The sequence below is a fragment of the Alcaligenes sp. Me129 genome (genome assembly GCF_050487245.1).
GTDB lineage: Bacteria > Pseudomonadota > Gammaproteobacteria > Burkholderiales > Burkholderiaceae_B > Alcaligenes > Alcaligenes phenolicus.
The window spans coordinates 284,278-339,603 of record NZ_JBKQGX010000001.1; the positions used below are offsets into that span (position 1 = coordinate 284,278).

56 protein-coding genes and 1 riboswitch (2 of these 57 cut by a window edge) are annotated in these 55,326 nt (G+C 57.3%); of the genes, 23 read left to right on the top strand and 33 right to left on the bottom strand.

Annotation, left to right across the window (positions count from 1 at the left end):
- The 3 genes from ACLPGZ_RS01295 to hpaI form a co-directional block, all read left to right on the top strand.
- On the top strand, positions 1-248 hold the final stretch of the coding sequence (locus tag ACLPGZ_RS01295; RefSeq protein ID WP_238441731.1) for an ABC transporter permease. It extends 580 nt beyond the left edge of the window; only the last 248 of its 828 coding nucleotides appear in the window; its start codon lies off the left edge, out of view; it ends in the stop codon at positions 246-248.
- Positions 224-967: an ABC transporter ATP-binding protein gene (locus ACLPGZ_RS01300; protein ID WP_226791389.1), complete on the top strand. Its 744-nt coding sequence runs from the start codon at positions 224-226 to the stop codon at positions 965-967. The genes ACLPGZ_RS01295 and ACLPGZ_RS01300 overlap by 25 nt, the downstream gene beginning before the upstream one ends.
- 181 nt (positions 968-1,148) lie before the next feature.
- Positions 1,149-1,955 carry a 4-hydroxy-2-oxoheptanedioate aldolase gene (gene hpaI, locus ACLPGZ_RS01305; protein ID WP_254002314.1) on the top strand — a complete coding sequence of 269 codons (807 nt, stop codon included), beginning with the start codon at positions 1,149-1,151 and terminating at the stop codon, positions 1,953-1,955.
- Positions 1,956-2,030: 75 nt separating this feature from the next.
- On the opposite strand, the gene ACLPGZ_RS01310 is transcribed toward hpaI, so the two are convergent.
- The 5 genes from ACLPGZ_RS01310 to rimO all read right to left on the bottom strand — a co-directional run bounded on the left by ACLPGZ_RS01310 (position 2,031) and on the right by rimO (position 7,154).
- A complete protein-coding gene (locus tag ACLPGZ_RS01310) occupies positions 2,031-2,918 on the bottom strand; it encodes a LysR family transcriptional regulator (protein ID WP_429640944.1) in 888 nt (295 codons plus the stop codon).
- Positions 2,919-3,219: 301 nt separating this feature from the next.
- Complete coding sequence (locus tag ACLPGZ_RS01315; protein ID WP_429640945.1) at positions 3,220-3,981, bottom strand: maleate cis-trans isomerase family protein; 762 nt, start codon at positions 3,979-3,981, stop codon at positions 3,220-3,222.
- A gap of 122 nt (positions 3,982-4,103) precedes the next feature.
- Positions 4,104-5,111: a UDP-glucose 4-epimerase GalE gene (gene galE / locus ACLPGZ_RS01320; protein WP_035270245.1), complete on the bottom strand. Its 1,008-nt coding sequence runs from the start codon at positions 5,109-5,111 to the stop codon at positions 4,104-4,106.
- Between the two features lie 37 nt (positions 5,112-5,148).
- Positions 5,149-5,673 (bottom strand): gamma carbonic anhydrase family protein, encoded by a 525-nt coding sequence (locus ACLPGZ_RS01325; RefSeq protein ID WP_035270247.1) that lies wholly within the window; start codon positions 5,671-5,673, stop codon positions 5,149-5,151.
- A 161-nt stretch (positions 5,674-5,834) separates the two neighbouring features.
- Positions 5,835-7,154 carry a 30S ribosomal protein S12 methylthiotransferase RimO gene (gene rimO / locus ACLPGZ_RS01330; RefSeq protein ID WP_239054718.1) on the bottom strand — a complete coding sequence of 440 codons (1,320 nt, stop codon included), beginning with the start codon at positions 7,152-7,154 and terminating at the stop codon, positions 5,835-5,837.
- A gap of 204 nt (positions 7,155-7,358) precedes the next feature.
- Between rimO and rsmB the strand changes: the two genes are divergently transcribed.
- The 4 genes from rsmB to ACLPGZ_RS01350 are packed head-to-tail and all read left to right on the top strand — an operon-like array spanning position 7,359 to position 12,349.
- Positions 7,359-8,663, top strand: coding sequence for a 16S rRNA (cytosine(967)-C(5))-methyltransferase RsmB (rsmB, locus tag ACLPGZ_RS01335; protein WP_045929809.1), 1,305 nt, complete (start codon positions 7,359-7,361; stop codon positions 8,661-8,663).
- Between the two features lie 48 nt (positions 8,664-8,711).
- A complete protein-coding gene (locus ACLPGZ_RS01340) occupies positions 8,712-9,296 on the top strand; it encodes a DUF4390 domain-containing protein (protein WP_042486797.1) in 585 nt (194 codons plus the stop codon).
- Complete coding sequence (locus ACLPGZ_RS01345) at positions 9,296-11,632, top strand: sensor histidine kinase (RefSeq protein ID WP_035270606.1); 2,337 nt, start codon at positions 9,296-9,298, stop codon at positions 11,630-11,632. Before ACLPGZ_RS01340 ends, ACLPGZ_RS01345 begins: the two co-directional genes overlap by 1 nt.
- Before the next feature lie 21 nt (positions 11,633-11,653).
- Positions 11,654-12,349 (top strand): response regulator, encoded by a 696-nt coding sequence (locus ACLPGZ_RS01350; RefSeq protein WP_060185356.1) that lies wholly within the window; start codon positions 11,654-11,656, stop codon positions 12,347-12,349.
- 113 nt (positions 12,350-12,462) lie between these two features.
- Here ACLPGZ_RS01350 and ACLPGZ_RS01355 read toward each other — a convergent pair whose 3' ends face one another.
- From ACLPGZ_RS01355 to ACLPGZ_RS01365, 3 genes are all read right to left on the bottom strand, one after another.
- Entirely contained in the window at positions 12,463-12,954 is a 492-nt protein-coding gene (locus ACLPGZ_RS01355; protein ID WP_429640946.1) for a 6,7-dimethyl-8-ribityllumazine synthase, read from the bottom strand.
- A gap of 97 nt (positions 12,955-13,051) precedes the next feature.
- Positions 13,052-13,194: riboswitch (FMN riboswitch) on the bottom strand.
- Positions 13,195-13,227: 33 nt separating this feature from the next.
- Entirely contained in the window at positions 13,228-14,568 is a 1,341-nt protein-coding gene (locus ACLPGZ_RS01360; RefSeq protein ID WP_429640947.1) for a HAMP domain-containing sensor histidine kinase, read from the bottom strand.
- A complete protein-coding gene (locus ACLPGZ_RS01365; protein WP_021447183.1) occupies positions 14,565-15,245 on the bottom strand; it encodes a response regulator transcription factor in 681 nt (226 codons plus the stop codon). The genes ACLPGZ_RS01360 and ACLPGZ_RS01365 overlap by 4 nt, the downstream gene beginning before the upstream one ends.
- 83 nt (positions 15,246-15,328) lie before the next feature.
- Here ACLPGZ_RS01365 and ACLPGZ_RS01370 point away from each other — a divergent pair, with 83 nt between their 5' ends.
- The gene (locus tag ACLPGZ_RS01370; RefSeq protein WP_429640948.1) at positions 15,329-17,350 is read left to right on the top strand and encodes a TonB-dependent receptor domain-containing protein; all 2,022 of its coding nucleotides are present in this window, start codon (positions 15,329-15,331) and stop codon (positions 17,348-17,350) included.
- A 7-nt stretch (positions 17,351-17,357) separates the two neighbouring features.
- Here ACLPGZ_RS01370 and ACLPGZ_RS01375 read toward each other — a convergent pair whose 3' ends face one another.
- Positions 17,358-18,272 (bottom strand): methyltransferase domain-containing protein, encoded by a 915-nt coding sequence (locus ACLPGZ_RS01375; RefSeq protein ID WP_031232879.1) that lies wholly within the window; start codon positions 18,270-18,272, stop codon positions 17,358-17,360.
- 81 nt (positions 18,273-18,353) lie between these two features.
- Between ACLPGZ_RS01375 and ACLPGZ_RS01380 the strand changes: the two genes are divergently transcribed.
- Positions 18,354-19,103: a ComF family protein gene (locus ACLPGZ_RS01380; protein WP_268379783.1), complete on the top strand. Its 750-nt coding sequence runs from the start codon at positions 18,354-18,356 to the stop codon at positions 19,101-19,103.
- 54 nt (positions 19,104-19,157) lie between these two features.
- Positions 19,158-19,628 carry a tRNA (cytidine(34)-2'-O)-methyltransferase gene (locus ACLPGZ_RS01385; RefSeq protein WP_035270260.1) on the top strand — a complete coding sequence of 157 codons (471 nt, stop codon included), beginning with the start codon at positions 19,158-19,160 and terminating at the stop codon, positions 19,626-19,628.
- 148 nt (positions 19,629-19,776) lie between these two features.
- On the opposite strand, the gene ACLPGZ_RS01390 is transcribed toward ACLPGZ_RS01385, so the two are convergent.
- The 5 genes from ACLPGZ_RS01390 to ACLPGZ_RS01410 form a co-directional block, all read right to left on the bottom strand.
- Positions 19,777-20,775, bottom strand: a complete 999-nt coding sequence (locus tag ACLPGZ_RS01390) for a Bug family tripartite tricarboxylate transporter substrate binding protein (protein WP_035270263.1) — start codon at positions 20,773-20,775, stop codon at positions 19,777-19,779.
- 78 nt (positions 20,776-20,853) lie between these two features.
- Complete coding sequence (locus ACLPGZ_RS01395) at positions 20,854-21,906, bottom strand: NAD(P)H-dependent glycerol-3-phosphate dehydrogenase (protein ID WP_429640949.1); 1,053 nt, start codon at positions 21,904-21,906, stop codon at positions 20,854-20,856.
- Positions 21,906-22,394: a protein-export chaperone SecB gene (gene secB, locus ACLPGZ_RS01400; RefSeq protein ID WP_009458614.1), complete on the bottom strand. Its 489-nt coding sequence runs from the start codon at positions 22,392-22,394 to the stop codon at positions 21,906-21,908. Before secB ends, ACLPGZ_RS01395 begins: the two co-directional genes overlap by 1 nt.
- Positions 22,395-22,433: 39 nt before the next feature.
- Entirely contained in the window at positions 22,434-22,691 is a 258-nt protein-coding gene (grxC, locus tag ACLPGZ_RS01405) for a glutaredoxin 3 (RefSeq protein WP_009458616.1), read from the bottom strand.
- A 23-nt stretch (positions 22,692-22,714) separates the two neighbouring features.
- On the bottom strand, positions 22,715-23,062 hold the full coding sequence (locus ACLPGZ_RS01410; protein ID WP_226349166.1) for a rhodanese-like domain-containing protein: 348 nt from the start codon (positions 23,060-23,062) through the stop codon (positions 22,715-22,717).
- Between the two features lie 161 nt (positions 23,063-23,223).
- On the opposite strand from ACLPGZ_RS01410, the gene gpmA reads away from it, so the two are divergent.
- The 4 genes from gpmA (at position 23,224) to ACLPGZ_RS01430 (ending at position 28,010) form a co-directional block, all read left to right on the top strand.
- Complete coding sequence (gpmA, locus tag ACLPGZ_RS01415) at positions 23,224-23,970, top strand: 2,3-diphosphoglycerate-dependent phosphoglycerate mutase (RefSeq protein WP_009458620.1); 747 nt, start codon at positions 23,224-23,226, stop codon at positions 23,968-23,970.
- Positions 23,971-23,973: 3 nt separating this feature from the next.
- On the top strand, positions 23,974-25,548 hold the full coding sequence (locus tag ACLPGZ_RS01420) for a murein hydrolase activator EnvC family protein (protein WP_115634451.1): 1,575 nt from the start codon (positions 23,974-23,976) through the stop codon (positions 25,546-25,548).
- 164 nt (positions 25,549-25,712) lie between these two features.
- Positions 25,713-27,224, top strand: coding sequence for a S41 family peptidase (locus ACLPGZ_RS01425; RefSeq protein ID WP_429640950.1), 1,512 nt, complete (start codon positions 25,713-25,715; stop codon positions 27,222-27,224).
- Positions 27,225-27,239: 15 nt separating this feature from the next.
- Positions 27,240-28,010 (top strand): HesA/MoeB/ThiF family protein, encoded by a 771-nt coding sequence (locus ACLPGZ_RS01430; RefSeq protein ID WP_035270273.1) that lies wholly within the window; start codon positions 27,240-27,242, stop codon positions 28,008-28,010.
- A gap of 19 nt (positions 28,011-28,029) precedes the next feature.
- On the opposite strand, the gene ACLPGZ_RS01435 is transcribed toward ACLPGZ_RS01430, so the two are convergent.
- Entirely contained in the window at positions 28,030-28,959 is a 930-nt protein-coding gene (locus tag ACLPGZ_RS01435; protein WP_239054712.1) for an AraC family transcriptional regulator, read from the bottom strand.
- Between the two features lie 195 nt (positions 28,960-29,154).
- Here ACLPGZ_RS01435 and ACLPGZ_RS01440 point away from each other — a divergent pair, with 195 nt between their 5' ends.
- Entirely contained in the window at positions 29,155-30,609 is a 1,455-nt protein-coding gene (locus ACLPGZ_RS01440) for an aldehyde dehydrogenase family protein (protein ID WP_239054711.1), read from the top strand.
- Positions 30,610-30,615: 6 nt separating this feature from the next.
- On the opposite strand, the gene ACLPGZ_RS01445 is transcribed toward ACLPGZ_RS01440, so the two are convergent.
- The 6 genes from ACLPGZ_RS01445 to ACLPGZ_RS01470 all read right to left on the bottom strand — a co-directional run bounded on the left by ACLPGZ_RS01445 (position 30,616) and on the right by ACLPGZ_RS01470 (position 34,739).
- Positions 30,616-31,341 carry a pyrimidine 5'-nucleotidase gene (locus ACLPGZ_RS01445; RefSeq protein WP_088451986.1) on the bottom strand — a complete coding sequence of 242 codons (726 nt, stop codon included), beginning with the start codon at positions 31,339-31,341 and terminating at the stop codon, positions 30,616-30,618.
- A 3-nt stretch (positions 31,342-31,344) separates the two neighbouring features.
- Positions 31,345-32,241, bottom strand: a complete 897-nt coding sequence (argB, locus tag ACLPGZ_RS01450) for an acetylglutamate kinase (protein WP_009458643.1) — start codon at positions 32,239-32,241, stop codon at positions 31,345-31,347.
- A gap of 76 nt (positions 32,242-32,317) precedes the next feature.
- Positions 32,318-32,818, bottom strand: coding sequence for a peroxiredoxin family protein (locus ACLPGZ_RS01455; protein ID WP_021447175.1), 501 nt, complete (start codon positions 32,816-32,818; stop codon positions 32,318-32,320).
- The gene (locus tag ACLPGZ_RS01460) at positions 32,815-33,504 is read right to left on the bottom strand and encodes a BON domain-containing protein (protein WP_239054710.1); all 690 of its coding nucleotides are present in this window, start codon (positions 33,502-33,504) and stop codon (positions 32,815-32,817) included. The genes ACLPGZ_RS01455 and ACLPGZ_RS01460 overlap by 4 nt, the downstream gene beginning before the upstream one ends.
- Positions 33,501-34,094, bottom strand: a complete 594-nt coding sequence (locus ACLPGZ_RS01465) for a phosphoheptose isomerase (protein ID WP_009458645.1) — start codon at positions 34,092-34,094, stop codon at positions 33,501-33,503. Before ACLPGZ_RS01465 ends, ACLPGZ_RS01460 begins: the two co-directional genes overlap by 4 nt.
- Positions 34,095-34,280: 186 nt before the next feature.
- Complete coding sequence (locus ACLPGZ_RS01470) at positions 34,281-34,739, bottom strand: YraN family protein (protein ID WP_239054709.1); 459 nt, start codon at positions 34,737-34,739, stop codon at positions 34,281-34,283.
- Between the two features lie 34 nt (positions 34,740-34,773).
- Between ACLPGZ_RS01470 and rsmI the strand changes: the two genes are divergently transcribed.
- Positions 34,774-35,712, top strand: a complete 939-nt coding sequence (gene rsmI, locus ACLPGZ_RS01475; RefSeq protein ID WP_035270288.1) for a 16S rRNA (cytidine(1402)-2'-O)-methyltransferase — start codon at positions 34,774-34,776, stop codon at positions 35,710-35,712.
- Between the two features lie 11 nt (positions 35,713-35,723).
- On the opposite strand, the gene ACLPGZ_RS01480 is transcribed toward rsmI, so the two are convergent.
- The 10 genes from ACLPGZ_RS01480 to ACLPGZ_RS01525 all read right to left on the bottom strand — a co-directional run bounded on the left by ACLPGZ_RS01480 (position 35,724) and on the right by ACLPGZ_RS01525 (position 43,529).
- The gene (locus ACLPGZ_RS01480) at positions 35,724-36,812 is read right to left on the bottom strand and encodes a septal ring lytic transglycosylase RlpA family protein (protein ID WP_035270291.1); all 1,089 of its coding nucleotides are present in this window, start codon (positions 36,810-36,812) and stop codon (positions 35,724-35,726) included.
- On the bottom strand, positions 36,809-37,684 hold the full coding sequence (gene rapZ, locus ACLPGZ_RS01485; protein WP_009458649.1) for an RNase adapter RapZ: 876 nt from the start codon (positions 37,682-37,684) through the stop codon (positions 36,809-36,811). The genes ACLPGZ_RS01480 and rapZ overlap by 4 nt, the downstream gene beginning before the upstream one ends.
- A 98-nt stretch (positions 37,685-37,782) precedes the next feature.
- Positions 37,783-38,709, bottom strand: a complete 927-nt coding sequence (gene hprK / locus ACLPGZ_RS01490; protein ID WP_009458650.1) for an HPr(Ser) kinase/phosphatase — start codon at positions 38,707-38,709, stop codon at positions 37,783-37,785.
- Complete coding sequence (locus ACLPGZ_RS01495) at positions 38,681-39,181, bottom strand: PTS sugar transporter subunit IIA (RefSeq protein WP_051316301.1); 501 nt, start codon at positions 39,179-39,181, stop codon at positions 38,681-38,683. The genes hprK and ACLPGZ_RS01495 overlap by 29 nt, the downstream gene beginning before the upstream one ends.
- A gap of 154 nt (positions 39,182-39,335) precedes the next feature.
- Positions 39,336-39,662 carry a ribosome hibernation-promoting factor, HPF/YfiA family gene (gene hpf, locus ACLPGZ_RS01500; RefSeq protein WP_009458652.1) on the bottom strand — a complete coding sequence of 109 codons (327 nt, stop codon included), beginning with the start codon at positions 39,660-39,662 and terminating at the stop codon, positions 39,336-39,338.
- 189 nt (positions 39,663-39,851) lie between these two features.
- On the bottom strand, positions 39,852-40,643 hold the full coding sequence (gene lptB, locus ACLPGZ_RS01505; protein ID WP_088451994.1) for an LPS export ABC transporter ATP-binding protein: 792 nt from the start codon (positions 40,641-40,643) through the stop codon (positions 39,852-39,854).
- 18 nt (positions 40,644-40,661) lie between these two features.
- Positions 40,662-41,312: a lipopolysaccharide transport periplasmic protein LptA gene (gene lptA / locus ACLPGZ_RS01510; RefSeq protein WP_060185341.1), complete on the bottom strand. Its 651-nt coding sequence runs from the start codon at positions 41,310-41,312 to the stop codon at positions 40,662-40,664.
- A complete protein-coding gene (gene lptC, locus ACLPGZ_RS01515) occupies positions 41,309-41,929 on the bottom strand; it encodes an LPS export ABC transporter periplasmic protein LptC (RefSeq protein ID WP_009458655.1) in 621 nt (206 codons plus the stop codon). Before lptC ends, lptA begins: the two co-directional genes overlap by 4 nt.
- A 2-nt stretch (positions 41,930-41,931) precedes the next feature.
- A complete protein-coding gene (locus ACLPGZ_RS01520; protein WP_239054708.1) occupies positions 41,932-42,537 on the bottom strand; it encodes a KdsC family phosphatase in 606 nt (201 codons plus the stop codon).
- Between the two features lie 2 nt (positions 42,538-42,539).
- Complete coding sequence (locus ACLPGZ_RS01525; RefSeq protein WP_021447172.1) at positions 42,540-43,529, bottom strand: KpsF/GutQ family sugar-phosphate isomerase; 990 nt, start codon at positions 43,527-43,529, stop codon at positions 42,540-42,542.
- A gap of 157 nt (positions 43,530-43,686) precedes the next feature.
- On the opposite strand from ACLPGZ_RS01525, the gene ACLPGZ_RS01530 reads away from it, so the two are divergent.
- From ACLPGZ_RS01530 to ACLPGZ_RS01560, 7 genes are all read left to right on the top strand, one after another.
- On the top strand, positions 43,687-44,253 hold the full coding sequence (locus tag ACLPGZ_RS01530; protein ID WP_009458660.1) for a GbsR/MarR family transcriptional regulator: 567 nt from the start codon (positions 43,687-43,689) through the stop codon (positions 44,251-44,253).
- Positions 44,246-45,829 carry a cytochrome ubiquinol oxidase subunit I gene (locus ACLPGZ_RS01535; protein ID WP_429640951.1) on the top strand — a complete coding sequence of 528 codons (1,584 nt, stop codon included), beginning with the start codon at positions 44,246-44,248 and terminating at the stop codon, positions 45,827-45,829. Before ACLPGZ_RS01530 ends, ACLPGZ_RS01535 begins: the two co-directional genes overlap by 8 nt.
- A 15-nt stretch (positions 45,830-45,844) precedes the next feature.
- Positions 45,845-46,996, top strand: coding sequence for a cytochrome d ubiquinol oxidase subunit II (cydB, locus tag ACLPGZ_RS01540; RefSeq protein WP_035270300.1), 1,152 nt, complete (start codon positions 45,845-45,847; stop codon positions 46,994-46,996).
- Positions 46,997-47,010: 14 nt separating this feature from the next.
- Positions 47,011-47,151 carry a cytochrome bd-I oxidase subunit CydX gene (cydX, locus tag ACLPGZ_RS01545; RefSeq protein ID WP_009458674.1) on the top strand — a complete coding sequence of 47 codons (141 nt, stop codon included), beginning with the start codon at positions 47,011-47,013 and terminating at the stop codon, positions 47,149-47,151.
- Positions 47,152-48,852 carry a thiol reductant ABC exporter subunit CydD gene (gene cydD / locus ACLPGZ_RS01550; RefSeq protein ID WP_035270303.1) on the top strand — a complete coding sequence of 567 codons (1,701 nt, stop codon included), beginning with the start codon at positions 47,152-47,154 and terminating at the stop codon, positions 48,850-48,852.
- Positions 48,849-50,543 (top strand): thiol reductant ABC exporter subunit CydC, encoded by a 1,695-nt coding sequence (gene cydC, locus ACLPGZ_RS01555; protein ID WP_429640952.1) that lies wholly within the window; start codon positions 48,849-48,851, stop codon positions 50,541-50,543. The genes cydD and cydC overlap by 4 nt, the downstream gene beginning before the upstream one ends.
- Before the next feature lie 170 nt (positions 50,544-50,713).
- Positions 50,714-51,265 (top strand): adenine phosphoribosyltransferase, encoded by a 552-nt coding sequence (locus ACLPGZ_RS01560; protein WP_009458676.1) that lies wholly within the window; start codon positions 50,714-50,716, stop codon positions 51,263-51,265.
- A 138-nt stretch (positions 51,266-51,403) separates the two neighbouring features.
- On the opposite strand, the gene ACLPGZ_RS01565 is transcribed toward ACLPGZ_RS01560, so the two are convergent.
- Both ACLPGZ_RS01565 and ACLPGZ_RS01570 read right to left on the bottom strand, forming a co-directional pair.
- Positions 51,404-54,214, bottom strand: coding sequence for an autotransporter domain-containing protein (locus tag ACLPGZ_RS01565; protein WP_429640953.1), 2,811 nt, complete (start codon positions 54,212-54,214; stop codon positions 51,404-51,406).
- Positions 54,215-54,459: 245 nt separating this feature from the next.
- Positions 54,460-55,326: the 3' portion of an autotransporter domain-containing protein gene (locus ACLPGZ_RS01570; RefSeq protein WP_429640954.1), read on the bottom strand. 1,938 nt of this gene lie beyond the right edge of the window; only the last 867 of its 2,805 coding nucleotides appear in the window; the start codon falls outside the window, past its right edge — the gene reads right to left on this strand; it ends in the stop codon at positions 54,460-54,462.

Consider the following 55,326-nt stretch of genomic DNA (forward strand, 5'->3'; position numbering starts at 1 on the left):
TAGTGTTGCCAGCGATCAGCCCCGGCTTGTTGAGTGGTGTGCGTGCTGGTATTGGTCAAGCCTGGATGACATTGATTGCGGCCGAGTTGCTGGGTGTGCCTGGTATGGGTCAGGAAATGAATGCCGCTGCGGGTGTGGGTGCTTACGATGCGGTGGTGGTCTATATGTTGATCATCTCGGTGGTCTACACCTTGTGCGATATGCTTTTTCTGGCTTTCAACAAATGGGTACTTCAGTGGCAGCCTTGATTCAGTTCCAGGGGTTTGGTTTTCAGTACCCCGGTGCGCCTGCACCAGTGATCCGCGATGTGAATCTGGAAGTTCAGGCAGGGCATTTTGTGGCGATTGTGGGTGGTTCGGGTGTAGGCAAGAGCACCTTGTTGCGTGCGGCAGCCGGTTTGAGCCAGCCTAGCTTCGGACATCTGCGTTCCAACCTGCAAGATAGTCCTGGCCGTCGTGCCAATGCCTTCGTGTTTCAGGACAGTCGTCTGTTGCCTTGGCGACGTATTGCTTCCAACGTGGCTTATGGTCTGGAAGGGTTGGGCCTGTCGCGTGAAGAGCGCGATCAGCGTGTGGATGCTGCCTTGAATCAGGTGGGTTTGGCGCATCTGAAAGACCGCTGGCCACATCAACTGTCGGGTGGTCAGGTGCAGCGCGTTGGCATTGCTCGTGCCTTGGCCGTACAGCCGGATTTGTTGTTGATGGATGAACCTTTTTCTGCCGTGGATGCCTTGACTCGTCAGGCCTTGCAGGATGAGCTGGTTCAAGTGTGGCAGCGTAGTTCAGCAGCAGTTCTGTTTGTGACGCACGACATTGACGAAGCGGTCTTTTTGGCCGATACCATTATCGTTCTGGGTGGCAGCCCGGCTGGTGTCAGCGCCCGGATAGAGGTAGACCTGCCACGTCCGCGAGATCGCACTACACCCCGCTTTGGGGAGTTGGTGAAAGAGGTTGGTCAGGCCTTGTAATTACGTCTGCCATTGCATCAAGAAGAACGGCCCATTGAGTGGGCCGTTTCTGTTGCCTACTCTTGTCTGCTGGTTCTGCATGGGTATGCTCAGAGACAAAACAATCAGGCCCTGTGCTCACTTCTACCTTGTGCGCTTTACACTACTTGTTTGACGCCTAAGCACATGACAAGGAGAGGACATGAAGCACCCGGTAAATGCATTCAAGCAGGCTTTGCGGCAGGGCAAGTCCCAGATTGGTTTGTGGCATGGCTTGGCCAGCCCGTATGTGGCGGACCTCTGTGCAGGCCTGGGCTATGACTGGATCTTGCTGGATGGCGAGCATGTTCCCAATACGGTACAGACTTTGTTGGCGCAGTTGCAGGCCGTATCGGCCCATCCTATTGCGCCGATTGTGCGTCCCAGCTGGAATGACCCTGTGCAGATCAAGCTGCTGCTGGATATGGGGGCTCAGAACCTTTTAATTCCCATGGTGCAAAACGCGGAGCAGGCCAAAGCGGCTGTTGCCGCGACACGGTATCCTCCGCATGGCATTCGAGGGGTGGGTGCAGCCTTGGCACGTGCTGCTCGCTGGGGGGCGACCACGGACTATGTGGGGCGAGCCAATCAGGAAATGTGCGTGATTTGTCAGGTGGAAACTCGCGAGGCACTGGATCATCTGGACGAGATTCTGGCGGTGGAGGGCGTGGACGGTATTTTTATCGGCCCGGCGGATTTGGCGGCCAGTATGGGGTATTTGACCGAACCCGGGCATCCAGACGTTTTGTCAGCGATTGAGGATGCGATTGTGCGTATCAGCAAGGCGGGTAAGGCTCCCGGAATCTTGCAGGCCAATGTCGAGGCAGCGCATCACTATTTGTCCTTGGGGGCCTTGTTTGTGGCCGTAGGCGTGGACGCGGTGTTATTGCGGCAGGCGGCAACGGCTTTGTTGGGTCAATTCAAGGACGAGGTTGAGGTGCCCGTTGCTCAGCCCGGCGCAGCTTACTAAAGCTGGTTTGATCGCCAGGCGTCTTGCGGATAGCCGCTCGGTCTTAGTTATTTTGTAAAGGCCGGGTCTGCTTTCTCAAGCGCCGCTCTCGAGCAGGAAGCTCAGCAAGCTTTCTGCGCTCGGTTGCAGGTCACTGCGGCGGCGCACACCGATCAGAATTTCTCGCTGGCTCCATTCTTCGTCCAGCTCAATCACACGGGTATTGGGGATCTGATAAATGCTGGCGCTCTTGCGCGGCAAGATGCCAATACCCATGCCTGCATTGATCAATAAGCACATGGCGTCGTAGCCAGAAACCTCGGTGCGGATACGCACCGAACGGTTGGCTTCCATGGCGATTTTGGTGATCTGGTAATGCAGCTGCGTGCCGGTCAGTAGCGTAATCTGCTCATGTTCCAGCGTCTGCTCGAAACGGATTCTTTCATGCTGAGCCAAGGGGTGATTGATAGGCACCAGCACGACTAGCTTGTCACTGCGAAATGGGTAAGCTTCAATATCGGCTGCATAAGGCAGGCGAGTAAACACCCCCAGGTCGGCTTTGCCCTCTGCCAGAGCCCGAATAATGTCCAGGCTGGTTTGTTCTTCCAGTTGCAGGGGAATAGCGGGGTGCAGACGTCCAAATTTGCCCAGAGGCTCGGCTAGAAACTGAGAGATAGCCGATGTATTGGCCAGGATATGTACCAGCCCTTGCTGGCCTTGCGAATACGCTTGGAGGCGCGTCTCGATCTCTTGAGCACTGTTGAGCAAGGCACGTGAGCGGTACAGCAGTTCCAGGCCCGCTGCCGTTGGGCTGACACCTTTGTTCGTACGCAGCAGCAAGGTGGTGTTCAGAGACTGTTCCAGATCCGCAATCCGGCGGCTGACCGCGGCGGCAGCAATATGCTCACGCTCTGCCGCTTGGCTGATCGTGCCTTCTTCCAGGATGCGGACAAACAGTTTGAGGGTTAGAAGGTCCAGTTTCATGCAGGCATCATATCGCTTTTTTTTGCTTATCTGCATCTGAGCTGACTGTGGCCGCGGAGAGAATCATCGCCCTAAGCTCTATGGCTATTTCGCGTCGTGTCTACGCCATAGATCCATACGGATGTAGTAGTAGAGGGTGTTATCAGCCTGTATCGAGGGCGCACGACCGTCCATGGCTTGGCGTTTGTTTATGAGCCGCCACAACTGCGGTTTTTACGGCGCGCATTGAGGACTTCTAAGCATAAAAAAAAGCCCCGCCGACTGTATGTCGGCAGGGCTTTGTACCGCTAAGCCTGTTCGATCAGGCTTGTGGCTTGGCGCCAGACAGGATGTGGCCAGCGTTAGGAACGCGGGTTTCCAGACCCAGGGTCTTGAGCATTTGGTACACGGTGCAAACAGCGGCGGACAGAACGGGTTTGCCGATCTGGTCTTGGGCGCGCTGGATAGCAGGCAGGGAAGGCATCTGCACGCAAGCGGACAGAATAACTGCGTCCACGTCGTCGTGGTTCAGGCGCTTGACGTGCTCCAGCAGGTTCTCTGGGTTCAACAGGCCCACTTCCAGGTTGTCCGACACTTCCAGGCTGATGGAGTCTTGAACTTCGATGCCTTCAGCTTCGATGTAGTCAGCCACGCGCTTGGTCAGCGGTTTCATGTAAGGGGTGATGATGGAGACTTTCTTGTAGCCGAATTCTTTCAGCGTATCGACCAGGGCACCGGCCGAGCTCAGCACAGGAATTTCCACGCCGTTGTCTTTTACGGTGTTTTGCAGACGCTCTTGCGAGACGCGGTGGTAGCCGTCGCCTTGGGCCATGATGGCGACCAGGCAAGCGTAGGCCATCACGCTCATGCGGGCGTCGCTCAGCTCAACAGCGCAGCGATCGCTGGCGATGTCCATGGCTTTCAGCTCTTCGGGATTCACGTGCATCATGCGCATGCGCGAGGAGTGGAATGTGAAGCGCTCTTCAGGAAACTCGGCGTAACGAGCCTGCAACATGGCAGGAATCTCGGTTTCCATGGTGGTGTTGGAGCTGGGAACGATCTGACCAATGCGGTAGGTTTTCATAGGGATCTGTCTCTGAAGGTGGTTTTTAGATTGACGCCTTCATTCTAGGACCCGTTTTCTTCCTTGCAAATCAATCATCTGTCAACGTGCCATCGCCAACGGCGATGGCAGGAGGGAAGAGATCAGGACTGGCCGGATTGCCAGCGCCAGGCGTCGTCGCACATTTCCTGGATGCCTTTTTTGGCTTCCCAACCCAGTGTTTCGCGGGCTTTCTGGGTATCGGCCCAGCAAGCAGCGATGTCGCCGGGACGGCGAGGGACGAGCGAGTAGGGGATAGAGTGTCCACAGCTGTGGGCGAAGGCTGCAATCATCTCGAGAACGGAATAGCCCTGGCCTGTCCCCAAGTTGACAGTCAGCAGCTCGCTATCCTTGGTTTCCAGGTATTCCAAGGCGGCAACATGGCCTTCAGCCAGATCAGTGACATGGATGTAGTCCCGCACGCCAGTGCCGTCTGCTGTGTCATAGTCGTGGCCGAAAACTTGTACTTGTTCACGTTGTCCAGTCGCAACTTGCGCGATATAGGGCATCAGATTATTAGGAATGCCTTGGGGGGCTTCACCAATCAGTCCGGACTCGTGAGCGCCTACTGGATTGAAGTAACGTAGCAGGCCAATGCGCCAGCCCGATTCGCTTTGGTAGAGGTTACCCATTGCTTGTTCCAGCACCAGCTTGGTGTGGCCATAGGTATTGGTTGCGGACAGTGGGTGTGTCTCTGGAATGGGAAGCTGTTGGGGATCGCCATAGACGGTAGCAGAAGACGAAAACACCAGGGTGCGCACATTGGCCTGCTGCATGGCTTGCAACAGAGTCAGCGTACCAGTGATGTTGTTGTCGTAGTACTTGAGTGGTTGGGCGACCGACTCGCCCACCGCTTTCAAACCCGCAAAATGAATGACTGCCGCAATTGTGTGTTGCTGAAAAATCGTGTCGAGCAAGGCTCGATCCCGGATATCGCCTTCGATGAAACCGGTTTGAGTACCCGTAATTTTCTCGATGGCATCCAAGACACTTTTTTGGCTATTGCTCAAGTTGTCCAGGATCAGAACCTGATAACCGTGTGCAATCAACTCCACACAGGTGTGAGAGCCGATAAAGCCGGTACCGCCAGTGACAAGAATGGTTTTGGCCATAGGTCTTTCCAGTTAAATGCAAGTTGAAAAGAAGTGCTTAGTCTATGCGTTTCAAAGCCGTTTTGTAGTGGCCACCGCGTTCGGCGTAAACACTGGCGTTTTGGCGTAGCTTGGCAATGTCTTCATCGCTCAGGGTACGCACGGCTTTGGCAGGCGATCCGATGATCAGGCTGCGTTCCGGGAAGACTTTGCCTTCCGTGACCAATGCGCCAGCACCAACCAGGCTATCGCGACCGATGACGGCACCGTTCAGCACGACCGCCTGGATACCGATCAACGCGCCTTCACCGATGGTACAGCCGTGCAGCATGGCTTGGTGGCCGATGGTGACATGGTCGCCAATATCCAGCGGGTAGCCTGGATCGGTGTGCAGTACTGCGCCTTCTTGCACGTTGGAGCCTACACCCACGGTAATGGTTTCGTTGTCGCCACGGATAACGGCACCGGGCCAGACACTGCTTTTCTCTTTCAATACGACCTTGCCAATCAGGGTGGCCTCTGCGGCAACAAAGCTGCTGTCGTCGATTTGTGGGGCGTGTTGATCTAATTGGTAGACAGGCATGAAAGATCCTTGGGTAATGTGCCGGGCCGCCTATGCCTGAATGAGAAGGGATAGGCCGCAGAGCAGGTGAGCAGGGAAGTTAATAAGGGGCTTGCGTATAAAAGCCAGTGTGGTCATTGTGACCCCACTGGCTTGATCAGGCTATCAGGACTAGCCAGTGCTTAGATCTGTTCTCCAAACAAGTCATATTCACTGGAATCTGTAATACGCACGCGCACCATTTGACCGGGTTCCAGTTTTTGTTCGCTGGTGATGAAGACGTTGCCGTCAATTTCCGGGGCGTCGGCGCTGGAGCGGCCAACGGCATCGCCGTCTTCGTCGATCTCATCAATCAGCACGTCCATTTCGCGGCCCACTTTGGCAGCCAGGCGAGCGGTGGAGATGGCTTGCTGATGTTCCATGAAGCGTTCCCAGCGCTCTTGCTTGACTTCGTCAGGGACGATGCCGTCGAGTTTGTTGGCGGGGGCGCCTTCAACAGGCGAATACTGGAAGCAGCCAACGCGATCCAGTTGGGCCTCGGTCATCCAGTCCAGCAGGTATTGGAAGTCTTCCTCGGTCTCGCCGGGGAAGCCCACGATGAAGGTGGAGCGGATGGTCAGATCCGGGCAGTCCTGACGCCATTGCTTGATGCGAGACAGGGTGCGGTCTTCAAACGCAGGGCGCTTCATGGCGCGCAGCACGGAAGGGCTGGCGTGCTGGAAGGGGATATCCAGGTACGGCAGCACTTTGCCCTCGGCCATCAGGGGAATGATGTTGTCCACATGCGGGTAGGGGTAGACGTAGTGCAGACGCACCCAGGCACCCAGCTCGGACAGGGCGGCGCTCAAGTCCAGCATGCTGCTCTTGACGGGGCGGCCATTCCAGAAGCCGGTGCGTTGACGGATGTCTACGCCATAGGCGCTGGTGTCCTGCGAGATCACCAGCAGTTCTTTGACACCTGCCTTGACCAGACGCTCGGCTTCGCCCAGTACATCACCGACAGGACGGCTGACGAGCTTGCCGCGCATGGACGGGATAATACAGAAGCTGCAGCTGTGGTTACAGCCTTCGGAAATCTTCAGGTACGCGTAGTGACGTGGGGTCAGCTTGATGCCTTGTGGGGGCACCAGATCAATATAGGGGTTGTGATCCAGCGAAGGCGGTGCGGCTTCACGCACGGCGCGCAGTACCTGTTCGTATTGCTGGGGGCCGCTGACGGACAGCACCGAGGGGTGCACGTCGCGAATCAGGCCTTCGTCCACACCCATACAGCCGGTGACAATGACGCGGCCGTTCTCAGCCAGTGCCTCGCCGATCGCTTCCAGCGATTCGGCCTTGGCGCTGTCGATAAAGCCACAGGTATTGACCACCACCACATCTGCATTGTCGTAGCTGGGGGTGATCTGATAGCCGTCGGTACGCAGCTGGGTAAGAATTCGTTCGGAATCGACCAGGGCCTTGGGACAACCCAGGCTCACGAATCCGACTTTGGGGGCGCTCATAGAGGGTCCTTCTGGAGCTTGAGGGCTCGAAATTGGGAAATAGGCTTGATTTTACCGTCCCATGCCCGGATGCGTGCGGATCTTGTGCGTTTGAGCCCGGTTTATGCGGCAAATAGTGCTACAGTCGCAGTCATATTTTTCTTTTCTAGCGGTTGTTCTGTGTCCGACACCCATCTTTCCCCCTCTTTGCCCCTGTCCGAAGTCATGCTGCTGAGCGCGCGCAATATTGAAGGCGTGCTGGCAGGCAAGTCCCTGACTGAAAGCCTGGCTGCAACGCCAGCGCCTGCCCGTGCGGCGGTGCAGTCTGTCAGCTTTCATGTTTTGCGCCGTCTGGGCCATGCCCGTCAGATTCGTATCACGCTGGTGCCACGCCAGCCCAGCAATACCTGGCTGGATGCCTTGCTGATGGTGTCGCTGGCCTTGCTGGATACAGCCATGCGTGTGCAAGAGGATGCCAAGACTTTTGAGGATCGCCCGGATGTGCCGGTCTATGCCGTGCATACGGTGGTGGATCAGGCCGTGCGTGCGGCTGATAGCCAGGCTGCGCTGCGTCTGTCCAAGGGGTTGGTGAACGGGGTGCTGCGTCGCTTTACACGCGAGCGCAAGATGATCCTGTCTCAGGTGGAGAGCCGCCCTGAAGCACGTTGGAATCATCCCGGCTGGTGGGTCAAGGAGTTGCGACGTGCTTACCCGCGTGATTGGGAAGCGCTGTTGCAAGCCGCCAATCGCCCCGGTCCTTTGACCTTGCGCGTGAATCAGCGTCGTTGCTCGGTGGAGCGTTTGCAGGCTGTGCTGACAGAGGCCGGTATTGCTTCCAGCAGCCCTGGCACGGGTGCCGTCACCTTGGACAAGGCGATGCCAGTTCAGGCGATTCCTGGTTTTGATCTGGGCTGGTGGTCGGTGCAGGATTGGTCGGCTCAGCAAGCGGGTCTGCTCTTGCCGGTCAAGGATGGCATGCGCGTGCTGGATGCATGCGCGGCTCCGGGTGGCAAGACGGCTCATTTGCTGGAACAGGCGGATGTTTCCTTACTGGCCCTGGACTCGGATGGTGAACGTCTGGAGCGTGTAGGTCACAACCTGCGTCGTCTGGGTTTGGCCAGTGACAAGGTTCAATTAAAACGGGGTGATGCGGCGCGTACTGCTCAATGGTGGGATGGTCAGCCCTTTGACGCCATCCTGGCGGATGTGCCTTGTACCGCCTCGGGTATTGTGCGTCGTCACCCCGATATTCGCTGGTTGCGCCGCGAGTCGGACATTGCTGATACCGCGCGTTTGCAAAGCTCTATACTGGATGCCTTGTGGTCCACATTGCGGCCCGGCGGGCATTTCCTGTATTCGACCTGCTCGATTTTCCCAGCTGAAGGGGAACAACAGGTTGAGGCGTTTTTGGCCCGTCACCCCGAGGCGCAGCTTTTGGACTCTCCTGGCCAGATTTTGCCCGGCGTTGCGGGACGATCGCTGGCAGATGGCGACGGTTTTTTCTACGCCTTATTTACGCGCCCGGTTTGACTTGTCACAATTAGGGCTCTGACTTTGTCCTTTTTGCGGTTAATCACGATGTGGCGCGTTTTTCTGTCTTTTCTGCTGATTTTCAACTGCGCGCTAAGCTCGGCCAATACCATTGTGCCGGTCGCTACGTCGGGAGAGCGGGTCGTCAAGGTCGAGCCCCATATTCGGGACGAAAAACTGTATATCGATGCGGATGTCGAGTTCGAGTTAAGTCCGGAATTGCGCACTGCTGCCGAGAAAGGGGTACCGCTGTATTTCACGGTTGAAGTGGAGTTGGCGCAGCCCCGCTGGTATTGGTTTGATAAAAACGTTGTTAAAGAACAACAAACCTGGCGGGTTGTGTACAACGCCCTGACCCGTCAGTGGCGCGTAGGCACGGGTGACCTGTCTTTACCCGAATCCTCCATGAATGACGCACTGGCCATGCTGCGGCATATCCGCGGCTGGGCCGTGGCGTATGTGGCTGATCTGGACCGCGACCAGGAATACCAGGGTCGTGTGCGTCTGCGCCTGGATACCTCTTTGCTGGCCCGTCCGTTTCAAGTGGACGCCATCAATAGTTCTGCCTGGACACTGGCTACTCCATGGAAAACCTTTTCCTTTTCCGTCTCCGTCGACGAGCCCCAACCTTGATACGTTGGATCTTGCGCACCGCTCTGTTTGGAGCGGGTGTCAGCGCGTTGGCGCTGTTTTCGCTTCTTGTCTGGTCTACGGGCAACGCTTCGCGCTACGCGCAGCAGTATGACTTGCTGCTGGTGCTCAACGGTGTACTGGCCGCCACGCTGATTTCCTGGGTGCTGTTGCTGACGATTCGTCTGTTCAGGCAAATACGTCGGCGTCAGTTTGGTGCCCGCATGACGGCGCGCTTTGCCTTTTACTTCACTTTGATTGGCATTATTCCGGGGGCGCTGATTTATCTGCTTTCAGTGCAGTTCATGTCGCGCTCAATCGAGTCCTGGTTCAACGTGCGGGTGGATACGGCACTGGAATCGGGCTTGAGCCTGGGCCGCGCCGCCCTGGATTCGCAGCTCAATGAGCTGGAAGGTCGTGCCAATGAAATGGTGTCGGCATTGAACAAGGCGGACAGCGCGCAGTACAGCAGCTTGCTGATCTCCTTGCGTGAAAACAGCGGGGTGACGGAGGCAATGGTGTTTTCGGGCAATGGTCGTCTGATTGCCTTTTCCTCGGGCCGCTACGACACGCTGCTGCCTGATATGCCGCCGTCCAGCGTGATGAATCAGCTGCGTATTGCAGGCCGCTATTCGGCTGCCGAGGTGGATGATGATGCGCCTGTTCACGACAACGGTCTGGACGAAGGCGGGGTTCCCGCAGAGTCCACCGGTTTGCGTTTGCGCACGGTTCTACCATTGGCCGATCCCAATCGCTTTGCAGCAACCTTGAGTGGTACGGCAGACTCGCGCTGGCTGCAGGTCATTCAGCCTGTGCCGGACAAGATTGCACGCAATGCCAACCAGGTGCAGCAAGGTTTCCGGGACTATCAGGAACTGGCCTTGTCTCGTCAGGGCTTGCGCAAGCTCTACGGTATTACGCTGACGCTGGCCTTGATTCTGGCGGTGTTTACGGCTGTGGCGGCTGCCCTGGCTTTGTCTCGTCGCCTGACGCGTCCTTTGCTGACATTGGCTGCGGGGACGCAGGCGGTAGGGGTGGGGGACTATCGGGCTTTGCCTGAGCCGCCCGCCAAGGATGAAGTTGGCCAGTTGACGCGCTCTTTCAATGCCATGACCCGACAGCTGGATGAAGCGCGCCGCATGGTCGAGAAAAATCGTCTGCAGCTGGAACGCTCCAATATGTACCTGGAGTCAGTGCTCAGTAATCTGTCCAGTGGTGTACTGGCGTTTGACGAGATGTTCCGCGTCACCATGTTCAACCAGGGGGCGCAGCGTATCTTGCAGGTGGACTTGCGCTCCATCAAGGGGCGTCCGCTGGAAACGCTGGAAGGGGCCATGACCTTTGCCTCGGTGATACGTGAAGCCTTTTCCACGCATCAGGCCATGGGCTCGGATCATCCTTACTGGCAGCAGCAGTTTGAATTGGAAATGCAAGAAGGTAATGAAGCGCGTGATACTATCGTCACCGTTTTGGCCCGTGGTACCTTGCTGCGTGTAGATGGTCAGCCAACCGGGTATCTGGTGGTGTTTGACGATATTACTGACGTGATTTCCGCCAGCCGTCTGGTGGCCTGGAGCGAGGTGGCTCGACGCCTGGCACACGAGATCAAGAACCCGTTAACGCCTATTCAGTTGTCGGCCGAACGACTGGCCATGAAACTGGAGTCGCAGCTGGATGAAGTCCATGCTGCCATGTTGCTGCGCTATACCAATACCATCGTCAATCAGGTCAGTTCGCTCAAGAAGATGGTGGAAGATTTCCGAGAGTATGCTCGTAAACCGGCGACTCAGATGCAAGCTCTGAATCTGAACGAGCTGATTACCGAAGTGCTGACTTTATATGGTTGGGACCCGGAAGAAGGCATGGTCCGGGACGATGGTTATAGTGTGGCAATTGATGTGGAGCTGGACCCTGATTTGCCCATGGTTCAAGGCGACCCCACGCAACTGCGGCAGGTTATCCATAATCTGCTGGCCAATGCTCGTGAAGCGGCTGCCCAGGATCAATCACTTGACCAGGCGCATGTATTTGTTAAAACCATGATTGCGGGCGTAGAAGGTTCCGACTCTTCTGATGCGGTCAGTTTTGTGGTGTCAGATAACGGGCCTGGTTTTGATCCCCAGATGCTGGTGCGCGTTTTTGAACCTTACGTAACCACCAAGCCCACCGGCACGGGTCTGGGACTTGCTATAGTTAAGAAAATCATCGAGGAGCACGGCGGCAGAATCGATGTTTCCAATCGTCGTGAGGGGGGGGCTCGCATTTCCATCCTCTTTACCCGGCTTGCTGGCCAGCATATTCGTCTGGACTCTGGGCGGCGAGCAAACGATAATGCGTAAAAATCACGTAGGTGACGTTTTATGGCCAGAATTCTGGTAGTTGATGACGAAATCGGCATTCGGGAACTTTTGTCGGAAATTCTTTACGACGAAGGGCACACCGTGCAATTGGCAGAGAATGCCGCCCAGGCTCGCGAGGCACGCTTGCGGGGCCGCCCCGATCTGGTCTTGCTGGATATCTGGATGCCAGACACTGACGGTGTCAGCCTGCTCAAGGAGTGGGCTTCTCAAGGCTTGCTGGATATGCCAGTGGTCATGATGAGTGGCCACGCCACGGTGGATACCGCGGTGGAAGCAACCCGTATTGGTGCGGTGGACTTCCTGGAAAAACCCATCACCATGCAGCGCCTGCTAAAGACCGTCGCCTCGGGTCTGGAGCGTACCGTTGCACCCAAGGCGCTGGCAGCCGCTGCCCGCCCGGTGGTTCAAGGTGGTGATCGCCGCCCTGAAACCGCCACAATGGCTCCCGGTATGGCACCTGCCATGGCCGTCCCTGAAGTCGAGCAGGATGAGTCCCAGCTGGGTAGCATTTCTTTGGATCTGCCTTTGCGCGAAGCGCGTGACGAGTTCGAGCGCATTTATTTTGAATATCATCTGCGCCGCGAAAATCACAGCATGACGCGTGTGTCGGAGCGTACTGGTCTGGAACGCACCCACTTGTACCGCAAGCTTAAACAGCTGGGTATAGACTCGTCGCGCAAGCGTAACCAGTCTTGATACAGTAGTTACCAAATGCATGGCCAGCAAGCTTCTGGCCAGCTCTGGCGCTGCGGGTAAAAGCAGCCTGGGGGGTTTGGGATTGAGGCGGCCTTTTCAGGCCGCCTTGCCGTTTAGAGAGCGGCGACGGATGCCGCAGGCAGTGCTTGCAACTTGCTCACGGTATCCAGGCATGTACGGGCCGCTTCCTGGCCCTTGACCACAAAGTGACGGTGGAAGTAATCGTGGTGCTCTTTGCCATCATGGAAATGGTGAGGAGTCAGCACGACTGAAAACACCGGCACGTTGGTGCTGAGCTGGACTTGCATCAAGCCTTGAATCACTGCGGTAGCCACAAAGTCGTGGCGATAAATACCGCCATCAACCACCAGGCCGGCAGCCACAACAGCGGCATATTGACCCGATTGGGCCAGACGTTGAGCATGCAGTGGGATTTCAAAGGCGCCGCCCACTTCAAAGAAGTCGATCAGGCTGCTGTCGTGGCCCATGGCTTTGACTTCGTCGATAAAACCCAGTCGGGCCTGATCCACAATGTCCTTGTGCCAGCAAGCTTGAATAAAGGCGATACGGGGAGCCAGAAGATTGGCTGAGGTAATACTGTTCATGTTGATTTCCTGTTTTATGACAACAAAAACAGGGCATGCAGGAAGCAGGATAGCTCAAGCCCATATCAGGATGACTCCTGTACAGGTTATGAGGGTATCCCGTTCTCTCTTTATCCGGACTATACCGTCGGCCCCGGAATCACACCGGGTCTGCTGTCCCTGACACAAGGCCAGGCGCTCGCGGGCTAGGCTAGTGCCATTACCGCCGGTGGGGACTTGCACCCCGCCCTGAGAACGTAGTTGGCCGGGGAGGCCAACCGGACGAGTTTACCGCTAAACCGTTTTTTTGTCAGAGGCGGGAGCCGCTAGTGGCAGCAAGAGCCTCAGAGTGCAGGGTGCGCCGGGCAGGAACTGGGCCTGGCCACCGTGGCGCAGCAAAATCTGACGCACAATCGTCAACCCCAGGCCCGCTCCTTTGCTGGCGCTGTCTTGCTTGTGAAAGCGCTCAAAGGCCAGATGAGCTGTTTGCGCATCCAAGGCTGCACCTTGATCGCTGATATCGATCGCGCATTGGTCTGGCTGTGGGTTATACAAATGCAAGCTGACCGTGCCTTTGCCATGTGTTAGGGCATTGTCCAGTGCGTTGACAATGGCTTCGGACAGATCGGCCTCACAGGCTTGAACAGTATCGAGCGAACTATCATCGTGAAATTGGATCTCTCGATTGGCCTGCTCGAAAAGCGGCCATAAGTCTCCCATCACACGGCGGCACAACGGTGCCAAGGCTGTGTGGTCTGTTAGCTCCGTAGCCTGCTCCTGCTTGCGGGCCAGGCTGAGCCATTGGCTGACCAGACGCTGCAAGTGGGTAATATCCTCGCGCAGCAAATCCCAGTCCTGCTCGCTATGGTGTTCAGCCGTTTGCAGACGCAAGGACATCACAGCTAATGGGGTGCGCAGTTGGTGCGCGGCATCTGCGACCAGTTGTTGTTCATGGTGATAGGCCTGCATCAGGCGGTCCAGACTTTGATTGACGGCCTGTGCCAAGGGGCGAATTTCTTTGGGCAGTTCAGTGACCGGCAAGCGCAGCTCGGGTTGAGCAGGGCCCAGCGTCGCAGCCAGATTTGCCGCTTGTCGTACCGGGCGCAAGGTCCAATGAATCAGCCAGGCGATCAACAACAGACCCACCGCACACACAGGCAGCCACAAAAGCAGTGAGCGCCACATGCGGGTTTGCAGCAAGGCTCCGATCAGCTCTCTTTCGCGCTGGTCTCGTTTGGCGACCATCAGGATTTCGCCACTGGGCAGCGTGACCGAAACCGACACCACATAGCCACTGCGATGCTTCAGTCTGAACAAAGCCAACTCGTCTTCAGGCTGAGCAGGGCGCAGGCGTCGTGGACTTGCCAGATTGGATGAGGCCTGGAGCAGCTCACCCTCGGCGCTGTACAGAGAATAGGACATTTCCCCACCGGCGTACTGACGCGGCAAGCTATCCAATGATTCCGAGGGTTTAAAGTCGCGGGCAATTTCCTCGGCCTGCAAAAACAGGCTGATGCGGCGCAGCTCGTCGCGGGTATCGAACAAGGACAGGGCCAGAGCGCAAAAGCCCAAGGCCAGCATCAGCAGCAGGCTGATCAGTAATCGCCCGCGCAGACTGAAGGCGCGCCTGCTCACAGAGCGCGCAAGCGGTAGCCCACACCGCGCACCGTGTCGATGCAAACCAGGGCATTTTGCTCGCGCAGCTTGCGGCGTAGTTTGGAGATCAACGCTTCGATGGCATTCAGACTGATGTCGGTCTGGTTTTGATAGAGCTGCTCCAGCAAATAATCCTTGACCAGCAAACGGGGGCTGGCCTGCATCAGCTCCAGCAAGAGCAGGCTTTCCCGCCGTGGCAACATCAAGGCTTGGTCATTGACCCAGGCTTGTCGCACTTCAGGCTCGAATCGTAGATTCGCGATCACCAGTTGCTGGTAACGATGGGGCGCAGCCCGCCGCAGGATTGCGCTAAGGCGGGCCTCCAGCTCAAGCAGATCAAAGGGTTTGAGCAGATAGTCGTCCGCACCGCCACGCAGCCCTTGAATGCGATTGTGGACGGCATCGCGCGCACTCAAGATCAGGCAGGGCAGGCGCTGGCTGCGATCTGGGCGATGCAGCTGCGCCAGAACTTCCATGCCGTCCATATCGGGCAATCCCAGATCCAGAATCAGGGCATCAAAGCTATGTTCTTGCAGCAGGGCAAGACCAATCCGCCCCGTCGTAGCGGTGCGAATTGCATATCCCTGCCCTTGCAGATGGCTTGCCAACAGGCTCAACAAAGGCCGGTGGTCTTCAATAATCAGAATAGTTTTCATCAGACTACGGTCAGAAACCGGGCTCATGATAGTGGCAAATAGAAATGAGTTTGGTTCGTATTATAAATAATGGAAGAATTCTGATGAAAATGAGAACGGGCCTGCGTTGGCCCTTGGCCGCCTTATCCTTGGCGTGCATGTCCGCCTGGGCTCAGGAACGCAATGAAGTTGAGCAGTTAAGTGCAATCTCGGTGACCGCCTCGGGATTCGCTCAGGAAGTGGTGAGCGCACCGGCCTCTATTACCGTGATTCCGCGCGAGGAGCTGGAGGGGAAACGCTTTGAGTCTTTGGCCGATGCCTTGCGCCAGGTGCCGGGCGTCAGCATTTTAGGTGGCGACAAAGGGGCTATCTCGATTCGCGGCATGGAGTCCGAGCATGTGCTGGTCTTGATTGATGGTCGCCGCCAGGACATGCGTCAGATCACTATGAAGGGTGGGGTGTCTGAGGCTCTGGACATGAACTGGATTCCCCCGCTGGAAGCCATTGAGCGTATCGAAGTGGTGCGTGGCCCCATGTCGACCTTGTACGGCTCTGAGGCTTTGGGCGGAGTCATCAATATTGTGACGCGCAAAGTGGCCGACAAATGGCACGGCTCCTTGACCGGTGGCTATACCTTGCAGGACAGTGGTTCGGCTGGAAATAGCGGCTCGGCTGATTTGTACTTGTCTGGCCCCATCGTGCCGGGGCGCTTGGGCTTGCAGTTCTGGGGCTACCACAAGCAACGTCAGGAAGATCAGGTGTTGAATGGCTTTGCGCGTGCCAAACGTCAAAACGGTACGGTGCGTTTGTGGGCAACCCCCAATAACAATCATGAGTTCATGTTTGAAGCTGGCCGCACGACCCAGCATTTCTGGACCACCTCCGGCAAGTCATTGGCTTTGACGGGCAAGGCCAATGAAAACGAGTACGTGCGCGACAGCTATACGCTGGCCCATACGGGGCGTTGGGGCCGCTTTGATACGGAGCTAAGCCTGAACCGTGAACAAGCCTATCGCGATGGCCCCACTCAAAGCGCCCGCCCTGATCTTCGCAATACCGTGATTGATGGCAAGCTCACCCTGCCTTTGGCCGATCACATGCTGGTGGGTGGTTTTCAGTGGCGCAAAAGCGAGTTGAAGGCCGATGGCTACTACGCCAATCCGAATGGCGCAGGTGTGGATACTTCCGTGCGTGAATACTCCCTGTTCCTGGAAGATGAATGGAGCCTGAGCCCATCCTTCGCCCTGACTGGCGGCGTGCGTATGGACGACAACGAGTTCTATGGCCGTCACTGGACTCCCCGTTTGTGCGGTGTCTGGAGTGCGACAGATGCCTGGACGCTGAAAGGCGGGATCGCCAAGGGTTTCAAGTCTCCGACCATCATGCAAAGCAATCCGCAAATCGGTTTGCCGCAGCGTGGCGGTGCTTATACCTGGGGCAATCCGGATCTGGAACCTGAGGTCAGCACCAACGTAGAACTGGGCTTGTACTTTGACGATGGCGGACCGTTGAGCGCCAACGCTACTTTGTTCCACACCCGCTACAAAAACAAGATCGCCAATACCGGCTCGCGTCAGCTGTACTACCCCGATGGCCGTCCTGTGCCACCGGACCCGTATACCAACAGCATGTATAGCACCTACTTCAATATCACTGAAGCACGGGTTCAGGGTCTGGAACTGGGCTTGGCCTATCGCTTTAACGAGCAATGGAAAGTGCGCGGCAGCTATACCTTTACGGACTCCAAGGTGCGTAATGGCAGCGCCACTATCCTGGGCTTTGGCTACCCGCAGTCTGAAGGACAGCCCTTGGTGGCGACCCCACGCAATATGGGCAGCCTGACCGTGGACTGGACGCCGAATGAAGCCGTGTCAGCTTTCTCGACCTTGAACGTGCGTGGTCGGGAAACCAATATTTCCTGGGGACAGGGCGGTGCTGTCAGCGAAAGCATGGGGACGATTGCTACGGTGGATCTGGGAGCCAGCTGGCGTGCCAGAAAAGATCTGAGCTTGAGCGCGGCCGTCTATAACCTGACCGATCGTCGTCGCGACTCGGGTACCAGCGGAGCCTATTCCTATGCGGAAGATGGCCGCCGCTTCTGGTTGCAGGCCGAATACCGCTTCTAAATGCGGTTTATTCCTGGGGTTTGGGGCGGCGGCTGATTGTGGAGATCGGCACGCTGACCTCGCCCTGGGTGCTGCGACGGCTACGAGCGCGCCAGGCGTGCCCGTACGCAATTTCCAAGCTCAAATGCAAGGTGCCGTCCATATGGCGCTGTTTCTCCAGCGCATTGAGCAGGCGTTGACGCCAGGGCAGGGTGCTCAGGCTGGCCTTGCGTTGTGGGTGCGGATTGCCGCCCAGCAGACGCAAATCATCCAGCAGTTTTTCAGCGCTGCGGTAGGTTAGCGTCACGACCTCCTGATCCATCACGGGATCAGCAAAACCGTTTTCCAGCAACAGATCGCCAAAGTCGTGCATGTCCACGAATTCCAGCGTTTGGGTGCCCAGATCCGCTTGCTCCATGGCACTGCGCAGCTCGGCAAAAGAGCCGGGACCCAGGCAGGAGAACATGACCAGCGTCTCGGGTTTCAGCAGGCGGTTCCATTCAGCCAGGACTCGATGCGGTTCCGGGTGCCAGTGCAGTGCCATGTTCGACCAGACCAGCTCCTGGCTTTCTGCGGGCAGGCCGCTGTTGGCCATATCGGCCTGAACCCAGTTGGCAGCAGGGGTAGGTTGGTTGCGCAGTTTTTGCCACAGGCTGGGTTTGGATTGGTAGCGCTCGCGGGCAACCTCCAACAGCTTGGCGCTGCGATCCAGACCGGTGTAGTTCATATCCGGGTAGCGGGAACGCAAAGGCTCCAGCGCGTGGCTGGCACCACAGCCGGCATCCAGAATATGAGTGGGTTGCAAGCGCACCAAAGCCAGCCGGGACAACATCCGTTGGGCGACTTCACCATAAAGAAACTGAGCGTGATCCAGGGGAGCGCGGCGATTGAATTGCTGCTCGACGTGGGCGGAGTTGATTGGTAAAGAAGGTAACTGGGACATAGTTGCGCGGACGTTGCTGGCCTGGATCAGTGGCATGTGCTGTGATCGAATCAGCCTGGCTCTGAAAGGTAATGATCTATTATGGCGCATCCCCTGTTTCGGCGCGAGCCGACCCACCGTCTTGTAGGGATTCCACTGTTGGCACGGCCTTGTGTGCTGTGCGGATTGCGTTCGCAAAGTGGCGCACTGTGCCGCTTTTGCCGACACGCGCTGGCAACACCCGCCCAGGATTTGCGCTGCCCTCGTTGTGCTTTGGCCTTGCCGCCCTTGGCTTTACTGGCCTGCCCGGACTGCGGAGCAGGGCAGTTGTCCCTGCAAGCGACGGTTGCCGGATTCGATTATGAACATCCTGGCGATATGCTGATACATGCGTTTAAAATTTCCCGTCGGCTGGAAATGGCAGCGGTGTTGGCGGAACTGATGGTGCAGCAATGGCGTAGGCATGGGCCTGTGCTGAACGCTGCTTGCCGGGTCATTCCAGTGCCTTCGCAGCGTAAAGCCTTGCACCGGCGGGGCTTCAATCCGGCAGCGGTACTGGCCAGGCGCGTGGCACATGAATTGGGTTTGTCAGCACGTTTGCATATCGTCACGGCGCAGCTACGGCACGAGCAGGCCCAGAAGACCTTGGGGCGTCAGGCCCGCAGGCAGGCCATGCGGGGCGCTTTTAACCTGCGGGAGTCGCTACAAGGCTGTGATGTGCTGTTGGTCGATGATGTGCTGACCACAGGAGCCACTTTGGATGCCCTGGCACGGGCCTGCCGTTTGGCGGGCGCACAGTCTGTTTATGCCTTGGTCGCTGCACGAGCTCCCTGGAAATTGAAGGCATCCTAGCCCTGTATACTTCCTCGCTTGTTCGCGGCTTTTTCTGCACTTTTTAGGTTTTTCATGTTTCATATTGTCCTGGTTTCGCCCGAGATCCCTCCCAACACGGGTAACGTCATTCGACTGGCAGCCAATACGGGCTGTGTCCTGCACTTGGTGCGGCCCCTGGGCTTTGAGCTTGAAGACAGCAAGCTGCGTCGTGCCGGGCTGGATTATCACGAGTGGGCGCAAGTGAAGGTGCACGACAGTCTGGAAGAAGCCCTCCAGGCCACGGGCTCCGCGCCGGATCGCGCGTTTGCCCTGACTACACGTGGTAGCCATTTGCTGGCTGAGCAAAGCTTTCAGCCGGGTGATGTATTTGTATTTGGCCGCGAAACCGCAGGCTTGTCTGCAGAACAACTGGCCTTGTTTCCCAACGAGCAGCGGATTCGTCTGCCCATGTTGGCGGGGCAACGCAGCTTGAACCTGTCCAATGCCGTGGCGATTTGTGTTTTTGATGCCTGGCGGCAAGCGGGTTACGAAGGTGGGGTTTAAGCTTGTGTAGAGACAGGCCGCCAGGGTGTAGTCCTGGGCGACGCCACATTTGTCATTGAACGGCGCGTATTTATTTTTGAGTGATGGCTGCAAAGAAAACGGCCCCGCAAATCTTGAATTTGCAGGGCCGTTTTTTTCGATCTTGTCCTTATTCCAGCGACAGATTCAGGCGTTCAATCACTTCATCCCAACGAGCCTTGTCGGCAATGATCTTGTCCGTCATCTCCTGCGGGGTGGAAGGCTCGGACGAGAAGTAAAAGGCGTTGAGCTTGGCCTTGATGTCGTCGCGTTGCAGGATGGTGGTGATTTCCTGGTTCAGGCGTTTGACCACATCGTCCGAGGTATTGTGGGGCACAAAGAAAGCATCCCAGGAAATCGCCTCGAAGTTTTCCAGACCGGCTTGCGCCATGGTGTCCAGACCGGGCAGCAATTCGCTGGGTTGCAAGGAGGTCACGGCCAGGGCTTTCACCTTGCCGGCTTCAACCTGGGGCATGGCAATGCCGGGCACCATGAAGGCGGCGTCAATGTCGCCACCAATAATGGCGGTCAGGATTTGTGGAAAGCCCGAGTAGGGGATTTGTTCCAGTTTGATATCAACCGCATGTTCCAGCATGGCCATGGCCAAGTGGGCCGAGCTGCCGGGGCCAACTGAGCCGTAGTTCAATTCGCCAGGACGAGATTTCGCCAGGGCAATGAACTCTTCCACCGTGTTGGCGGGCGAGTTGGCCGGCACGACCAGCACGTTGGGGCTGGTGCCAATCATGGAGATGGCCTGCAAGTCTTTCAGCGGGTCATAGCCCAGCGAGGTCTTGTACAGGGTGGGGGCGGTCACCATGGGACCATTGATGGTCAGCAGCAGGGTGTAGCCGTCGGGCTTGGCATGCGCCACAAAGCGCGTGCCGATATTGCCACCAGCACCAGGACGGTTATCAACAATGACAGTTTGGCCCAAAGCTTGGGACAGGGGCTCGGAAATGGCACGGGCCAGGGCGTCAGGCGAGGAGCCTGCTGGAAAGGGCACGACCATTTGAATCGGGCGCTCAGGCCAGCTGGATTGGGCCAGAGCCGATTGAGCCAGCAAACCAGTGCAGGCCAGCCCCAGGACGGAGCGGATCAGAAGATCACGAGAACGAGCAAGCAATGACATTGTTTTATTCTGAGTAAGAGACGGTTGACTGCAGTTCTGGCAGCGCGGGTGAAGTGCCAGATCGGGCAGACGAAGGTATTAGTGGCCTTCCTGCTTTGCCTCGCGGGTAAGCAAGGCGTGGACAGCTTCGCGCGGGGCCAGTTTTTCAAACAGGATTTGGCAGACCGCGGCGGTAATCGGTAATTCAATCTGGTGCGCTCGGCCCATTTCCAGAACCGAACGGGCACAGCGTACACCTTCAGCGGTAATGCCGGTGGCCAGGATGCTGTCCAGGCTTTCACCAGCACCCAGCGCCAGGCCTACTTGGCGATTGCGGGACAATTCGCCCGTAGCCGTCAGGACCAGATCTCCCAGACCGGCCAGGCCGGAGAAGGTTTCTGCTTGACCACCCAGGGCAACACCCAGGCGCTGCATTTCAGCCAGGCCTCGGGTAATCAGGGCAGCACGGGCGTTATGGCCCAGGCCCAGAGCGTCGGCAATGCCACAGGCAATGGCCATAATGTTTTTGACAGCGCCGCCCACTTCCACGCCGATCATGTCGGTGCTGGTGTACAGGCGCGCTTGCTTGCCATGCAAAGCCTCCAGGGCAATGCCGGCCATATCAGCAGGTTCGCAGGCCAGTGTCAGCGCAACAGGCAGGCCTTTAGCCACTTCCAGGGCGAACGAAGGGCCAGAGAGCACGGCACGGCCTAGCCAGGGATGGTCGGGCAGGCTTTCACGCACAATCTGGTGGGGTAATAAGCCGCTTTCCTGATGGAAGCCTTTACAGGTCCATACCAGCAGGACGGGATGGCGGCGTGTGGCAGGCAGGTATTGCGCCAGATCCACACAGGTTTGTGCCAGACCACGCACAGGCACGCCCAGAATCAGCAGGGCAGGGCCGGTGTCATCAGCCAGGGCAAACTCCATGACTTGCTGCAGGCTGTCGCTGGCCTGTAGCGAGTCGGACAGCACGACATCGGGCAGGTAGGCTGGATTGCGATGATCCTGCCCGATGGCTTGTGCGGTTGATGCTTTGCGCGCCCATACCATCGTGGGAGCCTGGGTGCTGGCCAGAGCGGCCAAGGCCGTTCCCCAGCTGCCAGCGCCCAGGACTGCAACACGAACAGGAGTGTGCGCGTTTGACATCATCAGGCCTGCAAAGGCTGGCCGTCAGCGGGGGCGGCTTGCTGGGCCAGACGCTGCTCGTACAGGGACTGGAAGTTCACTTCAGTCAGGTGCAGGGCAGGCAGGGAAGTGCGGTTGATGGCGTCGGCCACGGCAGCGCGCAAGTAGGGGTACAGCATGGTGGGGCACACAATGCCCAGCAGGGGTTCGAGCTGCTCTTCAGGAATGTTGGCAGCTTCAAAGATACCGGCTTGGGTGGCTTCGACCAGGTACATGACCTTGTCGCCAATGCGTGTGGTCACAGTAGCGGTGACGGTGCTTTCGTAGACGGTGTCAGCCAGGCGTTGGCCGCCTACATTGATGGACACTTCCACGGAAGGGGCCTCTTGCTCCAGAAAGATCTGGGGAGCGTTGGGCATTTCGATGGACAGGTCTTTGATGTAGGTGCGCTGCAGGCTGAAGCTGGGTTGTTGAGCTTCTTGGTCAGCGGCTGGGGTGTTCTGGTCGGCCATGGGTGATCCTATGGGATAAAAAAATTGTTAGAAAAAAAATCAGGCAGCCAGCAGAGGCAGCAGGCCACCTTCGCGGTCCAAAGCGGCCAGATCATCGTAGCCACCTACATGGGTGTCGCCTATGTAGATTTGGGGAACGGTACGCCGACCGGTGCGCTCCATCATGAGAGCGCGCTGTTCGGGCTCGCGATCAATCATGATTTTATTGATTTCAGTTACGCCGCGTTGCTTGAGCAGCATTTCAGCGCGCACACAATAAGGGCACACCATTGTGGAGTACATCGTGACTTTTGCCATGAGAGCCTCGTAGAAGGGGGAGCTTACGATTTTTTGACGGGCAGACTGGACTGCAGCCAGCCTTGAATACCGCCTTGCAATGTGTAGGCTTCGTTGATGCCGTGCTTGCGCAGGACGGCCACGCTGCGCGGAGCGCTGCGACCGGTATCGCACACCAGAATGACAGGCTTGTCTTTGGGCAGTGTGCTGGCCTTGGCGTCAAGGTCGGCAGCAGGAATGTTGCGAGATTGTGCAATTGCCCCGGCCTTGAACTGATCGGCGCTGCGCAGATCAATCAAAATAGCGTCTTTCTGGTTTACCATCTGTACCGCTTCCGAGCTTGAAACTGCGCGTCCCGCACGGCCTTTGAAAAAGCTGGGTATTAACAGCATAATGCCGGCAAGCACCGCAATTGCTAAAATTAGAAGATTGTTCTGACTTAAGATGAAGTCCACGTTAAATCCTGTTGATTACCAAGAAAAGCAAGAAAAAAGGGCAAGATCACACGATTATAGAGTGGCGCCAATTTTTCAACCTCGAGGCTGTTTTTACCATGTATAAACTTGTACTGATGCGGCACGGCGAAAGCCAGTGGAACCTGGAGAACCGGTTTACTGGCTGGACCGATGTCGATCTTACCGAAACCGGGCGTCAACAGGCAAAGCAGGCCGGTGATCTGCTTAAAGAAAACGGTTTTGAGTTCGACCTGGCTTTCGCCTCGGTCCTCAAGCGCGCTATCCGTACCTTGTGGATCGCCCTGGATTCGATGGACGCCATGCACACCCCCATAGGTTTGAGCTGGCGCCTGAACGAACGCCATTATGGTGCTTTACAGGGCTTAAATAAAGCCGAAACCGCACAAAAGTACGGTGAGGATCAAGTCCTGGTCTGGCGTCGTGCCTACGCAATCGCTCCCGAGCCCGTCGCTGAAGACGATCCACGCAATCCGCGTTTTGATGCTCGCTACGCTCGTGTGCCAGCTGATCAACTGCCTCGCACTGAGTGCTTGCAAGACACCGTAGCCCGCGTGGTTCCTTTCTGGGACGAGTCTATTGCTCCTGCAATCCGCTCCGGCCGTCGCGTTCTGGTGACGGCTCACGGCAACAGCTTGCGAGCGCTGATCAAGCACCTGGACGGCATCTCTGACGAGGACATCGTTCACCTGAATATTCCTACCGGCCAGCCTTTGGTGTACGAGCTGGACGAAAACCTGCGTCCTATCCGTCATTACTACCTGGGCGACCAGGAAGCGATTGCGGCTCAGATGCAAGCCGTGGCCAATCAGGGCAAGGCGCAGTAAATAATGTGGCGCTACAGCGTTTGCCTGTTGCTGGCAGCCTGGACCTTACCGGCCCTGGCTGCTGATCCGGACTTGGCCGCCCGCCAGGCCCAGGCTCAAAAGCAGCAGGCAGAGCTGCGCCAGAAGATCGAATCGCTGCGCAAAACCATCGACACCAGCGAAAGCTCGCGTCGTGACGCCGCCAATGCCTTGCGCGAATCCGAGCAGGCTATTTCCGATATCGATCGCACGCTGGCTCAGATTGAGCAGCGGCAGGAACAATTGCATCAGCAGCTAGGTACGCTGGGCAAACAGATCAGCGAACAGCAAGTGATCAAAGAGCAACGTCAGCAGGAGCTGGCCGAGCAATTACGAGCGCAATACGCCAATGGTGTGTCGCCCTGGTCTGCCCTCTTGTCGGGTGATGATCCCAACGCCATTAACCGCGAATTGCATTACCTGGGCTATGTCTCGCGTCAGCAGACCGAGCAGGTTCATAAAGTACGTCGCACCGTAGAGCGTCTGGATCGCTTGCAGACCCAGGTTGCCGCGCGTGAGAAAGAGCAGGAGCAACTGGCCAAGGAGGCCGCGGCTCAGAAGGAAGCTCTGGAAGAACAAAAAGAAAAACGAGCCAAGGTGGTGGCTGACATCAGCGCCGAGCTGGAACGCCAGCGCGGTCAGGCTGCCAACCTGCAAAGTAATGACAAACGGCTGGGAGATTTGATCTCCGGCCTGGAAACTGAAATTGCCCGACAGGCCGAGCTGGCCCGTCGCGCCGAAGAACAACGCCGACGGGAAGCGGCGCGCCGTGCTGAGGAAGCGCGCAAAGCCGAGCTGGCTCGTCAGCAAGAGTTGCAGCGTAAAGCCAAACAAGAGCAGGCCGCCCGTGAACAGGCGCGTCTGGAGCGCGAGCGGGAGTTGCTGGAGCGGGCTCGTGCCACGCAACCGCCTTTGCCTGCGGCCTTGCCACCTAGCAAGCCGGAACCTGCTGCGCCACAGAAGCCAGATCCGGAACCCATGATTCCGCGTCCACCGCTGACCTACACGCCGCCGACCGCGAACGAGCGTCTCTTGTCAGACAGCCTGGAAGCGTCGTCCGAGCCTAGCGAGCCGATCAGCAAACCAGCCGCTCCCAAAGTGCGCGAGGTTCAGGTCGTTGAGGAGCCCGTCGAGCAGGCATCTGCTCCCGCCTTGGAACCAGAAGGTGGTTTCCAGGGTCTGAAACGTGGCTTGCCTTATCCGGTACGCGGCGAAATGCAAGGCAAGTTCGGGGCTGAACGTCCTGATGGCGGCATTTGGCGCGGTATTGTGTTGCGAGCACAGGCCGGCACCACGGTTCGCGCGGTAGCTCCAGGCCGAGTGGTTTTTGCCAGCTGGATGACCGGTTTTGGTAATTTGCTGATTATTGATCATGGTCGCGATTACTTGAGTGTCTATGCCTATAACCAGAGCACCCTCAAGCAAGTAGGCGATATTGTGGGGCGTGGGGATGCGGTTGCGCGGGTGGGAGCCACCGGCGGCCAGGTTGAACCCGGCCTGTACTTTGAGTTGCGCCATCAAGGCAAGCCAATCAATCCGCAGGTTTGGTTAGGTTCCTAAGCCACTTTTGCCTGCGGTGCTTACGTTTGCTCGCATTTGTTGCGCGGGGTAGCGACTCCAGCCCAGTTCACGCTGGTCGACGCTTTACGCTACTCTTATAATGCATGGTCGGGTCAGCTCCGGGAGGTGGCCCCGTCTTGAATCTGAAAATAATGGGAATGTGCATGAGCACTCGAAGGATTGGCAGCATTGGTCTAGTGGCAGCAGGTGCTGTGGGCGGTATCTTGATCAGCCTGGGCATTACTGCGGTCGCTCAACGCGGCGAGCCATTGCCTTTGCGCGAACTGCAGCAGTTCGCCAATGTGTTCGCTGCCATCAAGAACACGTATGTGGAGCCCCTGACGGATCAGGCCCTGGTCAATAACGCGATCAAGGGTTTGTTTACCGATCTGGATCCGCACTCAGCCTATCTGGATGCCGACGCTTTCAAGGAAATGGAAGCCATGACCCAAGGCGGGTTCGGCGGTCTGGGCATAGAGATTGGTAGCGAAGACGGGATGCCTAAAGTTATCTCGCCTATCGAGGATACACCTGCGGCGCGCGCCGGTATTCTGGCGGGCGACATCATCACGCACATCAATGGCAAACCCACCAAGGATTTGAGCCTGAATGATGCCGTCAAGCAAATGCGTGGCGAGCCCAAAACCTCCATCAAGCTGACTATCCGTCGTGCTGGACGTGACAAGCCGCTGGAGTTCAACCTGGTGCGTGATGTCATCAAGGTGCGCAGTGTGCGCTCCAAGATGCTGGCTGACGATGTGGCTTATGTACGCATTGCCCAGTTCCAGGAACGTACCGCTGCTGATCTGGTCAAGCAGTTGTCCGAAGTTCATAAAGGCCCAGGCGCACCAAAAGGCTTGGTGATTGACCTGCGTAACGACCCTGGTGGCTTGCTGGAAAGCGCTATCGGCGTGACTTCCGCCTTCCTGGATTCGGGTGATCTGGTGGTTTCCACCAAGGGCCGTATTCCTTCCTCCAACCGCGAGTACTACGTCAAATCCATGCAGTCCGTTCTGGGCGAGCTGGATACGGACGCGGATGTTCTGAAGAAACTGGATTGGCTCAAGAACGTGCCTATCGTGGTGCTGGTAAATGTGGGTTCGGCCTCGGCGTCGGAAATTGTGGCCGGTGCTTTGCAAGACCACAAACGCGCCACCATTATCGGTAACCGCACCTTCGGCAAGGGCTCGGTGCAAAGTGTGGTCCCTCTGTCCGAGGAATCGGGCCTGAAACTGACGACTGCCTTGTACTACACACCTAACGGTACTTCTATTCAGGTAACGGGTGTCCAGCCGGACGTGGTCGTGGATGACACCGCCCAGGGCAATCTGTTCCGCCTGCCGCGTGAAGTGGACTTGAAGCGTCACCTGGTCAACAGCAAGGTGGATGAAACTACCGAAGAAGAACAGCCTGATCTGGGTATGAGCCCGGAATTCAAGATGTTTGAATTCGGTGGTGACGACGACTTCCAGTTGCAGCAAGCGCTGAACCATCTGGCTGGCCGTCCTGTGATCAAGAATGATCCAGCCAAAGTAGCTGCCGCCAAGGAAACGGCTGCCAAGCGCGAAAAGGAAGTGGAGTCCGAGTCGCCGGAAAAAAAAAGTCCCCTGAGTCAGCAACCCAGCGTTGAGCGGTTCCGAATCACCCCCAAGGGGCTCGAACCGGTAAAGCCGTAAACACAGGTTCCTGACGTGGAAGATCAGCAATTACTGCGCTATGCGCGGCATATTCTGCTCGATGAATTCGGGGTAGAAGCGCAGGAGCGAATTCTGGCTTCTCGCATCCTGGTCGTTGGAGCCGGGGGACTGGGTTCCCCCGTGGTGGCTTATCTGGCGGCCTCGGGTGTGGGCTCCATCATTCTGGTGGATGATGACCAGGTGGAATTGAGCAATCTGCAGCGTCAGATTGCTCACACCACCGATCGTCTGGGCTGGGACAAGGTTGAATCTGCCAAGCTGCATATCGAGCAGCTCAATCCCGAAGTGAAGGTGACACCCGTCGTTCAGCGTCTGGACGAAGCGGGCTTGATGCATTGGGTTCAGCAAGTGGATCTGGTGCTGGATTGCTGCGACAACTTCGCAACCCGCCATGCGATCAACCGTGCCTGCGTGGCATTACGTAAACCTTTGGTGTCAGGTGCAGCGATTCGCTTTTCGGGTCAGGTCAGTACTTACGACTTGCGTCAGCCCGAAGCTCCTTGCTACCACTGTCTGTTCCCTGAAGCGGACGACGTCGAGGAACTGCGTTGCGCTACCACAGGCGTTCTGTCGCCTTTGTTGGGTATGGTGGGCAGTGCGCAGGCGGTCGAAGCCTTGAAGCTGTTAGGCGGCTTCGGAGAGCCTTTGGTGGGCCGTTTGCTAAGTGTGGATGCCTTCAATATGAATTGGCATACCGTACGTTTCCGCAAAGATCCGGCTTGCCCGGTATGCGGTTCAGCGGCTGAACATGCCGATCACGCTTGATCTGTTTCTGATCTCTGCTTCACGACTTCAGGCCATGAGCATGAAAATGGCCTGGCGTGATGCCAAAGCGCCGTCTAAATTGGCGGTGAAAGTAGGATAGATCCGAAAATCCCACTGAATAGGCTATTTGCGCCACCGTGTTGGACGGTGTCTGGCGCAGCAGCTGTGCCGCTGCATCAAGCCGCAGCTGCATTAACTGGGCTGTAAAAGTACTTCCCTGTGCTTTGAACAGTTCCTGAACGGTACGCGGTGCCATACCCAGGTGCTTGGACAGGGCCGCAATATTCAAGGCGGGATCACCTAGTCGATCAGACAGATAGCCCAGTGCATCTTCGTACCGAGCCGCGCTTGGAGCAGGCGGGGCAGAGCGCCGCTCGTTAATGCTCATGGCCAGCAGGTCGCGCAGACAACGCCAGGCCTGATCGTGCTGATTCGCCCGCAAGTCATCGGCAGACAGCAGCAAGCCTTGCAGATAGTGTTCCAGCAAGTGCAGGCTGGCGCCTTGCGCCAGGGGCTGGGCGACCACGTCATTCAAAGGGCCGGTATAGGGCAACAGCCCCTCCAGCGGCAAGCGCAGCGTGGTCATAATGACCTCGTCCACAAAATCCAGTGTGAAGGGGCTAGTGCCTATATTCAGGCTCAGGCTCCCGGCGGGGAGCCATTGCTCACGCCCGTTCTGAATCAGGCGGCAGTGGCCTTGTTGATGCACATTCAAGAACAACCAGGGCTGATCCGTTTGCGGCCTGCTTGTGCTGACCCGATAGGGCTGAGCGGTCAGCCGGTTGATCGCTACCTCCCCCAGACGTTGCGAGCGCAAGGTGCCATGAAAGTTTTGTCCGTAGCACTGCGTTTGCACATGCTGAAAGGACAGTGAAATGGCTTGAGTCCAGAGCTTGGCGCCTTGTCCGGGTGGCAAAGCCTGCGTATCCCAGTGGTAGTTCGTGCTCATGCGTTTTTTTCCGTCTTCTGCGCCATTGTCCAGATTGGGCTGCGCCCCAGTCCACGACACAGAGAGGCATTCGGCTCAAGAATAGTATCTAAGACAGTACTGCATGGTGAGCTATGGCGCACCTCGGTGGCTATCGGGTTTAACCATGAAGGGTGCCCAAAGCGCACCTGGAGACAACACAGGAAAGGAGCAGTCATGACAGAGCAGCTAAAGCAGGTCTACCCCTACATCAACGGACAGGCCTGGAAATCAGAAGGTCAGTTGCATAAGGACTTGGTCAATCCCTATACGGGCAAACCGCTGGCTCGCGTTTTTCTGGCGACCAAGCAGGACATTGAAGAGGCGTTGGCCAGTGCAGAACGTGCACAGCGCATCTGGGGCAAGATGCTGGCCCGTGAACGTGAAGCGATTTTGTGCCGTGCGGCCGACATTGTGGAACGCCGTCGCGACGACATCGTGCGTGTGCTGGTTGAAGAGGGCGGTAACGTCTTTGGCAAGGCCATGTTCGAGTGCGATTACATCGTCAGCACCTTCCGTATTGCCGCCGGTCAGACCCGCGATATTCGGGGTGAAACCATGCCGTCGGACCTGCCAGGGCGTATTTCCATGAGCATTCGTCGTCCTTTGGGCGTGGTGGCTGGGATCGGCCCTTTCAATGCACCTTTGCTGCTCAATGGCAAGAAGCTGGCCCCGGCACTGGCGGCGGGTAACAGCTTCATCCTGAAGCCTTCGCCGCATACGCCTATGGCTGCCTTGATGTTTGCCGAGATTCTGGAAGAAGCCGGTCTGCCTCCCGGTGTGTTGACCGTTTTGCTGACCACCGACGAAGCTCTGGGCGATACCTTGTTCTCTGATCCGCGCGTCAAACTGGTGACTTTCACGGGCTCGGCTCGAGTGGGTCGTATCCTGGCGGATCTGGCTGGTCGCCATCAAAAGCGCATTGTGCTGGAGTTGGGTGGTAAAAGCCCGGTCGTGGTGCTGGATGATGCCACGCTGGATTACGCTGTGCGCTCCGCCGCTTTCGGCATCTATTTCAATCAGGGTCAGGTGTGCATGGCCAACTCGCGCATCATTGTGGAGCAGGGCATTTACGATGCGTTCTGCGAAGCCTTTGCCAAGCAGGTGGCTCGTATTCCTACTGGTGATCCTGCTTTGCCACAAACCGCGGTTGGTCCGCTGATCAATTCCGAACAGGCTGATTTTGTGCAGGCCCACATTCAGGACGCCGTCTCCAAGGGGGCCACCTTGCTGGCAGGTGGCGGCCGCGAAGGCAATGTGATCCAGCCTACGGCCTTGTGCGATGTGACCCCGGACATGCATCTGTACCACGAAGAGACTTTTGGTCCTGTGGCTGCCATCTACAAGGCGCGCGACTACGAGCACGCCCTGGAAATGGCTAATGATACTTCCTACGGCTTATCCTCTGCCATTCTGACCAACGATCTGCAAAAGGCCATGGATTTTGCCGAGCGTATCGAGGCAGGTTCGGTCCACATCAACGACAACTCCTTTGATGATGATCCGAATGCGCCTTTCGGTGGCTTCAAGGACAGTGGCTACGGCAAGGAAAATGGCCGCTACTCGATTGCGGACATGACCGAATTGAAGTGGGTCACCATTCAGCAAGGGGAGCGCCAGCTGGCGTTCTAAGCAGGCCTAGGGACGTGGCCAGTTCTTGACCAGTTGTGCGATGCGGTTGATGCGATGGTCAACATACGGGCTGCGTCCATGATACAGAGCGCTAAATGGAGTGCCTGCGTTATAGATATGGATGGTTTGCATCCCTAACTGGCGGGCACTTTTCAAATTGCGCAGGGTGTCTTCGACCAGAACAATGTCGCGGGCCTGGGATTTCAGCACGGCCAGAGCCTGCTTCATCAATGCCTGAGAGGGCTTGGGGCGATAACGGCCTTGCAGCTGCATATGCTCGATGGCCCATAGCCCGTCAAAGACAGGCAGCAGACTCAGGGCTTTCAAGACGCGCTGTGCGTACTCCAGCGGTGCATTGGTCAGCAGCAGTTTGTAGCCAGGCAGACGGCGCAATTGGTAGGCCAGGCCTGGTTCGGCGCTGATCAGGGAAGGCACGTCAAAGTCGTGAGCGTGTCTCAGGAATGTCGCCGGGTCTGCTCCATGGTGGCGTTGCAGGCCGATCATGGTGGCGCCATAACGCTTCCAGTATTCCAGACGCAGCCGGTCGGCCTCGTCCATATCCACGCCTAGCGTTTGCGCCACGCCGATGCGCATGCGCCCATCAATCGCCTGGAAAATGCCTTTGGAGGCATTGTGCAGGGTGTTATCCAGATCAAACAGCCAGATGGTTTCATCTGGCTGACAGGCTGACAAAGGCCGTGCCCAGGCATGGGCACGGATAGGAGCGCGCACGGATTAGTGCGAGCTGATCATGGTGCCCACACCACGGTCAGTCAGGATTTCCAGCAACAGGCAGTGAGGGACACGGCCATCAATGACATGTACGGAGTTGACGCCATTGCGCGCTGCATCCAGGGCCGAAGAGATCTTGGGCAGCATACCGCCGGAGATGGTGCCATCAGCGAACAGTTCGTCGATGGTCTGAGCTGACAGGCGACGCAACAGTTGACCTGCCTTGTCCAGCACACCGGGAGTGTTGGTCAGCATGACCAGTTTTTCAGCGCTAAGCACTTCGGCCATCTTGCCGGCAACGACGTCGGCATTGATGTTGTAGGCCTGACCGTCCTCACCGTATCCAATTGAGGAGATCACGGGGATGAACTGATCGTCCTGCAGGGCTTTGACCACTTCAGGCTGGATGCTTTCAATATCACCCACAAAACCAATATCCAGCAGCTCGCCAGGATGCTCGGCATCCGGCAGCATTTTCTTGGTAACGCGAATCATGCCACCGTCTTTACCGGTCAGGCCCACGGCCTTGCCACCGGCTTCATTAATCATCATCACGATGTCTTGCTGCACCTGCCCGCCCAGCACCCACTCCACTACTTCCATGGTTTCTGCATCGGTGACACGCATGCCCTGAATAAAGGTGCCTTCTTTGCCCACTCGCTTGAGCGCGTCATTGATCTGGGGGCCGCCACCGTGCACCACAACGGGGTTCAGGCCAACCAGCTTGAGCAAGACGACGTCATGGGCAAAGCTGCGCTGCAACGCTTCTTCAGTCATGGCGTTGCCACCGTATTTGATGACGACGGTCTTGCCGTGGAAACGACGAATATAGGGCAGGGCCTCGGACAAAACTTCTGCTTTGACGGTCGAGGAGTAATTCTGCGAATCTGTGGTGCTCATTGATGCGCTCACTTGAAGAAAACCCGGGTCCACTGCTGGTACCCGGGGTTATGTGGCTGGGGGCAGAAACAGGCTTTTAGCTGCTGGCCAGGGCTTTTTCGACGGTGGCAATGAATTCCTGCTTGTCGTAGTTACCCAGGTAGCGCTTGATGATGTGGCCCTGTTTGTCGAGTAAAAAGGCAGTGGGCGTCAAACGGACGTCCCCAAAAGCCTTGGCGATTTCGCCCTTGTCGTCATGGACAACCGTGAACGGCAGTTGGCGGGATTGGGTAAAGTTGCGCACGTAGTTGATGGGGTCGTGCTTCATGGCCACGGCAACAATATCGAACCCTTTGCCGGACATGGCATTGAAGTTCTCAATGTTGTCAGGCATTTGCGCCACGCAAGTGGTGCAGTCCGTGGCCCAGAACTTCACCAGGACGACCTTGCCTTGCAAGTCTTTGGTTTCAAAGTGCTTGCCATTCAGATCAGTAAAGGCGACATCCGGGGCGCTGGCCTTGGTGCTGCCGGACATGGTCCAGACGCCCAGACCCACGGCAATGGCAACAGCAAGGGCAATGATGACTACTTTTTTCATTGGACGGGCATAACTTCTACAGAGGAGGCGGGCGCAGGCTCAGCTGCAGGGGCCGCTGTGCCAGAACTATTGCTTGGCTGATTATTGGTGCTCAAAGGCTGTGCCAGGCTTTCGGCGCTGACGTATTCAAAGAGCTTGGCTACCTTATTCACGCCAGGGACGCTGGAGGCAGCAATCGCGGCGCGTTCACCTTCTTCGTGAGTGACGCGGCCCAGTAGGTAGACCACGCCACGCTCGGTGGTGGTGGAGATCGTGCGGCTGGGAACGTCTTTGGCGTTCAGCAAGGCGGTGCTGACGCGGGTGGTGATCCAGGAGTCGTTCGAGCGTACGCCCAAGGGGGTAGGTTCACCCACACGCAGTTCGTTGACCACGCGAGTTACCTTATCAACCTTGGAAACCAGGCGAGCAGCTTCCTCCTTGTCGGCCTGGGTAGGCACATCACCCGTCAGCAGGGCAACCCCGGCGTAAGACGTGGTATTGATGCGGCCTTCCTTGTTTTCCAGCAGGCGGCGTGTTTCCGCACCGGCTTTCATGACAATGGTTTTGTCCTCGACCTGCTCGCCCGTAGTGCGGCGGTCGGTAGCGACAACGGCGGTTGTGGCAGCAGCGCCGCCAACTACCAGCAGACCGCAACCGGTCAGCGTAGTGCTGGCCAGCAGGGCGGCCAGAATCAAACGGTGTTTCATAGTGGATCTCCGAGCAGCAGCGCATCAATGCCATCGCACATGGCGTGCAACAGAACAATGTGTACTTCCTGAATACGCATGGTTCGATCGTGCGGGACGCACAGATGGATGTCGGTATCCGAGAGCAGATCGGCAATTTGTCCGCCGCCCTTGCCAGTCAGGGCAATGATGACCATATCGCGCTCGCGAGCCGCTTCGATGGCGCGGATTACGTTTGGCGAATTGCCGCTGGTGGAGATGGCCACCAGAATATCGCCAGTCTGGCCCAAGGCACTGACCTGGCGTTCAAAGATGCTGTCAAAGCCATAGTCATTACCCACCGCCGTCATGATGGAGGTGTCGGTATTCAAGGCAATGCCAGCCAAGGGCAAACGGTCGCGCTCAAAGCGGCCCACCAGCTCAGCAATAAAGTGCTGGGCGTCGGCTGCTGATCCGCCGTTTCCGCAGGCCAGAATCTTGCCGTCGTTGGCCAGGGTGGCAAACAACAGCTCGACAGCGGCGGCCAAAGGTTCGGCCAGTTCGCGTGTGCTGGCTTTGAGAGTATCGACGGAATCGTCGAAATGCGAAGTCATTAAGGCGATAAGGTCCATAGCGCGCATTATCGCACGGAGAATTTCCCCGTGGGGCAGGCAGATCGTGTCATGTTGAAAAAAACGCCACGGTATTGAAACCAGATGCTGTAACAGGGCCGAAATACGGCGCGGCGGTTGAGATTTTTGTATAGGACAGCGTTCTTGTCTGAAAATTCCCAGGGTAGCTTTGCTGCTTTTTATTTTTCAGCGCTGCTCGAAGGCGTTCTGGATCCAGACCAGGGTGTCGTCTTCAATGGCGATAACGTCAAATCGGCAGGCGGGCAGCCTGCCCTGGAAATAGCGCTGGCATAGCGTCGGCAGCCATTGTTGGGCTGTCAGGATCAAGCGCCGTTGCTTGTCCCGGTTTACACTGGCAAGCGCCCCGCCGTAGCCCTTGTGATTGCGCTGGCGCACTTCCAGAAAGACAAGATGATCTTGATGCCACAGAACCAGGTCAATCTCCCCAAAGCGAGCACCCAGTTGACGGGCCAGAATATGGGCACCCTGCGCGGTGACATGATCGCAGGCGCGCTGTTCAGCCTGGTCGCCGCATTGCTGGCTGGGAGAGCGCCGTGGCCTGTCCTTTCTGGCTGCAGGACGACTACGCTGTTTGCGCCGCAGTTGCCGGTTTTGAGCCTGGCGAGCGTATTCAAAGGGATTCATAGGGATACACGATGATCAATAAGCAGGATCAAGCATGAGCGATACCGAAAACCGAACAGGGAATGCCGGCGTCTGGCAAAGCATGATGGACAAGGTGCAAGGCCAGGTCTGGCCACAGTCTTGCCTGTATGTGGTGGCCACGCCCATTGGCAATATGGGAGACCTTAGCCTGCGCGGCTGGCAGGCGCTGGAACTGTGCGACATTATTGCGGCAGAGGATACGCGGGCAACCCGCCCTTTTCTGCAGGCTTGGGGCATACAAACGCCTTTGATGGCGGCGCATCGCCATAACGAGGCCCAAGCCGCTCAGGCAATTATCGAGCGTCTGGAGCAGGGACAGCGAGTGGCCTTGGTATCGGATGCGGGTGCGCCTGCTGTCAGTGACCCCGGTGCTCGTGTCGTACGTTCAGTGCGGGAGGCGGGCTTTCAGGTGATTCCTTTGCCCGGTGCCTCGGCAGTCATTACCGCTCTGATGGGTAGTGGTGCAACCAGTGACGAGAACCCCGCTTTTGCTTTTGCCGGTTTCATGCCGCCCAAAACTGTGGCGCGCCGTAAGTGGCTGCAGCATTGGTCCAGCCTGGGTATGCCGGTATTGATGTTTGAGTCTCCTCACCGTTTGCGTGCGGCCTTGCGCGATATGGAAGAGGTGTGTGGCCCGGAGCGCGAACTGACTTTTGCACGTGAACTCAGCAAGCGTTTTGAGCAAATTCATACCGTGCCTTTGGGGCAGGCCTTGGGCTGGCTGGATGAAGACAGCCACCGCGAGCAGGGTGAATTTGTCCTGATTCTGCATGACGCTGTGCGCGAAGTGGACGAAGATGCGCCTGCGCTGGATGCCACTACAGAGCGCTGGATGAAAGCCTTGCTGGAGCAGGTCTCGCTGCGTGATGCAGCCCGGATTGCCAGCCAGGCGACCGGAATTCCTCGTGATGTTCTGTATGCCTGGGGTCTGGCGAACTCGCCCAAGGACTAGGGCGCCTGGGTTTAGCGAACGGCAACCGAAGGGCTCAAGCCAGTTTGCTGCTGGATACGGTAAGCCGCGTTAATTGCTTCGGTCCGATTCTGATACGGGCCAATTTGTACCCGATACAGATCGTTGTGCATCTGTACTTGGGCATCGCGATACTCTATCTGCGCAATCTGGCGATTCAACTGCTGTGCCAGGGCAGCCGCATTTTCACGGGCAGAAAAAGCGCCAAATTGCAGGTAGACCCGGCTTTGGCCGGACGGGGCCTGCGGCTTGCTGGTGGCAGCGGGTGAGGACTGCACAATCAACTGCTGATCGCTGGCGTCGCTGCTCCAGCTAGGCGAATCGTCCAGCTCCACCTCTATGTCTTGCTCAGACAAGGCGGCCAAGGCGTCCGGCGTGGGCTCCAGCTTTTCGGTAATCACCAGGCTGGATTTGGGGGCCGGAGCGGCGGGAGCCGGCTTGGGAGCCGGAGCCTCGGCAAGTTCAATGTCACCCCGGCCAAAACTGCCACTGCGTATTTCTTCCTGTGTGATGGATTCAACCACCACGGTGCCGCTGCCGGGCGCAATCAAGTCCAGCTTGGCGGCGGCAACGTAGGACAAGTCGATGATGCGTGAGCTATGAAATGGCCCGCGGTCGTTAATACGCACAATGACGGATTTGCCTGTTTTGGGCCGGGTCACGCGGGCATAGCTGGGAATGGGCAAGGTAGGATGCGCCGCCGTCATGGCGTACATATCGTAGGTTTCGCCATTGGCTGTTTTCTTGCCGTGAAACTTGCGTCCATACCAGGAGGCGGTGCCGGTCTGGGTAAAGGCTTTGTGTGAAGTGTGTGGAACAAAGCTTTTGCCGAGCACGGTATAAGGGCGGGTATTGCTGCGGGCGATGGGTTCTATTCGGGGAACTGCGTCGGGGGTGGCTTGAAGATTGGCGGGGATGCGGGCGTCGGGGCCATCGTCCTTGTAGTAGCCTCCGCCTCGGGGAGCTGAAACGGTGGCCCCTGATTTGGCTTTGGGCTTGGCGCGTTTGGGGCTGGAAGCGCATCCAGCCAATAAGGCCAGGATGCTCAGGATGGCGCCTAGTTTGCGTACAGTTGGGCTCATGGGACGGGATTAATGGGCGGTTGATTGCGATGGCGCACCAGCAAGGGGGCGTAATCAGCAAAACGCAGCGCCAGTTGTTCGGTAACGTACACAGAACGGTGCTGACCGCCGGTGCAACCAATGGCGACTGTCAGGTAGTTGCGGGTGTCCTGCATATACAAAGGCAACCAGCGACGTACAAAGCCGGCGATGTCATCCACCATGGTCTCGACGGAACCGAACTGGGCCAGCCATTTGGCTACTGGTTCGTCGCGGCCTGTCATGGGGCGCAGCTCCGGATCGTAGTGAGGGTTGGGCAGGCAGCGAACGTCGAACACCAGATCTGCATCGCCGGGCACGCCACGCTTGTAGGCAAAGGATTCGAAAGTCAGCACCACGCTGGCGCGGTCGGCTTGCACCAGATCCCGAATCCAGGCACGCAATTGGCCAGGGGTCAGGTCGGTAGTGTCGATAATGTGGCCCAGCTCGCGCAAGGGGGCCGTCATTTCACGCTCAACGGCAATACATTCTTCCAGGGAAGGCGAGCGGCCATCCTGACGCAAGCGGTCTGTCAACGGATGACGACGGCGTGACTCCGAGTAACGCTGCATCAGCGTGTGATCGCTGGCGTTCAGGAACAGGACGCGCAGGGAGTAGCCTTCTTCATTCAGTTTGCTGATGACACCGGGAAGGATGTCCAGATCACCGGCGCCGCGCACGTCAATGGCAACGGCCAGCCGCTCCAGCCCTTGTTCGGCAGAGCGCTCGACAAATTCGGCCAGAAATCGGGGTGGCAGGTTGTCGATGCACAGGTAGCCGGTATCCTCCAGCAAGCGCAAGGCAACTGATTTTCCCGAACCGGATATGCCGGTAATCAATACAACTTTCAGCATCGTGGCAAAGGGCTCCGAGTCGCCGCCCGGCGGGCAGCGTTTAGGTGAAACAGGACAAAGCCGTCAAGGCCGTTAAGTGCTAACCAGCCTTTGAGCGCCTAGTCGTCGCGACTATTCATGATAGCCAATGCTTGGCGCTCGATGAAGTCGCCCATGGTATCAATGCCGCGGAAGGCCAGAATGGTGTTGCGCACGGCGGCTTCCACCAGCACGGCCAAGTTCCGGCCTGCGGCCACTTGAAGCATCACGCGTTTGATGTCCACCCCCAGCACTTCCTGGGTCTGGTCCTGTGTAGGCAGCCGCTCGAAGCTGTCGGGGTTGGAGCGAACCAGGTGCACAATTAGTTTAAGCTTCATTCTACGACGAACGGAGGTTTCGCCGAAAATGGTGCGAATGTCCAGTAGTCCCAGCCCGCGTACTTCCAGCAGGTTCTGCAGCAGGGGCGGGCATTGGCCGTCAATCATGTTGGGAGCCGTGCGGGACAGCTCAACCGCATCGTCTGCAACCAGCCCGTGCCCACGGGAGATCAGCTCCAGTGCCAGTTCACTTTTACCCAGACCGGATTCGCCGGTAATTAGCACGCCCAGACCCAGCACATCCATGAACACGCCATGCATGGTGGTTTTGGGGGCCAGACGTTTGCCCAGGTAGATGCGCAGCAAATCGATCAGTTGGGCCGCATCGATAGGGGTGTAGAGCAGCGGCACCCCTTGGGTTTCGCAAAACTGGATCAGATCGTCGGGCGCAACGGCGTCGTTGGCAATGAACAGGGCAGGAACACCGCCTTGCCTGAGATCATCCAGATGATGCAGGCGACGTTTGACGTCAAAGCGGTTGTAAAAAGAGAGTTCTTCAGGACCGAAAACCTGAATGCGGCCAGGGTGGATCAGGTTCAGGTGGCCGACCAAATCCGCGGCAGAGGCGCCAAGATCGGGGATGGGGCGTTGGGCAGCTTGTTTTCCGGCTGCCCAGCTTACCTCGAGCTTGTCATGATTATCATTGACCAGTTCTTGAACTGTCAGCATCGGGGTGTTCCGCGTTGAGATCAGGGGTCTGGGTCAGGAGTTGGTGGATTTGAACAGGGTCCGTTTCCTGGGCCAGCGCCTGGCGGATGTCCTGATCGGCCATCAAACGGGCGATCTCGGCCAACAGGTCCAGGTGAATTTGAGTAGCCGTTTCGGGAACCAGCAAAAAGAACAGCAAGCTGGCGGTACGACCGTCGCTGGCATCAAAACGCACCGGTTCGGCCAAGCGCATGAAAACGGCACAAGGCTCCTTCAAGTCCTTGATGCGGCCATGCGGGACGGCTACGTCGTGGCCAAGGGCAGTGGAGCCCAGACGCTCGCGAGCGATCAGGCTATGGAAAACGGCTGTCCGGGCAATGCCGTGATGGTTCTCGAAAATCAGTCCGGCTTGTTCAAAAGCGCGCTTCTTGCTGGTAACAGCAAGATCCAGAACCACGTTGGACAAAGGCAAAATACGCGACAAGAGATTCATGACGGCCATTATAGGGGGGAATGTTTTTTAGCTAAACATTTTTTGGATGGCTAACAACAGGCGGACACTGTGCCAAGAAACACAAAACCCCGAACTTCTGAAAGAACGGGGTTTGTCGGCAGGCGGCTATGCCTGCTGTAACAGTTCGGCGTGATCAGGCTGCCGGAACTTCGAGCCGCTTGGCGGGCTCATGCGCATGGCTGTTTGCCTTTTCCTTGTATTTCAGAATCTGGCGGTCGATCTTGTCGGCTAGCAGATCGATGGCGGCATACAAGTTTTCGTCTGAAGAGGCGCAGTGTATATCTTTGCCGGGGACACGGACGGTCACTTCGGCATTGTGCTTCAGGCGTTCAATGGAAAGCATAACCTGCGAGTCAACCACGTTGTCGAAGTGCTTTTCAATTCGACCAATTTTGCTTTTGACGTAGTCGCGAATGGCAGGAGTTATGTCAAGATTACGGCCAGTGATGTTAAGGCTCATATAGGCTCTCCGTAGTAGTCAAACAACATGTTTCAGAGGGGGGAATATCTTCGTGTTTAGCCTCCTTACTACTGATCTTGGATATTCCAGTATACCTATATGTTGGTCAGATAACATGACCTGGATCAATCTGCGGTGTGCAGGAAAACCCTTGCTCCGACAGGCCCCGTTACAGGGCCACAAGTCGGCTTACATTCGGAAGTTCGAGCCCAGGTAAACCTTGCGCACGGCTTCGTTATCGATGATCTCGGACGGGTGCCCGCTGGTCAGTACCGTGCCTTCGCTGATGATGTAGGCGCGGTCACAGATGCCCAGGGTTTCACGCACGTTGTGATCGGTAATCAGCACGCCAATATTGCGGCCTTTCAGAAATTGCACAATGCGCTGGATTTCAATCACGGCGATCGGGTCCACCCCGGCAAAGGGTTCGTCCAGCAGAATGAAACGGGGGTTGCTGGCGAGCGCTCGGGCAATTTCTACGCGGCGGCGCTCGCCACCAGACAGGGATAGGGCGGTATTTTGACGAATGTGCGCAATTTGCAGCTCGCTGATCAAGGTTTCCAGGCGCTCGTTGATGTCGTTCCTGCTGATGCTGCGGCCGTTATCGTCCAGTTGCAGCTCCAGCACAGCGCGGATGTTTTCTTCAACCGTCAGGCGGCGAAAGACGGAAGCATCCTGGGGCAGATAGGACAGGCCCAGCCGTGCCCGCTTGTGCATGGGCATGGCGGTAATGGGCGTGCCATCAATTTCAATACGGCCTGCATCGGCGGGCACAATGCCCACAATCATATAGAAGCTGGTGGTTTTACCAGCCCCGTTCGGGCCTAGCAGGCCCACCACTTCGCCGCTTTCCACATTCAAAGAAACATCCTGCACGACCGTACGTTTGCCGTAGGTCTTGCGCAGTCCCTGGGCAATCAGACTGCCTTTGGTCGAGTGGCTGGCGCGAGTAGGGGTAGACGGGTTGTTAGAAGCAACCATGATTCAAGGGGGTCCGGGCTATTTGCGGGGGGAGGACTTGCGTTGGCATTCGGCCAGAGCAGCATCGGCATTGGCGCGTGGGCGGGCCACAGAGCGGACCCGGCCATCACGTGTGGCGGAGTCCGAGCCACCAAAGGCTTGGTACGTGCCATCTTTTTGGCGGTAGATAATGCGCTGGCCCTGGACAGAGTCCTGCAGCTTGCCGCAAACATAACGATTGACGACTGCCTTGCCAATCAGCTCGACCTCTTCGGTTTTGCCGTTGTAAATAGCTCGGACACCTTCGGCGACCATCAGTTCAAACTTGGCCGGGTCTTCCTGACGAATCGTCACGCGGGCGCGCTCGCTGACCGTGGCCGTGCCGTGCTGGAAACCTTCCGCATCTTGCTCGATCGCCAACTGGTCTGCCATCAAGGTCATGGCGCCACGGGTCAGGATGATGTTGCCTTTGTAAATGGTCTGCTTGGCAATATCGTCGTAAGTCAGGGTATCGGACAGCACGGAGGTGTCCGGTTCGGCGGCAGCAGAGGCAGCCGCTTGGGCCAGAGCAGGGGCCGTAGGCAGCAAAGCCAGGCTGGCAGTGCTCAGGCACAGGGCCAGGGCACCACGCAAAAGGCTAAGAGAGAGCTTGGGCTTGTGGCCCAGGCGGGCGCTGTCAGGCGTGGTCATGGAGGGGAATCCTTAGAGCTATTGGAAGAACGCGCTTTTTGTGTTTGTTGGCCAGAGATTTTAACGTCGGATTCCGACATGACGTTCAATTGGCGAACGCGATTATCGTAACGCATCCCGGTACCGCGCATGGTGGATTGGCCGTTGACGACCAGGGCCGGTTCGTTGGTGTACACCACGTCCTCTTCGGGCAGGATGATCAGCACTTCGCTGCGCACGTCCATCGCCTCGTCATCAGGTGTGGCCTGGCGGTGAATATGGGCATTGCCTTTCATGGTGATGGTGTCCCCGCCTGCATTCATGTGTGCCGTGTCGGAAGTGGCAATGGTCAGGGGCGAATCGGCCCGGTTGCTGACCGCGCGTGGGGAAGTAATGTCGTGCGAGTCGTCATCCGGGTAGTGATAGGCAATCTTGCCATCCAGCCGGCTGATGGCCATCCCGGTCTGGTCGGAGCTGATCATGGTGAAGTCGCGCGCCCAGGAGTCGGGTTCGTGGGTAATGCGGCGCGGCGGGTCAATGGCGACCGAGCTTTGGGTGTAATCGACCGCCCACAGCGTTGCCAGTACCAGCAAGGTCAGCAACAACAGGGAAATGACGGTGGGTAGACGGTCACGCATGATTACTGGATGACTCCCGTGGTCTTCAAAGGACCACCTGTAATAAAGGGCGCAAGGCGACCCTGGGAGGCCAGGATGGCATCACAGCATTCGCGCACTGCGCCGTGGCCGGCGGGCTGTGTGGCTACCCAGCTGGCAATTTGACTGATATAGAAGGGGGCTTCAGGCACGCTGGCGGAAAAACCCACGCGCTGCATGGCGGGCAAGTCGATCAGATCGTCACCCATATATCCCACTTCACTTAGGGACAGGCCGTTTTCCTGAGCCAGTTGGGTCAGGATGCCAATTTTGTCGCGTACGCCCTGGTAAACAAAAGGAATGCCCAGTTCGGCAGCGCGACGCGATACGATGCCGCTTTCGCGTCCGGTAATCAGGGCGACATGAATGCCGCTTTCGCCCAGCATGCGTAAACCGTGGCCGTCCAGAGCGTGAAAGCTCTTGAACTCCTCGCCGTTCGCGCTGTACCACAGGCGTCCGTCGGTCAGCACGCCGTCCACGTCAAACACCATCATGCGCAACTGACGTAATTGGGTGCGCACGTTCTCGGGCAGCTTGGCCAGAATTTGAGCTTCAGCGGGATGGAGCGGGATGGTGGGCGTATTCATCATGATCAGATTACCTTTGCAGCCAACAAGTCGTGCATGTGCAGAGCTCCCAATAGTAGCCCGTTTGTGTCCAATACCAGCATTTGGCTGATACGCAGGGCATCCATTTGCTCGGCTGCTTCAATGGCCAGGGCTTCGGCGGCAATGCTGCGCGGTTCGCGCGACATGCCCTCAGATACTGGCAGATTGCGTATATCGCCGGCACGAGCAATCAGGCGGCGCAGGTCGCCATCGGTGAACATTCCAACGGGGTGGCCTTGTGCGTCCGTGACAATAGTCATGCCCATGCCTTTGCTGGACATTTCTATCAGGGCATCGGGAATCAGGGTCTCGGGGGAGACGATAGGCAGTTGTTCGCCGCTGCGCATGATGTCGCGCACAAACGTCAGTAGTTGACGGCCCAGCGCACCACCGGGGTGGGAGCGGGCGAAGTCTTCGCGGCTAAAGCCTCGTGCTTCCAGGCAGGCAACGGCCAGTGCATCGCCTAATACCAAGGCGGCTGTGGTACTGGCCGTGGGAGCCAGGTTGAGTGGGCAGGCTTCATGTTCTACATGGGCATCCAGATGCAGGTCGGCATTTTGGGCCAGTTCGGACTGGGCATTGCCGGTGATCGCAATCAGTTTGGCGCCCATGCGGCGCAGCACAGTCAGCACCGTGACCAGTTCCTGGGCCTGCCCAGAGTAGGAAATGGCAATGACCACGTCCTGCTTGGTAATCATGCCCAGGTCGCCGTGCAAGGCTTCGGCAGCGTGCATGAAAAAAGCGGGAGTGCCGGTCGAGGCCAAGGTAGCCGCGATCTTGCGCGCTACGTGGCCGGACTTGCCTATGCCGGTCACCACCACACGGCCCTGACAGTGCACGAGCAGTTTGGTGGCTTCTACAAAACTTTGGTCCAGACGCCCGCCCAGCGCTTGTAACGCGTCAACTTCAATGGCGAAGGTGCGTTGTGCCGAGGACAGGATATGTGCGGGGTCTAAAAGTGCCGGTGTATTCATGGCGAAATTGTAAACGTGAAGTGTCTGCTTGGCATGTAGATTTGCAGGAGGCAAATTGTAAGGTCAGATGGCCTTGGACCAGTGGCAAGCCGAATAGTTTAGGGTTAAGATACGTCTTGTTTTGTAATTTCAGTAATTACTGAAAATTCAGGAAGCCATGAATCTAGGACCACAGGCAGAGCGTTTTATTCTGCACTTTGGGGAGATGGGCGGGCGCTGGGGGGTCAACCGGACGGTGGGCCAGATCTATGCGCTGCTGTTCATTGCCCCCGAAGCCCTCCACGCCGACGAGATCGCTGAAACGCTAGGCATCTCCCGCTCCAATGTCAGCATGAGCTTGCGCGAGTTGCAGTCCTGGCGACTGGTCAACATGACGCACAAGATTGGCGAGCGCCGCGAATACTTTGAATCCCCCAAGGATGTATGGGATATTTTCCGTACTTTGGTGGAGGAAAAGCGTAAGCGCGAGATTGATCCCACATTGACCTTATTGCGAAGTATCCTAATGGAAGCGCCCGTCAATGACGAAGAGGAATATGGGCAGCAGCGCATTAACGAAATGCTGGAATTGATCGAGTTGGCTTGTGGTTGGTTTGACGAGGTTCATCATTTACCGCCCGAAACCCTGCAAAATCTGATGCGTTTAGGTAGCAAAGTTCAGAAAGTGCTGGGGTTCGCCGGGAAGATTCGCAAAGCTGATCAAACTGGGGGTCGTCATGATTGATCTGGATGTCGTTACCTTGTCGCGGTTGCAATTTGCTTCCACCGCGATGTTCCACTTTTTATTTGTTCCCTTGACGCTGGGCCTGTCTTTTTTGCTGGCCATTATGGAAAGCGTCTATGTCATGACGGGCAAGGCCATCTGGCGCCGCATGATCAAGTTCTGGGGCGTACTCTTTGGCATTAACTTTGCCCTGGGTGTCGCAACCGGGATTGTGATGGAGTTTCAGTTCGGTATGAACTGGGCCTATTACAGTCACTATGTAGGCGATATTTTCGGCGCACCGCTAGCCATTGAAGGTTTGATGGCTTTTTTCCTGGAAGCAACCTTTGTCGGCCTGTTCTTTTTCGGCTGGGATCGCCTCTCCAAGCTGGGACACCTGATTGTTACCTGGCTGGTTGCCATCGGTACCAACCTGTCGGCCCTATGGATTCTGGTCGCTAACGGCTGGATGCAAAACCCGGTCGGTGCCATCTTCAACCCCCACACCATGCGTATGGAAATGACCGACTTTGCCGAGGTCATTCTCAATCCCGTTGCGCAAGCCAAAGTTGTTCATACCGTTAGTGCCGGCTATGTCCTGGGTGCCATGTTCGTGATGGGCATCAGTGCCTGGTACTTGCTGCGTGGTCGCCATATTGATCTGGCCAAGCGCTCGATGACGGTAGCGGCCAGTTTCGGCTTGGCAGCGTCCCTGTCCGTGGTGGTGCTGGGTGATGAAAGTGGTTACCTGACTACTGAACACCAGCAAATGAAGATTGCAGCCATGGAATCCATGTGGGAAACCGAGGAAGCCCCTGCCAGTTTCAATCTTTTGGCCTGGCCTGATCAGGAAGCCCGTGAAAATCGCTTTGCCGTGGAAATTCCATGGGTGATGGGTTTGATCGGTACACGCTCAGTCAGTACCCCCATGCTGGGCATTAATGAACTGGTCGAACATGCCAAGATTCGTATTGCCAATGGCTTGCGCGCTTACGAGGCACTGCAGCTGGTGCGCGCTGATGACAGCAATATTGAGGCCCGCCGCGTCTTTGACAATAACTGGAAAGACCTGGGCTATGCCTTGCTGCTCAAGCGTTATACGGACGACATTACCAAAGCCGATACCGAGACCATCGCCCAGGCTGCCTGGGATACGGTGCCACAGGTTGCACCCCTGTTCTGGAGCTTCCGTGTGATGGTGGCGCTGGGGCTGTACTTCATCCTGTTCTTTGGCGTGGCTTTTGTGCTGGCATCGCGTGACCGACTGCAACGTCACCCGCGCTTGCTTAAAGCAGCGGTCTGGAGCATTCCCCTGCCTTGGATTGCGATCGAATGTGGCTGGTTTGTGGCCGAGTTCGGACGTCAGCCCTGGGCGATTGAAGGTGTCTTGCCTACCTACTATGCGGCCTCTGGTCTGTCCTTTGTGGACTTGATGATCAGTATGACCATCTTCCTGTTGCTCTATACCACCTTGGCGGTGATTGGCATCAAGGTCATGTTGCACTCGGTGCGTAAAGGGCCGGACGAGGCTGGCGAGACCGCCACACCTTCCGCTTTGTCTTATGGTTCGCGCAACGCTCCGTTGCTGCGCGGTTAAGGAGGGGGAACCATCATGGAAAATTTGATTCTTCTCGATTACGACACCTTGCGCATCATCTGGTGGTTGCTGCTGGGCGTTTTGTTGGCGGCATTTGCCATCATGGACGGGGCCGACCTGGGTGTGGCCATGGTGCTGCCGCTGGTTGCTCGCACTGATGATGAGCGGCGCACGCTGTACAACGTAATTGGCCCGGTCTGGGAAGGTAACCAGGTTTGGTTGATCGTGGCCGGTGGTGTGGCCTTTGCGGCCTGGCCCTTGCTGTATGCCATGGCTTTCTCGGGCTTTTATCTGGCCATGATGTTGCTTTTGGTCGCCTTGATTGTTCGCCCGGTGGCCATCAAGTACCGCAGCAAGCTCAGCTCGTCGCGCTGGCGTCGTAACTGGGATGCGATCTGGACCGCCTCCGGTCTGGTTTGTGCTCTGGTGTTTGGTGTGGCTATTGGGAACGTGATGCTGGGCGTACCTTTCGGCTTTGACGAGACCACGCTGCGTCCCATGTACCAAGGCAACTTCTTCGGTCTGTTCCAGCCCTTTGCCATTCTGTGCGGTTTGCTCAGCGTTCTGATGCTGGCTTTCCAAGGTGCGGTGGTTGTTGCCTGGAAGGGCAGTGATCATGTGGCTCGTCGTGCGCGTGCCTGGGCCATGCCTTTGGGCCTGCTGTCCATTGTGGCTTTTGCTGCCGGCGGCTGGTGGATCAGTGCCATGAATGGCTATAGCATGCCTTGGCCCGAGGCGGCCCACGCCATGTCCAACCCGATTGGCAAGACGGTCGATATGGTTGAAGGTGCCTGGTTGGCTAACTATCGTACCTGGCCTGCCTTGTGGGCAGCCCCCATTGTCGGTTTTGCGGGCTTGCTGTTCGGTGCCTTGCTGGCTGGTCGTGGTCGCGGCTTGTTGGCTCTGCTGTTCTCGTCCTTGGCACTGGCTGGCATCATCCTGACTTTTGGTTTTGCCGTCTTCCCATTCCTGCTGCCTTCGTCCTTGAACCCCGGTTCCAGCCTGACCCTGTTTGATGCCTCTGCCAGTCATCTGACCTTGTGGATCATGCTGCTGGTGACACTGGTGTTCCTGCCCATCATCGTGCTCTATACCTCCTGGGTGTATAGCGTAATGCGTGGCAAGGTGTCGGTTGCCAGCATGAAAGATTCTTCTCATTCTTACTAAGGAGGCCAGCGCATATGTGGTACTTCTCTTGGGTTCTAGGTTTGGGTCTGGCCTGCGCATTCTCCATCCTGAATGCGATGTGGTTCGAGCTGCGTGAAAACACGGCTTTGCAGAGCGCAGCCGCCTCCAAGGCTAAAGCAGATATCGAGGTCTGATTGACACCGCAAAGTCCAACGGCGCAACAATGGCTGGGGCAATTTTCCAGCCGCGCCCGCACGGCTTTGCGGGCTTCCATGCTGGCCCCTGTGCTGGCCGGCGCTTTACTGATTCCTCAGGCCTGGTTGCTGGCAAAGATTGTGCAGGCAATTGTGGTCGATGGCTTGCCCTGGACCGGGCAGCTTTTCTCTATCCTGATGGTGGCCGCACTTTTGTTGCTGCGTGCCGCCATTTCTGCTTTTGGCGAGCGCCGTGCGCAAAAGGTTTCAGAACATCTGAAACAAGGGCTGCGCTCCGAGCTGTTTGCCCGACTGTTCCGCAGTACGATGCCGCGTTTGCGGGCCAGCAATAGCGGCGAACTGTCCACCAGCTTGATCACGCAAATTGAAGCCCTGGATGGCTTTGTGACGCGTTACATTCCTTGCATGGCAGCGGCGGCCCTGGTGCCTTTGGCACTAGTGCTGGCAGTGTTGCCGGTGGATGGCATTGTGTCCTTGATTCTCTTGTTGAGCACGCCCCTGATTCCCCTGTTCATGGCCTTGGTGGGCTGGGGGGCGGAAGCGGCCAGCCGTGAACAACAACAAACAACGCTGCGACTGTCCGGCTTTTTCGCCGACCGGCTGCGCGGCATTTTTACCCTTAGCTTGATGGGGCGTGGGCAGGACGAGTTGCAGCGTGTGGAATTGGCCAGTCAGGAGCTGCGCACACGTACCATGAAAGTGCTGCGAATCGCGTTTTTATCTTCGGCTGTGCTGGAGTTCTTCGCGGCATTGGGTGTGGCCGGGATAGCCGTCTACATTGGCTTGGGTTACCTGGGCTATCTGGGCGAGTCCTTCTCGGGCATTAGCCTGCAACAAGGCTTGTTCTGTTTGCTCCTGGCTCCGGAGGCCTACCAGCCCTTGCGCCAATTGGCCGCTAATTATCATGATCGGGCAGCGGCGCGTGCGGCTGCGGTAGAAGTCGACAGGCTGTGGGCAAACTTGGGCCAGGACTTGATTCCTGCGGCTCCCACCAGCGCCGACAATGAAGCGGTTTTTCCCAACTTGCCGGTACTGGTATTGCGTCATCTGCATTTGCCGCAGTTGGGCGGGCAGGGGACCTTGCTGGAAGTGCCCGGCCTGCAACTTTATATAGATCAGTCTTACGCCTTGCTGGGGGCCAGCGGTTCCGGCAAGACCAGTCTGCTGGAAAGTCTGATTGGTTTGCGCCCCTTGGCGCAGGGTGAAATTTTGCTGCGCAATAGCGATACTGCCGGGCGCTTGCTGACGCGCCATGATGGCGTCGTACTGATTTCCCAGCAGGCCTTTTTAGCCATGGGGACCATTGCCGATGGCTTGCGTCTGGCAGCCCCACAAGCCAGTGATGAACAGCTGTGGCAAGCCTTGGAACAAGCCTGTGCAGCCGAATTTGTACGGGCCTTGCCCGATGGTTTGCAAACGGCGCTGGGCGAGGGTGGTTTTGGTCTTTCCGGTGGCCAGATTCAGCGTTTGGCATTGGCCCGCCTGTTTTTGACAGACCCGCATGTGGTTTTGCTGGACGAACCCAGCTCCCGCCTGGATGCGGCGACCCGGGATCGTGTCATGCGCAATATTCTGCGCTTCTGTCAGGGGCGTTGTCTGGTCGTGGCCACGCATGACCAGCAACTGGCGGCCATGTGCTCGAACCAACTGCACATTGCCCAAGGAGTTCTGACGGCATGAAAGCGTGGTTGCGTCTCTTAGGTTCCAGCCTGCGCGCACGACGTGGGGCCGTATTGTTTACAGTTCTGCTGGCGATCAGCACGGTGGCGGCCGGTGTTGGTCTGCTGGGTGTAGCTGGTTGGTTTCTAAGCAGCGCTTTTCTGGCTACGTTGGGCATCGTATTCAATCTGTTTGGCCCTTCGGCCATGATTCGCGGCCTGTCTTTTTGGCGTATCGCCTCCCGGTATCTGGAGCGCGTCGTCGGTCATGCCCTGACGCTGGATTTGCAAGTACGCATTCGCAGCCTGGTTTTCGGACGCTTGAGCCGATTCAGTCAGTCTCGCTTGGCCCAGTTTCGAGATGGGGAGCTGGCTTCCAGTCTGACCTCTGACGTGGCTGTGCTGGATCTGGTGCTTTTGCTGATTTTGGTGCCGCTGACTACGGCTGTGGTGGCTGGTCTGGTGTTTAGCGCTGTGCTGCAAACCTGGCTGTCCTGGTGGGCCTGGCTGATTCTGGCTTGTTTGCTGATTGCCGCTTGTTTGATTCCGTATATTTGCGCCCGTGGCGCCAGCCGTGCAGCCCAGCAAGTCCATCAACTGGAAAACCGCCAGCGTGTTCTAGTGCATCAGGCCATCCGCGCCTATGCTGATATTCAGGTGTTTGCCGCTGCGGATGCCGTGCAGGAACAAGTGGACAAGCTGGGCCTGGAACTGGGGCAAGCCCGTTTGCGTAGTAATGGCTGGGGCATTGTCGGGCAGTTTTCCCAGCAGGTCTTGATGGGCGTGGCCTTGATGACCTGCCTGCTGGTTGGAGCGCAACAGGTCAATCTGCAAGCCATGAGCGGCCCCTTGTGGGTGGGGCTGGTGTTGGCTTTGCTGGGCTTGTTCGAGATCATGGCACCCATGATGCGCGGTGCGTCCCGTTTGGGAGAGGTTCAGGCAGCCAGCAATCGTTTGCTGACAATTCTGGACGAGCCCGAGGAAACCGATCAGGCGCAAGGGCAGGCGATTGCGTTGGACAAGCCAGCCTGCCTGGAAATCAAAGATCTGAATTTTTCCTACGGTTCACAGCCTGTATTGGAGCAGTTGTCGCTGCAAGTCCAAGCTGGCGAGCACATTGCTATTTTTGGCCCCAGTGGTTCCGGCAAGTCCACCTTGCTGGGTGTGCTGATGCGCTTGTTGCCTGTTTCGGGAAAGCAGTATCTGGTTGAGGGTAAAGCAGCCCAGCATTGGAGCCGCGCCAGCTGGTTTGATCATTGCGCCTTGCTGGCACAGGACTCGACGCTGTTTCTGGGTTCGGTGCGAGATAACCTTTTGCTGGCAGAACCGACAGCTTCAGAGCAACAAATCTGGCAGGCTCTTCACGATGCCCAGCTGGACAGTGTGGTACGCGATTTGCCCCAAGGGCTGGATACCTGGCTGGGCGAGGGCGGGCAGCAATTGTCCCTGGGGCAGCAGCGTCGCCTGTGTCTGGCGCGTGTACTGTTGTCGTCTGCCCATATCTGGTTTCTGGACGAACCTACGGCCAGTCTGGATGGCCCTACCAGTCAGGCCTTGATGCAGGATATTCTGGCCGCAGCGCGGGGGAAAACTGTGATTATGGCGACACACGATACCCGTTTGCTGCCTTTGGTCGATAGCGTTTATCAGTTTGAGGCGGGGCGTTTGCAGTGTAAATCCGGCGCAGCAATAGATACTTTAGGACCAAACTAAAAGGACACTTCGGGTCAAGTCTGTAGCGTTTTTTACCCAGCCGCGTCGTATTAGTACAACTTACGGGCACAAGCCGGGCGAGCCCTTGTTGCTGCTGCCCAATTGTGTACACTTGCAACGTATCCAAGTGCGCCCTTCGCGCCCGGATTTTCTGTTGTAGAAGCTTTGACATGCAAATTGATCCCACCCAGTACATCCGTCAAATCATTCGCAATGTGCCGGACTGGCCCAAGCCAGGGGTGACTTTCCGCGATATCACCACCGTCTTGCAGGACCCGCGCTCCTTCCGCGTTCTGATTGACCTTTTTGTTTACCGTTACATGGGACAAAAACTGGATCTGGTGGCGGGTGTGGATGCACGTGGCTTTATTGTGGGCTCGGTTCTGGCTTACGAGCTGAACTTGGGTTTTGTGCCTGTGCGCAAGAAAGGCAAGCTGCCTTTCAATACCGTGGCCGAAGAGTATTCCCTGGAATATGGCAATGCCAGCGTCGAGATGCACACGGACTCCGTGCGTCCTGGTCAGCGCGTCCTGCTGATTGACGACCTGATCGCGACCGGCGGCACCTTGCTGGCGGCGGCTCGTTTGCTGCAGCGCCTGGGTGCCAACGTGGTGGAAGCCGCCGCGATTATTGATCTGCCTGAACTGGGTGGATCCAAGGCCGTGACAGATTCCGGCTTGTCGGTTTACACCGTCTGTAGCTTTAACGAATCTGACCGCTAATTGCCAGGACCGGCGTATTGCCGGTTTGGTTTTGTAGCCTGAATCCCTGCCATGCCCGGAGCATCGCAGGGATTTTTCATGTCTGTCTGCTTGAGAGCGGGACTGGGGTACTGCCAGCCCCGCGCTTGGTAGTATTGCTTAGAAACGGACCTTCATGAACAGGGAGCCAGCATGGTCCTGATTGCGGCCAAACTGACCCTGGTAGTTCAGACCAAAAGAAGTGCTCTTGCCTGCTTTGAGCTCTGCGCCCAGCTCGGCAACAGCGGCATTCTTGGCAATAGGAGCACCGCTGATACGGAAGTTGCTGCCGGGCAGGGCGGCAAAGGCCAGTTCACGTTCGGGTGTGGTGTCGCCCAGGGCATGACGCCAGCCTAAACCGGCGCTCAAGGACAGCGTGGTTTTGGACAAGTCCAGTTCCGTGGTGCCGCGTAGACCCAGCGTGACAGTGCTCAGGTTCTGGCGCTGCGAGTCGCCACGCAAGGCGGCTTGACCGCCCGATTCACTAAAGGAGCCGTGACGCAGTTGATGCCAGTTCACGCTGGCATAGGGTTCCACGCTGGAGCGTGGGCTGACCGGCATGCGGTAGCCCAGTTGGGCAAAGGCCTGGATGCTGTGCGCTTTGTAATCAGCCTTCAGTGTTTCGCTTTGATGAATCGAAATCGAGCGTTCGCTGTCCAGGCTGTGGCGGGTGTAAGCACCACCTGCCAGCAGGTTCAGACTACCCGAACCCATTTCCCAAGCTTGTGTTCCATACAGGGCCGCGCTGTAGCTGTTGCTGCGTGAGGTCTGGCGACGATCATCCAGCTTGATACGGTTTTCCAAATAGCCCAAGGAGGCACCCATGCGCCAACCTTGTTCGCCGATGGCTGTATCGCCACCCAGGAACAGACCACCGACTTTATGGCGTACATCCTGGCTGTTGTCGTCGCCGTCCAGATCACGTTGTTGATGGATGACCTCAGCCCAGAGCACTGCCTCTTTGCCTACGGTATTACGCGCGCTTGAAGCCTGTTTGCCCAAAGTACGGGGCAACAGATCTCCGTTGCTTAGCAGGGCGGAAGTCGTACCTGCATGGATCTGGCCTTGTAGCTGTTCCATATAGCCTGCCACGCTACCGGATTGGGCATTGAGTACCGTGTCATACAGCTCAGCCATAGCCGCAGGGGGCTGCGTTGAGCCAGCATCCAAGGCCTGTGCGACAGATTTCTGATTGCCTGTATGAGCAAAAGCGGCAAAGGGGATGTCATTGCGTTCGACCATCACGGACAGACTGGAGCCGTAAAGCAGTGTGGGTGACAAGAAGGCCATGTCATAAGCGATGCTGCTGTATTGCCCGGTCACGCCATTGGCCGCATCCAGGAAGGAATAAGCGATGTTCTGGCGAAAAGGGCCACCGGCCAGTTTCAGTGTGCCGTCGATATGGGCGGCACCACCTACTACTAAACGATCGGTGGCACCTGCAGGGCCAACTTCCAGCTCATGCACCGAACCGGCATGGGCAGTGTAGTCTCCGCTGACGGTCAGAGTGCCAACAGAATTACCTGGAGCCAGGGTGCCGTAGTTATCGACTTGAGCGACTGTACCGGCCCCCCCCAAGGTGCCTTCGCGTTCCACTGTGACCGCAGAAGCCAGCGTGCCATTGACGGCCAGACGGCCCCCGCTGACGGTGGTGTCACCGGTATAGCTGTTATTGCCCGTCAGCTCCAGGGAGCCGGAACCGCGCTTGTGCAGCCCACCCGTGCCACTGATGTCATTGGCGAAGGTGGAGTGGTAGCCCAGCGTATCGACGTCGAACAGACGAGTAAATTGTGCTGGCCCTTGCACGGCCTTGCCCACATTCATCAGACCCCAGCCGTAAATGCTGGGGTCTCCCAGAGGGGTGGCGGTGGTCAGCAGGGTTTGTTGCAGATGATAGGCGGTGAAGTAGGGGAACGCTTCCTTCACCAGCGCCGCACCGCCCGCGACGTGCGGGGAGGCCATGGAGGTGCCACTTTTATAAATATAGCCTCCATCCGAGTTGACGGAGTTAATGCCAGGGGCCCACTGCCCCCCTGGCGCGGTCAAACACCACTCGGCGGCAACACCACATTTATTGGCGTAGACGGCCAAGGAACCATCTTCCCCGACTGCCGTCACGGCCAGCCAGTTGTCTTTCAGTTCGGGAAACCAGTAGGGAGAGCCGGCCAGAAAATCAGGGTGGTCTTGAGACTCATTGCCGGTAGCAAATACCATCAGGGAGCCAGCCTGCGCACTGTTCTTGAAGGACTCAATGATCAGAGGTTGAGCCTCTAGGGCGCTTTGAGCTGAGCCATAGTCCACAATATGGCAGGGTGGGTTATAGGACCTTGAGCAGTCATTGAGCCCCAGACTGCTATTGATAATGGGCAGCTTGAACTGGGCGAGATAGTTCCAGCCATTAGAAAGCATTCGATCTTGAAAGGCCCTTATATCGTCTGGAGTCGGGGTAGTGTCGTCACCACCATCATCATCGTCGTCATCGTCATCGTCATCAGTATTGATGCCGTAGGCAACCGCAAAAAGCTGGCTATTGAAGGCGACGCCGTGCATGCCTGCTTCGTCGCGTCTCGCACCAATGATTCCGGCAACATGGCTCCCGTGTCCGGCAGGGGGCTGAGTATCGACTCCTTGGCCATTGGCGTAGGGGGTATTGTTGGCAAAGTCAAAGCCCCCAGCAATGGCGCCGGCAAACTCAGGGTGATTTGCCTGAATGCCCGAGTCCAGATAACCGACCGTGACGCCTTTGCCGGTAAAGCCCAGCGAATAGGCTTTGGCTGCATTGATCATGTCCAGGCCGGGTTGACGCTTATATTCTTTGGTGTGCCATTGCTCCAGTGAGCTCTCGGAATCGGCATGGACGATGCCAGGTAAAGTCAGGCTTAACAAAGCCATCTGCACCAGCATAGAGGTGTTGCGTTTCTTGTTCGACATGTCTTATCTACTTGGATCTTCTAAGGAGGGTGGCCACTCGTTGTGAAAACCTGCCTTGGAGGTTCTCAAGGCATCTTTAATTTAACGGCATAGCCGTTTAAACCGGCAGTTATGGGCTGCTGTATTGTTGAGGTCGTGTTCTTGTGGGCCCCTGCCATGCACGCGCATCGCAGGGATTTTTGATGGCCGTCTGTTATGCCTGCCGCGGGATTGGCGGAACGCCAAGCCCGCCTCGGGGCCTTAAATCAGAAACGTACCTTCATGAATAGCGAGCCAGCATGGTCCTGATTGCGGCCAAACTGACCCTGGTAGTTCAGACCGAAGGATGTGCTCTTGCCGGCTTTCAGTTCAGCGCCCAATTCGGCCACAGCGGCGTTCTTGGCAATCGGCGCGCCGCTGATGCGGAAGTTGCTACCGGGCAAGGCGGCAAAGGCCAGTTCACGCTCGGGTGTGGTGTCACCCAGGGCATGACGCCAGCCTAAACCGGCGCTCAAGGACAGCGTGGTTTTGGACAAGTCCAGTTCCGTGGTGCCACGCAGACCCAGCGTCACGGTGCTCAGGTTCTGGCGTTGCGAGTCTCCGCGCAAGGCTGCCTGACCACCCGATTCGCTAAAGGAGCCGTGACGCAACTGGTGCCAGTTCACGCTGGCGTATGGTTCTACGCTGGAGCGGGGGCTGACGGGCATGCGGTAACCCAGTTGGGCAAAGGCCTGGATGCTGTGCGCTTTGTAATCAGCCTTCAGCGTTTCGTATTGGTGAACGGAGAGAGAACGCTCGCTGTCCAGGCTATGGCGGGTGTAAGCACCACCTGCCAGTAGATTCAGACTACCCGAACCCATTTCCCAAGCTTGCGTTCCGTACAGGGCGGCGCTGTAGCTGTTGCTGCGTGAGGTCTGACGGCGGTCATCCAGCTTGATGCGGTTTTCCAGGTAGCCCAGAGAGGCACCCATGCGCCAGCCTTGTTCGCCGATGGCGGTATCGCCACCCAGGAACAGGCCGCCCACTTTATGACGAACATCCTGGCTGTTGTCGTCACCGTCCAGATCGCGTTGTTGGTGAATCACTTCGGCCCACAATACAGTGTCTTTACCCGTTGCATTGCGAGCGCTTGA

Coding starts and splice junctions, on each gene's coding strand:
- ACLPGZ_RS01300 (WP_226791389.1), top strand. CDS start 224: ATGGGTACTTCAGTGGCAGCCTTGATTCAGTTCCAGGGGTTTGGTTTT.
- hpaI (WP_254002314.1), top strand. CDS start 1,149: ATGAAGCACCCGGTAAATGCATTCAAGCAGGCTTTGCGGCAGGGCAAG.
- ACLPGZ_RS01310 (WP_429640944.1), bottom strand. CDS start 2,918: ATGAAACTGGACCTTCTAACCCTCAAACTGTTTGTCCGCATCCTGGAA.
- ACLPGZ_RS01315 (WP_429640945.1), bottom strand. CDS start 3,981: ATGAAAACCTACCGCATTGGTCAGATCGTTCCCAGCTCCAACACCACC.
- galE (WP_035270245.1), bottom strand. CDS start 5,111: ATGGCCAAAACCATTCTTGTCACTGGCGGTACCGGCTTTATCGGCTCT.
- ACLPGZ_RS01325 (WP_035270247.1), bottom strand. CDS start 5,673: ATGCCTGTCTACCAATTAGATCAACACGCCCCACAAATCGACGACAGC.
- rimO (WP_239054718.1), bottom strand. CDS start 7,154: ATGAGCGCCCCCAAAGTCGGATTCGTGAGCCTGGGTTGTCCCAAGGCC.
- rsmB (WP_045929809.1), top strand. CDS start 7,359: ATGCTGCTGAGCGCGCGCAATATTGAAGGCGTGCTGGCAGGCAAGTCC.
- ACLPGZ_RS01340 (WP_042486797.1), top strand. CDS start 8,712: ATGTGGCGCGTTTTTCTGTCTTTTCTGCTGATTTTCAACTGCGCGCTA.
- ACLPGZ_RS01350 (WP_060185356.1), top strand. CDS start 11,654: ATGGCCAGAATTCTGGTAGTTGATGACGAAATCGGCATTCGGGAACTT.
- ACLPGZ_RS01355 (WP_429640946.1), bottom strand. CDS start 12,954: ATGAACAGTATTACCTCAGCCAATCTTCTGGCTCCCCGTATCGCCTTT.
- ACLPGZ_RS01365 (WP_021447183.1), bottom strand. CDS start 15,245: ATGAAAACTATTCTGATTATTGAAGACCACCGGCCTTTGTTGAGCCTG.
- ACLPGZ_RS01370 (WP_429640948.1), top strand. CDS start 15,329: ATGAAAATGAGAACGGGCCTGCGTTGGCCCTTGGCCGCCTTATCCTTG.
- ACLPGZ_RS01375 (WP_031232879.1), bottom strand. CDS start 18,272: ATGTCCCAGTTACCTTCTTTACCAATCAACTCCGCCCACGTCGAGCAG.
- ACLPGZ_RS01380 (WP_268379783.1), top strand. CDS start 18,354: ATGGCGCATCCCCTGTTTCGGCGCGAGCCGACCCACCGTCTTGTAGGG.
- ACLPGZ_RS01385 (WP_035270260.1), top strand. CDS start 19,158: ATGTTTCATATTGTCCTGGTTTCGCCCGAGATCCCTCCCAACACGGGT.
- ACLPGZ_RS01390 (WP_035270263.1), bottom strand. CDS start 20,775: ATGTCATTGCTTGCTCGTTCTCGTGATCTTCTGATCCGCTCCGTCCTG.
- ACLPGZ_RS01395 (WP_429640949.1), bottom strand. CDS start 21,906: ATGATGTCAAACGCGCACACTCCTGTTCGTGTTGCAGTCCTGGGCGCT.
- secB (WP_009458614.1), bottom strand. CDS start 22,394: ATGGCCGACCAGAACACCCCAGCCGCTGACCAAGAAGCTCAACAACCC.
- grxC (WP_009458616.1), bottom strand. CDS start 22,691: ATGGCAAAAGTCACGATGTACTCCACAATGGTGTGCCCTTATTGTGTG.
- ACLPGZ_RS01410 (WP_226349166.1), bottom strand. CDS start 23,062: ATGCTGTTAATACCCAGCTTTTTCAAAGGCCGTGCGGGACGCGCAGTT.
- gpmA (WP_009458620.1), top strand. CDS start 23,224: ATGTATAAACTTGTACTGATGCGGCACGGCGAAAGCCAGTGGAACCTG.
- ACLPGZ_RS01420 (WP_115634451.1), top strand. CDS start 23,974: ATGTGGCGCTACAGCGTTTGCCTGTTGCTGGCAGCCTGGACCTTACCG.
- ACLPGZ_RS01425 (WP_429640950.1), top strand. CDS start 25,713: ATGAGCACTCGAAGGATTGGCAGCATTGGTCTAGTGGCAGCAGGTGCT.
- ACLPGZ_RS01435 (WP_239054712.1), bottom strand. CDS start 28,959: ATGAGCACGAACTACCACTGGGATACGCAGGCTTTGCCACCCGGACAA.
- ACLPGZ_RS01440 (WP_239054711.1), top strand. CDS start 29,155: ATGACAGAGCAGCTAAAGCAGGTCTACCCCTACATCAACGGACAGGCC.
- argB (WP_009458643.1), bottom strand. CDS start 32,241: ATGAGCACCACAGATTCGCAGAATTACTCCTCGACCGTCAAAGCAGAA.
- ACLPGZ_RS01455 (WP_021447175.1), bottom strand. CDS start 32,818: ATGAAAAAAGTAGTCATCATTGCCCTTGCTGTTGCCATTGCCGTGGGT.
- ACLPGZ_RS01460 (WP_239054710.1), bottom strand. CDS start 33,504: ATGAAACACCGTTTGATTCTGGCCGCCCTGCTGGCCAGCACTACGCTG.
- ACLPGZ_RS01465 (WP_009458645.1), bottom strand. CDS start 34,094: ATGGACCTTATCGCCTTAATGACTTCGCATTTCGACGATTCCGTCGAT.
- ACLPGZ_RS01470 (WP_239054709.1), bottom strand. CDS start 34,739: ATGAATCCCTTTGAATACGCTCGCCAGGCTCAAAACCGGCAACTGCGG.
- rsmI (WP_035270288.1), top strand. CDS start 34,774: ATGAGCGATACCGAAAACCGAACAGGGAATGCCGGCGTCTGGCAAAGC.
- ACLPGZ_RS01480 (WP_035270291.1), bottom strand. CDS start 36,812: ATGAGCCCAACTGTACGCAAACTAGGCGCCATCCTGAGCATCCTGGCC.
- rapZ (WP_009458649.1), bottom strand. CDS start 37,684: ATGCTGAAAGTTGTATTGATTACCGGCATATCCGGTTCGGGAAAATCA.
- hprK (WP_009458650.1), bottom strand. CDS start 38,709: ATGCTGACAGTTCAAGAACTGGTCAATGATAATCATGACAAGCTCGAG.
- ACLPGZ_RS01495 (WP_051316301.1), bottom strand. CDS start 39,181: ATGAATCTCTTGTCGCGTATTTTGCCTTTGTCCAACGTGGTTCTGGAT.
- hpf (WP_009458652.1), bottom strand. CDS start 39,662: ATGAGCCTTAACATCACTGGCCGTAATCTTGACATAACTCCTGCCATT.
- lptB (WP_088451994.1), bottom strand. CDS start 40,643: ATGGTTGCTTCTAACAACCCGTCTACCCCTACTCGCGCCAGCCACTCG.
- lptA (WP_060185341.1), bottom strand. CDS start 41,312: ATGACCACGCCTGACAGCGCCCGCCTGGGCCACAAGCCCAAGCTCTCT.
- lptC (WP_009458655.1), bottom strand. CDS start 41,929: ATGCGTGACCGTCTACCCACCGTCATTTCCCTGTTGTTGCTGACCTTG.
- ACLPGZ_RS01520 (WP_239054708.1), bottom strand. CDS start 42,537: ATGATGAATACGCCCACCATCCCGCTCCATCCCGCTGAAGCTCAAATT.
- ACLPGZ_RS01525 (WP_021447172.1), bottom strand. CDS start 43,529: ATGAATACACCGGCACTTTTAGACCCCGCACATATCCTGTCCTCGGCA.
- ACLPGZ_RS01530 (WP_009458660.1), top strand. CDS start 43,687: ATGAATCTAGGACCACAGGCAGAGCGTTTTATTCTGCACTTTGGGGAG.
- ACLPGZ_RS01535 (WP_429640951.1), top strand. CDS start 44,246: ATGATTGATCTGGATGTCGTTACCTTGTCGCGGTTGCAATTTGCTTCC.
- cydB (WP_035270300.1), top strand. CDS start 45,845: ATGGAAAATTTGATTCTTCTCGATTACGACACCTTGCGCATCATCTGG.
- cydX (WP_009458674.1), top strand. CDS start 47,011: ATGTGGTACTTCTCTTGGGTTCTAGGTTTGGGTCTGGCCTGCGCATTC.
- cydC (WP_429640952.1), top strand. CDS start 48,849: ATGAAAGCGTGGTTGCGTCTCTTAGGTTCCAGCCTGCGCGCACGACGT.
- ACLPGZ_RS01560 (WP_009458676.1), top strand. CDS start 50,714: ATGCAAATTGATCCCACCCAGTACATCCGTCAAATCATTCGCAATGTG.
- ACLPGZ_RS01565 (WP_429640953.1), bottom strand. CDS start 54,214: ATGTCGAACAAGAAACGCAACACCTCTATGCTGGTGCAGATGGCTTTG.